60 protein-coding genes (2 of these 60 only partly in view) are annotated in these 55,855 nt (G+C 58.3%); 18 read left to right on the plus strand and 42 right to left on the minus strand.

Going from position 1 to position 55,855, the window contains the following annotated elements; all coding sequences use genetic code 11:
• From BS627_RS03315 to BS627_RS03375, 13 genes are all read right to left on the minus strand, one after another.
• Positions 1-574: the 5' portion of a phosphotransferase gene (locus BS627_RS03315; RefSeq protein ID WP_077981871.1), read on the minus strand. 212 nt of this gene lie to the left of the window's left edge; 574 of the gene's 786 nt are visible here — the first part of the coding sequence; its start codon is at positions 572-574; its stop codon lies beyond the left edge, outside the window.
• A gap of 9 nt (positions 575-583) precedes the next feature.
• Complete coding sequence (locus BS627_RS03320; RefSeq protein WP_077981872.1) at positions 584-1,999, minus strand: aspartate ammonia-lyase; 1,416 nt, start codon at positions 1,997-1,999, stop codon at positions 584-586.
• Positions 2,000-2,007: 8 nt separating this feature from the next.
• Positions 2,008-2,886: a 4-hydroxy-tetrahydrodipicolinate synthase gene (gene dapA, locus BS627_RS03325; RefSeq protein ID WP_077981873.1), complete on the minus strand. Its 879-nt coding sequence runs from the start codon at positions 2,884-2,886 to the stop codon at positions 2,008-2,010.
• Positions 2,887-2,929: 43 nt separating this feature from the next.
• Entirely contained in the window at positions 2,930-4,351 is a 1,422-nt protein-coding gene (locus BS627_RS03330) for an aldehyde dehydrogenase family protein (protein ID WP_077981874.1), read from the minus strand.
• On the minus strand, positions 4,348-5,409 hold the full coding sequence (locus BS627_RS03335; protein ID WP_077981875.1) for a homoserine dehydrogenase: 1,062 nt from the start codon (positions 5,407-5,409) through the stop codon (positions 4,348-4,350). Before BS627_RS03335 ends, BS627_RS03330 begins: the two co-directional genes overlap by 4 nt.
• Positions 5,410-5,594: 185 nt before the next feature.
• On the minus strand, positions 5,595-6,506 hold the full coding sequence (locus BS627_RS03340) for an ArgP/LysG family DNA-binding transcriptional regulator (RefSeq protein WP_077981876.1): 912 nt from the start codon (positions 6,504-6,506) through the stop codon (positions 5,595-5,597).
• Between the two features lie 109 nt (positions 6,507-6,615).
• Positions 6,616-6,936, minus strand: a complete 321-nt coding sequence (locus tag BS627_RS03345; protein ID WP_077981877.1) for a DMT family transporter — start codon at positions 6,934-6,936, stop codon at positions 6,616-6,618.
• A gap of 89 nt (positions 6,937-7,025) precedes the next feature.
• Positions 7,026-8,237, minus strand: coding sequence for a trans-sulfuration enzyme family protein (locus BS627_RS03350; RefSeq protein WP_077981878.1), 1,212 nt, complete (start codon positions 8,235-8,237; stop codon positions 7,026-7,028).
• Between the two features lie 38 nt (positions 8,238-8,275).
• Complete coding sequence (locus BS627_RS03355) at positions 8,276-8,965, minus strand: ABC transporter permease (protein WP_077981879.1); 690 nt, start codon at positions 8,963-8,965, stop codon at positions 8,276-8,278.
• 10 nt (positions 8,966-8,975) lie between these two features.
• Positions 8,976-9,698, minus strand: coding sequence for an ABC transporter permease (locus BS627_RS03360; RefSeq protein ID WP_077981880.1), 723 nt, complete (start codon positions 9,696-9,698; stop codon positions 8,976-8,978).
• A 67-nt stretch (positions 9,699-9,765) separates the two neighbouring features.
• A complete protein-coding gene (locus BS627_RS03365) occupies positions 9,766-10,527 on the minus strand; it encodes a transporter substrate-binding domain-containing protein (RefSeq protein ID WP_077981881.1) in 762 nt (253 codons plus the stop codon).
• A gap of 37 nt (positions 10,528-10,564) precedes the next feature.
• Positions 10,565-11,347 carry an ABC transporter ATP-binding protein gene (locus tag BS627_RS03370; RefSeq protein ID WP_066868702.1) on the minus strand — a complete coding sequence of 261 codons (783 nt, stop codon included), beginning with the start codon at positions 11,345-11,347 and terminating at the stop codon, positions 10,565-10,567.
• Positions 11,348-11,532: 185 nt separating this feature from the next.
• Positions 11,533-12,219 carry a B3/B4 domain-containing protein gene (locus BS627_RS03375; protein ID WP_077981882.1) on the minus strand — a complete coding sequence of 229 codons (687 nt, stop codon included), beginning with the start codon at positions 12,217-12,219 and terminating at the stop codon, positions 11,533-11,535.
• A gap of 43 nt (positions 12,220-12,262) precedes the next feature.
• Between BS627_RS03375 and BS627_RS03380 the strand changes: the two genes are divergently transcribed.
• A complete protein-coding gene (locus tag BS627_RS03380; protein ID WP_077981883.1) occupies positions 12,263-12,886 on the plus strand; it encodes a helix-turn-helix domain-containing protein in 624 nt (207 codons plus the stop codon).
• Here the strand turns inward: BS627_RS03380 and BS627_RS25050 are convergent.
• Positions 12,827-12,970: a hypothetical protein gene (locus BS627_RS25050; RefSeq protein ID WP_420836192.1), complete on the minus strand. Its 144-nt coding sequence runs from the start codon at positions 12,968-12,970 to the stop codon at positions 12,827-12,829. The genes BS627_RS03380 and BS627_RS25050 overlap by 60 nt on opposite strands.
• Here BS627_RS25050 and BS627_RS03385 point away from each other — a divergent pair.
• Positions 12,908-14,110, plus strand: a complete 1,203-nt coding sequence (locus BS627_RS03385; RefSeq protein ID WP_077981884.1) for an aminotransferase class I/II-fold pyridoxal phosphate-dependent enzyme — start codon at positions 12,908-12,910, stop codon at positions 14,108-14,110. The two genes, BS627_RS25050 and BS627_RS03385, sit on opposite strands and share 63 nt — an antisense overlap.
• A 71-nt stretch (positions 14,111-14,181) precedes the next feature.
• Here the strand turns inward: BS627_RS03385 and BS627_RS03390 are convergent, their stop codons facing one another.
• Positions 14,182-15,579 (minus strand): sigma-54 interaction domain-containing protein, encoded by a 1,398-nt coding sequence (locus tag BS627_RS03390; protein WP_245306971.1) that lies wholly within the window; start codon positions 15,577-15,579, stop codon positions 14,182-14,184.
• A gap of 216 nt (positions 15,580-15,795) precedes the next feature.
• Between BS627_RS03390 and BS627_RS03395 the strand changes: the two genes are divergently transcribed.
• From BS627_RS03395 to acs, 3 genes are all read left to right on the plus strand, one after another.
• On the plus strand, positions 15,796-16,623 hold the full coding sequence (locus BS627_RS03395) for an alpha/beta fold hydrolase (RefSeq protein ID WP_077981994.1): 828 nt from the start codon (positions 15,796-15,798) through the stop codon (positions 16,621-16,623).
• Positions 16,624-16,637: 14 nt separating this feature from the next.
• On the plus strand, positions 16,638-18,260 hold the full coding sequence (locus BS627_RS03400) for an MFS transporter (protein ID WP_077981886.1): 1,623 nt from the start codon (positions 16,638-16,640) through the stop codon (positions 18,258-18,260).
• Between the two features lie 343 nt (positions 18,261-18,603).
• Positions 18,604-20,559 (plus strand): acetate--CoA ligase, encoded by a 1,956-nt coding sequence (gene acs, locus BS627_RS03405; RefSeq protein WP_077981887.1) that lies wholly within the window; start codon positions 18,604-18,606, stop codon positions 20,557-20,559.
• 234 nt (positions 20,560-20,793) lie between these two features.
• On the opposite strand, the gene BS627_RS03410 is transcribed toward acs, so the two are convergent.
• Both BS627_RS03410 and BS627_RS24790 read right to left on the minus strand, forming a co-directional pair.
• Positions 20,794-22,608: a methyl-accepting chemotaxis protein gene (locus BS627_RS03410; protein WP_077981995.1), complete on the minus strand. Its 1,815-nt coding sequence runs from the start codon at positions 22,606-22,608 to the stop codon at positions 20,794-20,796.
• A gap of 660 nt (positions 22,609-23,268) precedes the next feature.
• Complete coding sequence (locus BS627_RS24790; protein WP_245306974.1) at positions 23,269-23,538, minus strand: hypothetical protein; 270 nt, start codon at positions 23,536-23,538, stop codon at positions 23,269-23,271.
• A gap of 381 nt (positions 23,539-23,919) precedes the next feature.
• Here BS627_RS24790 and BS627_RS25055 point away from each other — a divergent pair, with 381 nt between their 5' ends.
• The 4 genes from BS627_RS25055 (at position 23,920) to BS627_RS03430 (ending at position 26,584) form a co-directional block, all read left to right on the plus strand.
• Positions 23,920-24,249, plus strand: coding sequence for a helix-turn-helix domain-containing protein (locus BS627_RS25055; RefSeq protein ID WP_420836193.1), 330 nt, complete (start codon positions 23,920-23,922; stop codon positions 24,247-24,249).
• Positions 24,250-24,353: 104 nt separating this feature from the next.
• On the plus strand, positions 24,354-25,106 hold the full coding sequence (locus BS627_RS03420; RefSeq protein WP_077981889.1) for a LuxR family transcriptional regulator: 753 nt from the start codon (positions 24,354-24,356) through the stop codon (positions 25,104-25,106).
• A gap of 63 nt (positions 25,107-25,169) precedes the next feature.
• Positions 25,170-25,835, plus strand: coding sequence for an acyl-homoserine-lactone synthase (locus tag BS627_RS03425; RefSeq protein WP_077981996.1), 666 nt, complete (start codon positions 25,170-25,172; stop codon positions 25,833-25,835).
• A gap of 140 nt (positions 25,836-25,975) precedes the next feature.
• Positions 25,976-26,584, plus strand: coding sequence for an HAD hydrolase-like protein (locus tag BS627_RS03430; RefSeq protein WP_077981890.1), 609 nt, complete (start codon positions 25,976-25,978; stop codon positions 26,582-26,584).
• 19 nt (positions 26,585-26,603) lie between these two features.
• Here the strand turns inward: BS627_RS03430 and BS627_RS03435 are convergent, their stop codons facing one another.
• The 5 genes from BS627_RS03435 to BS627_RS03455 all read right to left on the minus strand — a co-directional run bounded on the left by BS627_RS03435 (position 26,604) and on the right by BS627_RS03455 (position 30,557).
• Positions 26,604-28,628, minus strand: coding sequence for a relaxase/mobilization nuclease domain-containing protein (locus BS627_RS03435; RefSeq protein ID WP_077981891.1), 2,025 nt, complete (start codon positions 28,626-28,628; stop codon positions 26,604-26,606).
• The gene (locus BS627_RS03440; protein ID WP_077981892.1) at positions 28,594-28,986 is read right to left on the minus strand and encodes a hypothetical protein; all 393 of its coding nucleotides are present in this window, start codon (positions 28,984-28,986) and stop codon (positions 28,594-28,596) included. The genes BS627_RS03435 and BS627_RS03440 overlap by 35 nt, the downstream gene beginning before the upstream one ends.
• Positions 28,987-28,990: 4 nt before the next feature.
• Positions 28,991-29,299, minus strand: coding sequence for a hypothetical protein (locus tag BS627_RS03445; protein WP_245306976.1), 309 nt, complete (start codon positions 29,297-29,299; stop codon positions 28,991-28,993).
• 101 nt (positions 29,300-29,400) lie between these two features.
• Positions 29,401-30,150, minus strand: a complete 750-nt coding sequence (locus BS627_RS03450; protein ID WP_077981894.1) for a ParA family protein — start codon at positions 30,148-30,150, stop codon at positions 29,401-29,403.
• An 8-nt stretch (positions 30,151-30,158) separates the two neighbouring features.
• Entirely contained in the window at positions 30,159-30,557 is a 399-nt protein-coding gene (locus BS627_RS03455) for a hypothetical protein (protein ID WP_077981895.1), read from the minus strand.
• A 112-nt stretch (positions 30,558-30,669) separates the two neighbouring features.
• Between BS627_RS03455 and BS627_RS03460 the strand changes: the two genes are divergently transcribed.
• From BS627_RS03460 to BS627_RS03485, 6 genes are all read left to right on the plus strand, one after another.
• Complete coding sequence (locus BS627_RS03460; RefSeq protein WP_245306977.1) at positions 30,670-31,365, plus strand: thermonuclease family protein; 696 nt, start codon at positions 30,670-30,672, stop codon at positions 31,363-31,365.
• An 11-nt stretch (positions 31,366-31,376) separates the two neighbouring features.
• Positions 31,377-32,006, plus strand: coding sequence for a thermonuclease family protein (locus BS627_RS03465; RefSeq protein ID WP_077981998.1), 630 nt, complete (start codon positions 31,377-31,379; stop codon positions 32,004-32,006).
• Positions 32,003-32,626, plus strand: a complete 624-nt coding sequence (locus BS627_RS03470) for a thermonuclease family protein (protein WP_077981896.1) — start codon at positions 32,003-32,005, stop codon at positions 32,624-32,626. The genes BS627_RS03465 and BS627_RS03470 overlap by 4 nt, the downstream gene beginning before the upstream one ends.
• On the plus strand, positions 32,627-32,938 hold the full coding sequence (locus BS627_RS03475; RefSeq protein WP_077981897.1) for a hypothetical protein: 312 nt from the start codon (positions 32,627-32,629) through the stop codon (positions 32,936-32,938).
• A 2-nt stretch (positions 32,939-32,940) separates the two neighbouring features.
• Positions 32,941-33,318, plus strand: a complete 378-nt coding sequence (locus tag BS627_RS03480) for a hypothetical protein (protein ID WP_089153209.1) — start codon at positions 32,941-32,943, stop codon at positions 33,316-33,318.
• A 182-nt stretch (positions 33,319-33,500) separates the two neighbouring features.
• Positions 33,501-33,884, plus strand: coding sequence for a hypothetical protein (locus tag BS627_RS03485; protein WP_420836191.1), 384 nt, complete (start codon positions 33,501-33,503; stop codon positions 33,882-33,884).
• Positions 33,885-33,914: 30 nt separating this feature from the next.
• Here BS627_RS03485 and BS627_RS03490 read toward each other — a convergent pair whose 3' ends face one another.
• Positions 33,915-34,256, minus strand: coding sequence for a helix-turn-helix domain-containing protein (locus BS627_RS03490; RefSeq protein WP_077981898.1), 342 nt, complete (start codon positions 34,254-34,256; stop codon positions 33,915-33,917).
• A gap of 327 nt (positions 34,257-34,583) precedes the next feature.
• On the opposite strand from BS627_RS03490, the gene BS627_RS03495 reads away from it, so the two are divergent.
• Together BS627_RS03495 and BS627_RS03500 are read left to right on the plus strand one after the other, a co-directional pair.
• Positions 34,584-34,877, plus strand: a complete 294-nt coding sequence (locus BS627_RS03495; RefSeq protein WP_077981899.1) for a hypothetical protein — start codon at positions 34,584-34,586, stop codon at positions 34,875-34,877.
• A 9-nt stretch (positions 34,878-34,886) separates the two neighbouring features.
• Positions 34,887-36,233 carry a hypothetical protein gene (locus tag BS627_RS03500; RefSeq protein ID WP_077981900.1) on the plus strand — a complete coding sequence of 449 codons (1,347 nt, stop codon included), beginning with the start codon at positions 34,887-34,889 and terminating at the stop codon, positions 36,231-36,233.
• A 73-nt stretch (positions 36,234-36,306) separates the two neighbouring features.
• On the opposite strand, the gene BS627_RS03505 is transcribed toward BS627_RS03500, so the two are convergent.
• The 19 genes from BS627_RS03505 to BS627_RS03595 form a co-directional block, all read right to left on the minus strand.
• Complete coding sequence (locus BS627_RS03505; protein ID WP_077981901.1) at positions 36,307-36,633, minus strand: hypothetical protein; 327 nt, start codon at positions 36,631-36,633, stop codon at positions 36,307-36,309.
• Between the two features lie 95 nt (positions 36,634-36,728).
• Positions 36,729-39,530: a type IV secretory system conjugative DNA transfer family protein gene (locus tag BS627_RS03510; RefSeq protein WP_077981902.1), complete on the minus strand. Its 2,802-nt coding sequence runs from the start codon at positions 39,528-39,530 to the stop codon at positions 36,729-36,731.
• Entirely contained in the window at positions 39,499-40,548 is a 1,050-nt protein-coding gene (gene virB11, locus BS627_RS03515) for a P-type DNA transfer ATPase VirB11 (protein WP_077981903.1), read from the minus strand. Before virB11 ends, BS627_RS03510 begins: the two co-directional genes overlap by 32 nt.
• Complete coding sequence (virB10, locus tag BS627_RS03520) at positions 40,545-41,882, minus strand: type IV secretion system protein VirB10 (protein WP_077981904.1); 1,338 nt, start codon at positions 41,880-41,882, stop codon at positions 40,545-40,547. Before virB10 ends, virB11 begins: the two co-directional genes overlap by 4 nt.
• 9 nt (positions 41,883-41,891) lie before the next feature.
• Positions 41,892-42,701: a TrbG/VirB9 family P-type conjugative transfer protein gene (locus BS627_RS03525; protein WP_245306979.1), complete on the minus strand. Its 810-nt coding sequence runs from the start codon at positions 42,699-42,701 to the stop codon at positions 41,892-41,894.
• A gap of 20 nt (positions 42,702-42,721) precedes the next feature.
• Positions 42,722-43,456, minus strand: coding sequence for a VirB8 family type IV secretion system protein (locus BS627_RS03530; protein ID WP_077981906.1), 735 nt, complete (start codon positions 43,454-43,456; stop codon positions 42,722-42,724).
• A 56-nt stretch (positions 43,457-43,512) separates the two neighbouring features.
• A complete protein-coding gene (locus BS627_RS03535; protein WP_077981907.1) occupies positions 43,513-44,586 on the minus strand; it encodes a TrbL/VirB6 family protein in 1,074 nt (357 codons plus the stop codon).
• On the minus strand, positions 44,562-44,804 hold the full coding sequence (locus BS627_RS03540) for a hypothetical protein (protein WP_077981908.1): 243 nt from the start codon (positions 44,802-44,804) through the stop codon (positions 44,562-44,564). The genes BS627_RS03535 and BS627_RS03540 overlap by 25 nt, the downstream gene beginning before the upstream one ends.
• On the minus strand, positions 44,801-45,592 hold the full coding sequence (locus tag BS627_RS03545; RefSeq protein ID WP_077981909.1) for a conjugal transfer protein: 792 nt from the start codon (positions 45,590-45,592) through the stop codon (positions 44,801-44,803). The genes BS627_RS03540 and BS627_RS03545 overlap by 4 nt, the downstream gene beginning before the upstream one ends.
• A gap of 20 nt (positions 45,593-45,612) precedes the next feature.
• Positions 45,613-46,785, minus strand: a complete 1,173-nt coding sequence (locus BS627_RS03550) for a lytic transglycosylase domain-containing protein (protein ID WP_077981910.1) — start codon at positions 46,783-46,785, stop codon at positions 45,613-45,615.
• A complete protein-coding gene (locus BS627_RS03555) occupies positions 46,763-49,282 on the minus strand; it encodes a VirB4 family type IV secretion/conjugal transfer ATPase (RefSeq protein WP_077981911.1) in 2,520 nt (839 codons plus the stop codon). Before BS627_RS03555 ends, BS627_RS03550 begins: the two co-directional genes overlap by 23 nt.
• Before the next feature lie 3 nt (positions 49,283-49,285).
• The gene (locus BS627_RS03560) at positions 49,286-49,612 is read right to left on the minus strand and encodes a VirB3 family type IV secretion system protein (RefSeq protein ID WP_077981912.1); all 327 of its coding nucleotides are present in this window, start codon (positions 49,610-49,612) and stop codon (positions 49,286-49,288) included.
• Between the two features lie 3 nt (positions 49,613-49,615).
• Positions 49,616-49,987: a TrbC/VirB2 family protein gene (locus BS627_RS03565; RefSeq protein WP_077981913.1), complete on the minus strand. Its 372-nt coding sequence runs from the start codon at positions 49,985-49,987 to the stop codon at positions 49,616-49,618.
• A complete protein-coding gene (locus BS627_RS03570; protein ID WP_077981914.1) occupies positions 49,984-51,099 on the minus strand; it encodes a lytic transglycosylase domain-containing protein in 1,116 nt (371 codons plus the stop codon). The genes BS627_RS03565 and BS627_RS03570 overlap by 4 nt, the downstream gene beginning before the upstream one ends.
• A 136-nt stretch (positions 51,100-51,235) precedes the next feature.
• Positions 51,236-51,691, minus strand: a complete 456-nt coding sequence (locus tag BS627_RS24335; RefSeq protein WP_131829399.1) for a hypothetical protein — start codon at positions 51,689-51,691, stop codon at positions 51,236-51,238.
• An 11-nt stretch (positions 51,692-51,702) separates the two neighbouring features.
• On the minus strand, positions 51,703-52,437 hold the full coding sequence (locus BS627_RS03580; protein WP_245306981.1) for a hypothetical protein: 735 nt from the start codon (positions 52,435-52,437) through the stop codon (positions 51,703-51,705).
• A gap of 187 nt (positions 52,438-52,624) precedes the next feature.
• Positions 52,625-53,266 (minus strand): hypothetical protein, encoded by a 642-nt coding sequence (locus BS627_RS03585; RefSeq protein ID WP_245306982.1) that lies wholly within the window; start codon positions 53,264-53,266, stop codon positions 52,625-52,627.
• Positions 53,263-53,601 carry a hypothetical protein gene (locus BS627_RS03590; protein WP_245306984.1) on the minus strand — a complete coding sequence of 113 codons (339 nt, stop codon included), beginning with the start codon at positions 53,599-53,601 and terminating at the stop codon, positions 53,263-53,265. The genes BS627_RS03585 and BS627_RS03590 overlap by 4 nt, the downstream gene beginning before the upstream one ends.
• Before the next feature lie 1,256 nt (positions 53,602-54,857).
• On the minus strand, positions 54,858-55,343 hold the full coding sequence (locus tag BS627_RS03595; protein ID WP_077981918.1) for a hypothetical protein: 486 nt from the start codon (positions 55,341-55,343) through the stop codon (positions 54,858-54,860).
• 316 nt (positions 55,344-55,659) lie between these two features.
• Between BS627_RS03595 and BS627_RS03600 the strand changes: the two genes are divergently transcribed.
• A protein-coding gene (locus BS627_RS03600; protein ID WP_077981919.1) for an IS110 family RNA-guided transposase crosses the window boundary here: on the plus strand, positions 55,660-55,855 show its 5' end (the start). The gene runs 842 nt beyond the window's last position; the window shows 196 of its 1,038 coding nt (coding positions 1-196); the start codon lies at positions 55,660-55,662; its stop codon lies off the right edge, out of view.

Raw genomic sequence — 55,855 nt, forward strand, 5'->3', positions numbered from 1 at the left:
GCACGCCTGTCCAGTCAACGAGAACGTCGGCGATCTCAGCGATAAGGGCGTCATCATGGCGAAGCCTGAAGTTGATGACGCCGCTGACTTCATCGCCAAGAAAAAAGACATTCGCGAAGACCAATGCACCATGTACGGGTCCCGATGGTAAGTCAGGCTGGCGGGTGAGCCCACCCTGCAAGCTCATGTGTATCTGGCCCATAATGCGGCCCACACTCCCACATTTGGCTGACGAAGGGTCACTTGTCGATGACCCGGACACGAAGCTTACGATGGCTACAAGCCGACCCGCAGCCTGAAACGTGGCATTGCCGGCGACAGTGCGCCTGGGCTCTGGGCAGGGAATGCCCGCCCCGTGCAGCGTTTCCATCGTCTTGAAAGCGCGTTCGAGATCAAGCGGCTCAGCCCCGCTTTCAAACAGGGTCACGATGAACTCACCTTCGGCAGACCGGAACAGATAGGTCGTTTCGCGATCGCCATCGGCGATGCCGATCACGGAGGACAAACCAGTCAAGCCGTAAGCTTCCACGATCGTGTTTCGATCTTCGTCAGACAGTTCGGTAAATACCGCCATGGCTTCCCCTCAAGCGGACGTGCGCTGCGGGACGTTCGCAAACACCGCGTAGTCGCTGAAGATTTCCTCGATCTGCCGTTTGGTCAGGCATCCGTCGTCCTCGACGATGGAGCGCAGACTTTTCTTTTCAGATAGTGCTCTCTTCGACAGCAAAGCCGCCTTGGAGTAGCCAATCAGCTTTGCTAGCGGGGTGGCCAGAACGAGAGACTGGTCCAACAACGCCCTGCAACGATCCTTATCGACCTCGATCCCCGCCACACACCGGTTGGCGAAGATTTCCATCCCTCTGGTCAGCATGCGTATTGACAGCAGGATGTTCAGGACAATGACCGGCTCCATCGCATTGAGTTGCAGTTGTCCGGCGCTTGCAGCAAGTGTCACCGTCAGATCATTGCCGATCACCTGAAATCCGATCTGATTCATCATTTCCGGGATGACCGGATTGACCTTGCCGGGCATGATCGAGGAGCCAGCCTGCATCGCCGGCAGCCGAATCTCACCCAGTCCCCCGATCGGGCCACTGCTCAAGAGCCGCAGATCGTTGCAGATCTTCGTCATCTTGACGGCAATCCGTTTGAGAATGCCTGAGAAGGCGACAAACCCGCCTGTATCCGACGTCGCTTCCACCAGGTTACGAGCTGTCATGAGCGGCAGACCGGAAATCTCGGAGAGCTTCCTGCACGCAAGGCTCGGAAAGGCCGGCGGCACATTGATCGAAGTCCCGATTGCAGAACCGCCGAGATTGACCTCCTGAAGAATTTTCTTGGCAGACTGCACCTGGATGATGTCCTCGTCGATCAGCTCCGCAAAGGCTTCGAACTCCTGGCCGACAGTCATGGGTACGGCGTCCTGGAGCTGAGTGCGTCCAACCTTTATGACATCCGCGAATTCAGCACCTTTCCGACGGAACGTGTCCCGAAGATTGACCTGCGCGGCGATGAGCGCCTCGCAGGTGCGCAACAGGGTCAACCGGATCGCTGTCGGGTAGACATCGTTAGTCGACTGCGAGAGGTTGACGTCGTCGTTCGGGTGAAGCGTGGAATAGTCTCCGACGCTGGCGCCCAGCTTGAGAAGAGCAAGATTGGCCACAACCTCGTTGACGTTCATGTTGGTCGAGGTGCCCGCTCCGCCCTGCATCATGTCCACTGGAAAATTGTCATCAATCGCTCTTAGTTCGATGAGATCGTCGCACGCCTCTGCGATCGCAAGAGCTTTTTCAGAAGACAGCAGTCCAAGTTCCATATTGGTCAGAGCCGCAGCCTGCTTCACCATCGCCATCGACTGGATGAGCTCGGGAAAGTCTCTCAGGCGGAAGCCTGTGACGTGGAAATTCTCCTCCGCGCGCTGAGTATGCACGCCAAACAGCTTACCCGTGGGAATGGAGAGAGGCCCGATGAGGTCAGTTTCTATTCGATCGATCTTCATTGGTGACCTCAACTCAAAATGCCAGCGTGGAGCATCGCCCGGTCGATCTGTTCGCGAACCGAGCTGCTTACGGGAACAAGAGGCAATCGCAGGTCCCCACGGATGCGTCCGAGCCGCTCCAGGGCATATTTTGGTCCAGCGGGGTTTGTTTCCAGGAAGAGCGCCCGGTGCAATGGCATCAGACGATCCTGGATCGCCAAAGCCGAGGCGAAGTCGCCTCCAAGGCAGGCGCGCTGGAATTCAGCGCACAGGCGCGGTGCAATGTTGGCGGTCACAGAAATGCACCCGTGGCCGCCATGGGCCATGTAGCCGAGGGCCGTGCCGTCTTCCCCGGTCAGCAGGTTGAAGTCCTTGCCGCAGGCCATGCGCTCCAGTGAAGGTCGCAGGAGATTGCCGGTGGCGTCTTTGACGCCGCTGACATTGTTGCAGTCGCTAAAAATGCGCGCCAGCGTCTCGACCTGAATGTCGATCACACTGCGACCCGGAATGTTGTAGACAATGATCGGGATCTCGGCCTCGGCATCTATGGCTTTGAAATGCTGATAGATGCCCTCCTGCGTCGGCTTGTTATAATAGGGTGAGACGACCAGCAATCCATCGGCGCCGGCTTCCTGTGCATGGCGGACGAAGTCGATTGCCTCCGCCGTGCTGTTTGAGCCTGCCCCTGCAATGACCGGGATGCGGCCGTCGACCGTTTTGACCGTAATCTCGACAACTTGTTTGTGCTCGGCGTGCGTGAGTGTCGGACTTTCGCCTGTCGTTCCACATGGGACCAGTCCGGATGATCCCTCCTCGATCTGCCAGTCGATAAGGGCGCGCAGTGCGCCTTCATCGACACGCCCATCAGCAAAGGGTGTAACAAGTGCGGTGATTGAACCTTTGAACAAAATGGTACTCCTGATGTTGCTGATGGGCTTGTTGGCTGGTGATCTATTGCCGTTTGAGCCTGTTGATGCAGACGACCTTTGGTTGGGTCATGTCTTCAAAAGCAAAGCGCACCCCTTCGCGGCCCATGCTGCCATACTTGAAGCCGCCGAACGGCATAGCGTCGAACCGGTAGTCGGAAGAGTCGTTGATCATGATCCCTCCGGCATCAATCCCGCTGGCCGCCTCGAGGGCTCCCTCGAGGTCATTAGTGAATATACCGGCGTGCAGACTGTAGTCTGGCGCGTTCGCAAGGCGGATGGCATCGCAGAGCGCATCGAAGGGTTCGAGGATTACGATCGGGGCGAACACCTCTTCGCTCCATAGGTCGCAACCAAAGGGAACATTTTCCAAGACCGTCGGTGGGTAAAGGTTGCCCGCCGGGCTGTGGCCGCAAAGGAGGTCGGCGCCAGAATCAATGGCGCGGTCGACCATCGCCGCTGCGCGTTGAACGGCACGTTCCGAAATCATCGGGCCGACATCAGTGTCAGGCTCAAGTGGGTTTCCGGTCTTGAGCATTTTTGTGGCTGCAACGAACTCCGACTTGAACCGCTCATAAATGGAGCGCTGGATCAGGATCCTCTGGGTGCCAATGCAGTTCTGACCGGCCGCCCAATAGGCTCCAGACACGCAGCCGTCGACTGCAGCGACAAAATTGCAGTCTTCCATGACGATGACTGGTGCATTGCCTCCCAGATCCATCGCCAGCTTCTTGATGCCTGCAGCCTTGGCGATTGCCTCCCCCGTGGCAAACCCGCCCGTGAACGAAATCATTCGCACGTCTCTTGCCACGACGAGTGCCTTGCCAAGATCCGCGCCACCGATGACAACCGTAACAATCTCTTCCGGAAGGCCGCTTTGCACCAGAACGTCGACCAGTTTGAGCGCCGACAGGGGAGCAAGCTCAGACGGCTTGAGGAGCACGGCGTTTCCACCGGCAATCGCCGGGCCAAGTTTATGGGCGACCAGGTTCAGCGGATCATTATAAGGGGTGATTGCCGTAATGATCCCGAGCGGCTCTCGCGTGTACCAGCCCTGCCGGGCTTCGGACCCAGCATAGGACTCGAACGGAATGACTTCGCCGGCATTGCGTTTGGCCTCATCGGCCGAGAGTTTTAGCGTGTTGACGCATCGGGTCGCCTCTTTGCGGGCTTGCGTTATCGTTTTGCCGGCCTCGTTGACGATCAGAAGCGCGAATTCTTCATGCGCCGCCTCAATGCAGGCGGCTGCCCTTTCGAGGATTGCAGCTCGCTTGTGGCGCGGCAGAGCTTTGGCGGCCTGCGCTCCGCGGTGCGCGCGATCAATAAGGCTGCTCACGCAAGAAGCATCGCTGCTTGGAACGGTTCCGACGACCGATCCGTTGAAAGGGTTGCGCACGACGATCTCGTCGGTAGAAAAGGGTGCGTTCAGGACGAGGCCGTGCATCATGCGGCCTCCTTTGCAATGGCGGAGGTTCTTTGGGTGTGAATTGCCACGATGTCGGACAGAAGAGCATAGGCCGTCTCAATTCGCCCCGCACCTGGTCCGGTAACCGTCACAGAACCGAGCAGCTTCGTGTTGAACGAAACTGCATTGGTTGGACCGTTGACGGCGGCGAGAGGATGCTCCAACGGCAGTTGCTTCGGCATGACGCTTCCGACGACGCGGCCGTCTTCCCCCCGGGAGGCGGACCCAATGAGTTTCCAGCGGCTGTTGGTCTTGGCTGCATCCCTGATGTCAGAAGGCGAAAGCTGTGAAATACCTTTGCAGGAGACATCATCCGGCTTGAGCTGCGCACCAAGCAACTCGTTGGCAAGGATGACGACCTTGAGGCGGACGTCGAAGCCTTCCACATCCGCCGTGGGATCGGCTTCCGCGTAGCCGAGCTCCTGTGCTTGCCTGACGGCGGTATCGAAATCCAGGCCACTTTCCATCCGTCCCAGAACGAAGTTGGAAGTGCCGTTCAGGATCCCCTCGAAGCCAACGACTTCAGCACCTGCAAGCGTCTTCTCGGCCATCCGGATCACCGGCGTTCCGCTCATCACGGAACCCTCGTACTCAAATCGGACGCCATTTGCCTCAGCGAGGGCCTTCAGCTCCGACGCGGCAAGTGCCACCGGACCCTTGTTCGTTGTGACCACATGCTTGCCGCTTGCAAGCGCCCAATGGCAATGGGAGACTGCAGGCTCGCCGTCCGTCGGGTTGGTGAAGGTTGCCTCTACGACAATATCTGCCGGCGCAGTCCTGATGACTGTTTCGTTGTCCGCTTCCGCACTGCCGCCTGAGAGTTGACCAAACCCACCCTTGGTAAACTTGGCTTCAGTCAGCGTCTTCGCGTCGAGCCCGTTTGGCGAGATCACGGAGCCCAGATAAAGATCGCTCACAGCGACAATGTTGAGACGGAACCCGAGCTCCCGCTCCCATACCGAGTTCCTTGTCGCGATAAGCTCGGCCAAAGCGCGGTTTACGCCGCCAAAGCCGATGAGAGCAATGTTGTAGACGGTCATGACAATCCTCCAATGACGTTCTCTGCTCGCTGAGAATGAGAGGCAGATCGCTCAGTGGGAACGGTGCAAATCGGCCAAAGGAGGAGGCATTTCGCCCAAAATGCCTCCGTCACGATTCTTGCGCTCATTGCTCCTCTTGTGAGCAATCCGTGGAGCCAATGGAGGACTTGCAAAAACACTGACATTTACGAGATTCCGTCCAGTTTGAGGCTTTGCTGCGCAAGGCGCACGATCGACGCGGTCAACCCCTCCAGTTGGTGGACTGCCACGCGATGAACCTGCCATTGCACCGGCAAGTCGAAGCCTGTTCCTTTAGTTAATTCTGTCAGTGTGCCGGACCTGAGGTGGGCCGCAGCAAGGTGAAGCGGGACGATGCCCCATCCCAGTCCGGCGAGGACCGCATCGAAGATGCTTGCGCGCGAGGGCAGGCGATGCACGGGGAACTCGACGTCGTCGCCGAGCGCAACTTTGACCCATCGTTTCGGAAAGGTGTCCGCCAGCCCCAGGGCTAGTCCAGGCGCTTTGGCCATCGCCTCGGGGATTGCCCCTTGCGGAAAATGGCGCCTGCTATAGTCCGGTGTTGCCACGGCTACGAGGCGTAGGCTGCCCAACCAACTATTGTCGTGACCCTCAAGCCGTTCGTCGCCCAGGGTGACCGCAGCGACAACCTCGCAGGCTCGCAGCCTGTCTAGCGTCGGAATGGTCTCATCCAGAACCAGATCGAAGAGGAACGGTGCGGATCGTACGAAGTCTGAGACGGCATCCAGGATCCAGCTCCCGAGCCACTCCGGATTGGCGGCAATCCTGATGGTCATGCGTTCAGGTAAAAAGCCAGGACCGATGAGACCGGGCATACTGGTGGCCAATTGACGCTCGAGCAGTTCGACGCGCTCAAAATGGCGCAGGAGCCGAGCCCCCGCCGTGGTGGCGGAACACGGGCTTCCTCTGACGATCAACGCGACGCCGAGACGTTGCTCCAACTGCTTGACCCGCTGCGACACCGCTGATTGTGTAACCTTCAGTTCGCGCGCAGCTCTGTCAAAGCTGCCTAATCTGATGACAGAAACGACGGCCTTGACTGCCTGATAATCTATCATGGCTCGAGTCCAGTCTGCATTTGACGGTTGGCGAAGTTTGTTCTTGTCTGGGCTTGGCGCGCAAAATCGCCGACACCGGAGCGCGCGATCGACCGTCGCAAACGTTCTTTCATCCGGCGCTCGACAGCTTCATCATCAGGAGACCGGAGAGTATCATGGCACCGGCTAGAATGCGCATTGGGGCAGCTGGCTCGTTCAAGACCAGGACGCCAAGCAGGAACGACCCGACGGCTCCAATGCCAGTCCAGACTGTGTAGGCCGTGCCAAGCGGAAGAACCCGCATCGAGAATGACAGCAGCACCCCGCTAGCAATCATTGCGGCGACCGTGATTGCCGACGGAACGAGCAATGTGAAGCCTTCGGACTTTTTCATATAGAAGGCCCAGACCACTTCGAGCAGCCCGGCGATGAGCAGAATAATCCAATGCATGGTATGTTTTCCTTGAGAACGTCGCTGACATAGCGGGAAGATCCCGACGAGAGGGCTTCCCGCTTCACCTGGCGTCGGAACTCGCGTCTTCAGGACCGATCGAAAGTCTCGTCGAGAGCGTTTTTGATATCGGCGATGAGGTCTTGCGGATCCTCCAGGCCGATGGAAAGACGCAGATGTCCATATTTCTGGAAATTCAGCGGATAGCGTTCGGCGCCTCCGCGGCCGCTCCCCCCGACGTGCACGATCAGGGTTTCGTCGTGGCCGAGCGAGACCGCTGAGGTGATCACCTTTAGATTGGAAACGAAACGGTTCTGGGCGTCCGGGTCCCCCTCGACCGCGAAGGCCATTACGCCGCCATAACCCTTGCCTGCAAATTGAGCCTTTGCGAGTTGGTGCTGGTCGTGGCTTTCGAGCCCGGGATAGGTGACGTAGGCAACCCGCTCGTCCCGTGCAAGGTTATCCGCAACGACCTGTGCGGTCGCGAACTGCTGCTTGAGGCGCAATGGAAGCGTGACTGAGCCCCGGGTGATCAGCCAGGCATTGAAGGGGGAGATCGTTCCGCCGAGATCGACAAGGGCGTCCGCCTTGACGTGATGGATGAGCTCCTTGGAACCCACCACCACACCGCCCATCGCATCACCATGTCCATTGATGTACTTGGTCAGTGAGTGGATGACGAGATCAGCGCCGAGCGCCAGCGGCCGGAAAAAGGGGGGAGGCGTAAAGGTGGAGTCGACCGATAGAAGCGCGCCAGCCTGTCTGGCTATCGAGACCAGTGTCGCGACATCGGCAACCTTTGTGGTCGGATTGGCGATCGTTTCCGTATGGATCAGCTTCGTGTTAGGCCGGACGGCGGCTCTGACTGCTTCCATGTCGCCCATATCGACGAAGGTTGCCTCAATCTTGTAGCGCTGAGGCAAGAGCTCGGCGAAGAGCCGCCAGACGGCTTCATACGTGACATCGCCGACGATCACATGATCGCCGCTTTTCAGGAAGGTGAAGAACACGGCGTGGAGGGCAGCGACACCGGTTGCGAAGACGGCTGCGTCCTCTCCACCTTCCATGGCCGCCAGCTTGCGCTGCAGGCAGATCTGGTTATGACCGGAATTGCGTGTATAGGAAGGCGCCTCCGTGTCCGACCAGTCCATGGTCGAGGGGTCGTAGGGCAGAAGATAGGAATTGGCCATGACGATCGGTGTGCGGATCGCGCCGGAGGTCTTGTCGATCTCGTTGCCGCCATGCACCGAAAGCGTGTTGAAGGAGAGCGTTGAAAGCTCGTGTTTGTCTGGTCTGGACATGTCGTGGGCCTCTGGTTGTTCTGGGTTTGAGGGCCGCGCTAGCGGCGCGTCGGCACAGCGTTTTCGAGCTTCTGGAAGGCCTGGGTGATGAGAAAGGTCAGACCGACATAGAAGAGGGTGACGAGGAGCAACGGTTCATAGACGAGCAGCGTGTCCTGGCGGATCTTGTAGGCGGCGCCATAGAGGTCCATGACCGTCACAGAAAACACGATCGGGGTGGCCTTGAGCTGAAGGACCACTTCTCCGGCGAAGGTGGGCAAGCCGATGCGGATTGCACGGGGAAGCCAGATCCGGCGCAGGATCATGGCAGGCGACATGCCTACGGCGCGAGCAGCCTCCAATTCACCCTTTGGAACCGCCAACATGGCGCCTCTGAGGATTTCACCTTGATAGGCTGCAAAATTCAGCGTCAGCGCAAGGGCGGCGAAGAACAGGCCTTCTCGCAATATCGGCCAAAGGAAACTTGTCCTTAGTCCCGGTACGTAAGGCAGATACGTGCCCAGGCCGTAGTAAATGAGCCAGAGCTGAATCAGAAGCGGTGTGCCGCGGAAGAACGTGCAGTACCCCTTCGCAAGCCAGCGTGCGACGGGGTTCTTGCCCACTTGGGCGATCGCAAGGAAGATCGCCAGACCAAAGCCGCAGGTCACCGAGATCGCGAGCAGCAGACAGGTGAGGAAAGCACCCTGCAGGATGAGATCGCTGTAGGGGAAAATCCAGCTGAAATCCATGTCTGGCTCCCTACACGACCGGTCTTTGTCCGCGACGGAAGTAGGCTTCCAGCGCAGCGAAGAGCATGTTCGAGACTATGGTGATTGCGAGGTAGAGCACCGCAGCAGCCAGAAAGAACACCATGTATTCCTTCGTGTTGCTTGCTGCGACGCGCGCGGCAAGCGCCAGTTCCTGGTAGCCGACGACGGCGATCAATGCGCTGTCCTTGATGACCGACATCCATAGATTGGCAAAGCCCGGCAGCGCGTTCGGGATGAGGCCTGGCAAAACGATCCTGCGGAAGCGCAACGCCGGACGCATTCCGAAAGCCTTGGCCGCTTCCACTTGCCCGACAGGGATTGCAAGAATTGCACCGCGCAACACCTCGGTCATGTAGGCGCCCTGCACAAAGCCAAGGACCGCAACAGCCGCGACAAGACCGTTGATTTCGATAGGTCCCAGTCCCGCCCAGGCGAGGATACGGTTCAGGCCGTCAGTTCCAGCGTAATAGAGGGCGACGATCAGTATCAGCTCGGGTACGGCACGAATGATCGTGGTGTAGGAATTTAGCAGGAATTGGAGCGGCCGAAACCCACTCAGTTTTCCGAGCGCGCCGGACAGTCCGATTAGCATTCCGACCAGATATGCTCCGGCCGAGATCAGGACAGTGGCCAGGGCGCCCGAAAGGAGCACGCCTCCCCAGCCGGGAGGAGCGATGGACAGAAGATCCAGCGCTGAATGTGAGGGGTTCATGGGAAGCCTTCCAGTCAGGACAGGGGATCGCCACACAGCTGTGCGGCGATCCGCAACCGCCTTGGTCTCAATAGGGGTCGTAGTCGAAGTACTTCTTGCTGAATTCGGCATACTTGCCGCTGGCCCTGACGGCATTGATAGCGGCGTTCAGCTTTTCGCGCAGCGCGTCGTCGCCCTTGCGCACACCACCGCCGACACCCGCTCCGAGGATGGCATCATCCGGCTCGACATTGCCCTTATATTCGCAGCACTCTTCTCCGAGGTCTGTTTTCAGGAATTCCTTGAGCGGGCCGGTGTCGGCAAAGACGTAGTCGATGCGTCCGGAGGCAAGGTCCTGGAAGGACTCATCGACCGTCGCATAGCTCTTCTCGCTCGCGACGTCGGCAAAGTGTTTCTTGAAATAGGCGGATTGGGTGGTCGAGACGGCAATGCCCACCGTCTTGTCCTTGAGCTCCTTGGCCGCAACCCCCATGGCGCCGTCCTTCGGGCCGATCATCCCCGCCAGCGCTGAATAGTACTTGTCGGTGAAGTCGATCCGCTTCTTGCGCTCGTCGGTGATCGACATGGAGGACCAGATCACGTCGATCTTCTTGCTTTCCAGCGCCGGAATGAGGCCATCCCAGGCAACGTCGACGATCGCGCATTTTTCCTTCAGCTCCTCACAGACGGCGTCCATCAGGTCGATCTCCCAGCCGATCGCCTTGCCGGACGCGTCCTTGGTCGTGTAAGGCGGATAGGCCTCGTTGACGATGCCAAAGCGGATGTCGGCGTGCGCATTTGCCGCCATCATGATCATGCCGATGGCCAGAGCTTTTCCCAGATGCTTCATTTGCATTCCCCTTTTTGCTGTTGAAAAGATTGATTGGTCAGTGCGAACCGGCTGCAACGAATTCTTTGCAGCGAGCGCTCGTGGGCGCGCCGAAGACCTGTGCGGGGGAACCTTCCTCCTCAACCTGGCCTTGGTGCAGAAACATGACGCGTGTCGAGACATCCCGAGCGAACTTCATCTCGTGGGTAACCATGATCATGGTGCGGCCCTCCTCGGCGAGGCCGCGGATGACCTTCAGCACCTCCCCGACAAGCTCGGGATCAAGAGCCGATGTCGGCTCATCAAACAGCATGACGGCGGGATCAACGCAGAGTGCACGAGCGATGGACGCGCGTTGCTGTTGTCCGCCTGACAGGAAGGCCGGGTAGGCGTCCTTTTTGTCGTAAAGACCGACCTTGGCCAGCAGTGCTTCGGCCTTCTCGATGGCTACGACCCGCTCGACCCCGAGCACATGTACTGGCGCTTCGATGACGTTCTCAAGGATGGTCATGTGCTGCCAAAGGTTGAAACTCTGGAAGACCATGCCCAGGCCGGTTCTCAGCCTTTCGATCTGGCGCCAGTTCGCGGGTTGCGATTTTCCGCCGCGCCCGCTTCGGAACGCGACTTCTTCGCCATTGATGCGAAAGGAACCACAATCCGGAATCTCAAGGAAGTTGATGCAGCGCAGGAAGGTGCTCTTGCCCGAACCTGACGATCCAATAATCGAGACGACATCGCCCTTCTCGGCCGACAGGGAAATGCCCTTCAGGACCTTGTGGGCTCCGTAGCTCTTGTGAACATCACTCACGACCAGAGCGGGCGCATGTTTCTCAGTGCGCATGGTTCCTCCTTTTCGATACGGTGAACACCCGCTCCTCCGGGCAAAGCTTCGCCTCCGCCGCGTCGCCGCGACGAAAAATTGTCCGATCTGTCAGCGAATGTCGCCACTTGTTAGCTGGCGCTTGCCCACAGTCTGGGGTAAGCAGTCAATATACTGACTTTCGTCACTTGCTCTGCGGGCGCTACCTACGCCGCCAGAAGGTTTTGCCTATATACTTCGCATCCCGGCGCCAGTTGCCGAAGACCAGTCACCAGCATGTTGGCCGCCTCCTCAAGCGCCTCCTCTGGCATCGTTTCGAGGCTCTCCAGGATGAACCACATCCGACCACCGATGGAATCCAGCCGCGTGCGCGTTCCCTGCCGCCAATTCCACCGGCGGCATGTCACGCCGATATCGTCGCGCCAGATCACCTCACCAACGGACGGATGTTCGATGATCGCCTCGCCATTCGCGACCGTGTCGAAGGCTTCCGTGCCGTCGGCAATCGACAGCCGCGGCTTGCCGACATAGGCATCAAAATTCTCGCCGCCGACGGGTACGGCAAAACGCAGGCTGACGGCATTATAGAGGTCGACCAGCGGATTAATGGAGGGTAGGCGGCCGTCCTTTTCAACCCGCTTCTTCAGTGCCTGTGCAGAGCATGGCGTCCGGTTGGGCTTCGCCCCGAAGCGGCTATAGACGTCTGCCCAACTGGCAAGATGCGCTTCGCCCCATTGTGGTCCACCGGCGCGGACGAAGTCACAGGCTTCCCCGAGCACGTCGCGCGCCATTGGTCCGCGGGTTGGATCGCCGGCATCAACCAAGATGCTGATCGCACGGAAATCCGGCGCTATTTCTGCGACAGACCTGTCGATGAGCGGAAAATCTAACATGCCCTCTAGCTCCCATTGACCAATTTAGTGTATAATATCGACCATGGAAAAGAAAGTCAATATATCGACCGACACGGTCGCCGATGTCGAGCGCGTCAGCGCAACCGTCTCCCAGAATCTGAAAACCTTCAGGCGCCAGAGCGGCCTGACGCTGGACGAACTGTCCCGGAAGTCCGGCGTGAGCAAGGGCATGCTTGTCGAGATCGAGAAGGGAACAGCCAATCCGAGCATCGCCACGCTGTGCCGGGCCGCCACCGCCTTGGGCGTGTCGGTTGCGGATTTCGTCGGGGTAGCGTCGAGTGTTCCTGTTCGCATAGTCCCAGCACAGGACGCATCGACCCTGTGGCACGGTCCGAAGGGCGGAAGCGCAACACTTCTCGTTGGAACCAACGGGCCGGACGAGATCGAGCTGTGGCGCTGGACGCTTTTCCCGGGCGAGATATTTGAATCTCCCGGCCATTCGCCCGGCACACTCGAGCTCATTAACGTCGAAACGGGTGAGCTCACCCTGAAGTTTGCAGACAGCGAGCACTTGGTTCACGCGGGTTCATCCGTTCTGGCACGAACCGAAGACAAGCACGCCTACATGAATTGTGGAAACGATGAACTACGGTTCGTAATGGCTGTGGCGGAACTGCAGCGACCTCGGGTGAGGACGGGTCTTTAGCGATCGACGATCGGGGCGCAGATGAGCAGCAAGATAACGAGAAACCAGCCAGTTTCGGGCAAGGCCTCGCCTGACGTCAATGATCTCGGCTTTTCGACCCGCTCCATACATGAGCCGTTCCCGTCTACTGCGATTGCGTCCCTTCGCAGTGGACCATCGGCTTCTGTCTGCGGTCGGACCACACTTGTCCATCCATCCGGTGCGGACAAAGACCGTTCGGCAACATGGCTGCTCGAGCACAAGCTTGCCCGTCTTGAAGGAGCGGAGGCCGGTCTTGTCCTCTCCTCAGGTCTGGTTGCCTTTCGCACGCTTGCCCGGTCATTTCTTGCTGCCGGAGACGAGATAATTGTTCACAGGCCGGTCTGCACCGACACAGCGTACCTAATGCTGGAGATTGTTTCGGCGGTCGGCGCAAAGCTGGTCGCGGTGGATCTTTCAGAGCCGAGCGCGATCGGCCGTTCGATAACCGAGCGGACAAGATTAGTGTATTTCGATACGCCCACCAATCCACTGAACAGCGTTCTGGATGTCTCGGCCATTTCTGAACACGCTCACGCGTTCGGCCTCAAGGTGGCAGTTGATAGCACATTTGCAACGCCGGCCCTCCAAAGGCCGCTTGAACATGGGGCGGACATCGTGCTGCACTCGCTGTCGAAATACATGAACGGGCACGGTGATACGGTCGGCGGCGCATTACTTGGGACGGCGGCGGATATTCGAAAATTGCGCCATGAAAGCCTGCGCGAGCGCCATGACACCACCATCTCGCCGCAAGCTGCGTTCCTGATCCTGCGCGGGCTCAGTACTCTGGCGCTCAGAATGTATCAGCATTGCAACACCGCGCACGTCCTTGCTCTGACACTGGAGGCCCATCCCTCGGTTGCCTGGGTGAGATATCCTTTCCTCACGTCACATCCCGATCATGAAATTGCACGCCGTCAGATGTCGGGCGGCTCGGGGATGCTTGCCTTTGGGCTTGAGGCGGGGCCGGAGGGCGCCACGGCAATGATCAAGAGACTGAGCCTGATCAGGTCAGGCGGAGATTTAGCGGAGGTCGGTAGCTTCATCTGCGGTTCAGCTCGGCTCACCAATGCCCGTCATCTGTCTCTTTCCGGCAGCCAATTCTGCGTCAACCTTGGCGAGGACGTCATACGATGCTCGGTTGGCCTCGAGGACGCCGAGGATCTCGTTGAAGATCTTCTGACCGCGCTCGAATTTGCATAGCCTGATTCCGACCAACCGGACCTCAGGCGCTAGATCGCATTCGGCGACTTAAACCTTGCGCGACTGAAGGGCTACTTGCTAGGCGGGCTTTGCTCTTTCAACAGTCGATAGAGTTGCGCGCGGCTGATGCCGAGCACTTCGGCTGCGCGTTGCTTGTTGCCTCCGGTCTGCAGGAGGGCGGCGCGAAGGGCTGCATGGGCTTCGGATTTCATGCGGCTCTTCAAGTCGCTCTTCGCGTCCACAGAGGGAGACCGATGGCGATAATCGAGCGATGCAGTGGATATATGCCCCGTCACGATCATGCGCGTGAGGGCATTCTCCAATTCCCGGACGTTACCCGGCCACGTATGAGCGACAAGCCGATCATGATCCTCAGCTGTCAATACTGGCGCAGGTACGGAGAGCCGGGTGGCGATGCGTGCAAGGAGGTGTTCGGCAAGATGAGCCAGATCGCCCCTTTCTCTCAGGGCCGGAACCTCGATCGGCAGAACGTTCAGCCGGTGATATAGGTCCTCGCGAAAACGCCCCGTCTGCACCAGTTCGACGAGTGGCTTGTTGGTAGCGCAGATGATGCGAAGATCGATGCCGACCGGGTTGGTGCCGCCGACGCGGACGATCTCCCCGGTCTGGAGCACGCGCAGAAGACTGCCCTGCAAGGCAAGCGGCATGTCGCCAATCTCGTCAAGGAAGAGCACGCCGCCTGCCGCCAGTTCGAACTTGCCGGGTTTACCTTGGCTGCGTGCGCCTGTGAAAGCCCCGCCCTCATAGCCGAAGAGCTCTGCTTCGATAAGTTCGCTGGGAATGGATGCGCAGTTGACCCATACGAATGGTCCGGTAGAGCGGACCGACAAGGAATAGATTGCCTGAGCGGCCAATTCCTTGCCGGTGCCTGTCTCACCGCAGATGAGGACAGGCAGATCATAGGCGGCCGCCTGTTTAAGCGCGTCGCGATGCGCTTCCATCAACGGACAAGTCCCGATGACATTGTCGAAACCGAACTTGGCCTGCCAGGCCCTGGGCTTCGAAGGGATGGCGAGTTCCGCTTTTGAAATCCGGCCGTAGGTCTTTTTCAGCGCATCGTAGTCCGAGAACAGCGCCAGACCCACGGCACCGATGATCCGTCCATCCTTGCGCACAGGGACCTGTTTCGTCACCAGCTTGTGGCCCCGCACTTCGAGCGGATAACCAATATGAGTGCCAATACCCCGCGCGACGAAATGAAGTTTGGTTTGCGGCCCCACCACATCGGTGATGTGCCGTCCGAGAAATTCCTCGGCCGTACCGCCAAGGAGGCGGCAATAGGGGTCGTTAATCAGGACGATCGTTCCTTCCGTGTCGACGGCGACGAGGCAATCGGAAACGTGATCTAGGACCAGCCGGAGAAAGCCGGCTTCCTCGGAAGAACCTGCAAGCCATTCGGGAAGGGTCATATCAAGCTGCCTTACTGTTGGTGTTGTATCGCCAAACATATGCTATCGGTTTTTGTCTCATTTGCGAGAATTTTTGTAACGCAGTCGAGACAAGGGGGCTAAGTGCGCCGCCGGCAAGACAGTCGAACGAACCGCCCTCAGTTTCAAATAATCGTTTGTCTTGAGAGTGTTAGATTGCGTTACATTGGCATGCATGGAACTGGCCCATGGCTTGCGATGCTCCCAGGCGTAAAAACCGAAAGGGGAGCAGATACCATGCATACAGAAACAATGGAGATAGGCGACACGATCGTCCGGGTGTCGGGCGCGGGCCAACCGCTCGTCTTCGTGCACGGATTTACGACGACCGCCGAGTTCTGGCGCGAGCAGGTCGAGGCCTTCTCATCCCGCTACAAAGTCATCCGTATCAACCTGCCGGGGCACGGCGTGTCGCCAAGGCCTGCCGTTCGCAGCTATACCATCGACGCATTCGCAAACGACGTGCTCGAAGTCTTCCGTAAGCTCGACATCCGTCAGGCCTTCCTTGTCGGCCTCTCAATGGGTGGAACCATCGCACAAAGCTTTACGCTGGCGCATCCGGAGCGCGTACAGGCGTTGGTGCTCGTTGGAGCGACGCCGCATGGACTCGGAGAGGACGTCAATGTCGATAACGTTCTGAAGGCAATCGACGGCCTCGGCGTCGTCCAGGCCAGCCAAAACGTCATCGATCGGTCATTCGGCAGCGCGGCCAGTCAGGAACTCCTGAACTTTGCCAGGCAGGAGGTCGCACAGACCCCAGATTTCGTTGCGCGCGAAGCGATCGCCTCGCTGAATGCATCCGACAGTCGTTCGCGTCTTGGTGACATCAAAGTCCCGACCCTGGTGGTCGTCGGAAACGAGGATATCATCACGCCGCCGGCAGAGTCGGTGATCCTGGCTGAGGGCATACCGGACAGCAAACTGGAGGTGGTCGAGAATGCAGGGCACTTCCCGATGCTGGAGCAACCTCACAAGTTCAATGAAATGCTGGCAGCATTTCTACGGGCCTGTGAAGATCCGGTTTCTCAGGCGAGCGGCCAAGGCCTCTCGCAACATGCAATCTAGGGGAGGGGCTCGCAATGTCTGTTCATGAAATTTCGTCTGGAAACGTTGCACGGGCCGATGGCCTCGACCGCAATACAAAACGCACGGTCTTCGCTGCAGCACTCGGAACCGTTTTCGAGTGGTATGACTTCTTCATTTATGGGTCACTCGCCGCATTCTTCAGTACGCTGTTCTTCCCCAAGGGCAACGAGACCGCAGCACTTCTTGCGGCACTTGCGACCTTTGGCGCCGGCTTTGTCCTTCGGCCGTTTGGTGCCGTCGTCTTTGGGCGCCTCGGTGACCTCGTCGGCCGAAAGAAGACCTTTCTCGTCACCATGCTTGTCATGGGCCTTGCAACGGCAGCCATTGGCCTCTTGCCGACCTACGAATCGATAGGCTGGGCTGCCCCTGCATTGCTGGTGGCTTTGCGTCTTCTCCAGGGATTGGCTGTGGGGGGCGAGTTCGGCGGTGCCGTTACCTATGTTGCCGAGCACGCCGATCACAATCATCGTGGTTTAACGACCAGCTGGATCCAGATCACGGCGACACTTGGCCTCTTCCTGTCGTTGCTCGTGATTGTGCTGTGCCGAAGCTCGATGTCGCCGGAGGCCTTTGCAAGCTGGGGCTGGCGCTTGCCCTTCGTCGGCTCGATCGTGCTTCTGGTTCTTTCGCTCTACATCCGACTGAAGCTGCATGAGTCGCCTGTGTTCCAGGAGATGAAGGCACAGGGTAAGGGCTCGAAGAATCCGATCGCCGAGACCCTCGGTGATAGCCGGAATCTTCGGCTGATTATGATCGCGATCTTTGGTGTCGTCGCAGGTCAGGCCGTGATCTGGTACACGGGCCATTTCTACAGCCTCTACTTCATGACGACGACGCTGAAGATGACGCATGATCAGGCCAACTTCTACCTCCTGATCGCGCTGACGCTCGGCACGCCCTTTTTCCTGTTCTTCGGCTGGCTTTCCGATCGGATTGGACGCAAATGGATTGTCGTGACAGGTTGCGCACTGTCGGCGTTCCTGATCATGCCACTCTTCCAGGCGCTGGGGACCTACGGCAACCCCACCCTTGCCGAGTTCCGCGCGAAGACGTCGGTCACGCTCGCTGGAAACGACTGCGACCACGACCAATCCTTCGTTGGGCAATTGTTCAGCCCCCAGGCGACGACCGATTGCCAGAAGGCGAAGGCGCTTCTCACGGCCCGGGCGGTTCCCTACACGGTCAAGACCGACGCGGAACCCCTGCAGGTTCAAGTAAACGGCGGCGAGGCGATGCCATATAACGAAGCTGAACTGCTCGCGGCTTTGACTGCAACTGGCTTGCCTGATCCGAAAGCACCCGTTCAACCGAACGGACCCGCAGTGATCGGCATCCTGTTCTGCCTCGTGTTCCTGGCAACGATGGTGTACGGCCCTCTCGGAGCGCTTCTTGTCGAGCTCTTCCCTGTCCGTATCCGCTACAGTGGTGTTTCCGTTGCCTTACAGCTCGGGAACGGGTGGATCGGGGGATTTGCTCCATTTGTCGCGACGGCGGTGGTGATCGCCACAGGCAACATCTTCGGCGGGCTTTGGTATACCGTCGCGTTTGCCGGACTGACGGCCGTGATCGGTGCGCTTCTCCTGCCTGAAACGCGGGGCCGCGATCTGAACAGCTGACGCGGCGAAGTGGTTCACTCAGCAGTCGACTGCCAAGTCTCCTGGTTTCCTGAGTCACCAACAGATCGACTTAGACGAAGTCCGGGCAACTCGCCCGGACTTCTCTTAGGGGCTCGCGGAACGCCCCGTCAAAAGAGTTTCATCAACTCACGAACAAGGCGGACCACGAGTTGAGCTCTGGCCGGTGCAACCGCGGGCCCTCGAATGCTTGAATTTCTGCGAGGACATCCTGCAGCGGTCTCATGCAGCGACCACAAAGCAAGCTGCAGGGGGCTCCTGAGAATCATCCTCCGATGAAGTGCCTGATGCTTCAGTAACATTGCCAATTTATGAGGAGGAATTCATGTCAGCCAAAACCTATCCGGTGCTCAAATCGGCAAAAGTTCGTGCCCTGATCGATGATGAGAAGTACCAGAAGTGGTATCAGGAGAGCGTCGAGGATCCCGAGAAGTTCTGGGACAAGCACGGCCGGCGGATCGACTGGTTCAAGCCCTATACCAAGGTCAAGAACACGTCCTTCAGGGGTAGGGTGCCGATCAAGTGGTTTGAGGATGGCCTGACCAACGTCTCCTACAACTGTATCGATCGCCATCTGAAGACCCACGGCGAGCGCACGGCGATTATCTGGGAAGGTGATAACCCCTATATCGACAAGAAGATCACCTACAACCAGCTTTATGAGTATGTCTGCCGTCTCGCGAACGTCCTGAAAAAGCATGGCGTCAAGAAGGGTGATCGCGTCACCATCTACATGCCGATGATCCCTGAAGCGGCTTACGCGATGCTGGCCTGTGCCCGCATCGGTGCCATCCATTCCGTCGTGTTCGGCGGTTTCTCGCCCGAAGCGCTGGCGGGGCGCATCGTCGATTGCCAGTCGACCTTCGTCATCACCTGCGATGAGGGTGTACGCGGCGGAAAACCGATCCCGCTGAAGGAAAATACCGACAAGGCAATCGACATCGCGGCGAAGCAGTATGTCATCGTCAACAAGGTGCTGGTCGTGCGCCGTACCGGCGGCAAGACTGGCTGGGCGCCTGGCCGCGATCTCTGGTATCATCAGGAAATCGCCACGGTGAAGCCGGATTGCCCGCCGGTGAAAATGAAGGCGGAAGACCCGCTGTTCATTCTTTATACGTCCGGCTCCACGGGCAAACCGAAGGGCGTGCTGCACACGACAGGCGGCTATCTGGTCTACACGTCGATGACGCACGAATATGTCTTCGACTACAAGGATGGTGAAGTTTACTGGTGTACGGCCGACGTCGGCTGGGTCACGGGCCATTCCTATATCGTCTACGGACCACTGGCGAACTGCGCGACCACTTTGATGTTCGAAGGCGTGCCCAATTTCCCGGATCAGGGCCGATTCTGGGAGGTCATCGACAAGCACAAGGTCAACATCTTCTACACCGCGCCGACGGCGCTCAGATCGCTGATGGGGGCGGGCGACCAGTTCGTGAAGCGCTCGTCGCGCTCCAGCATCCGTCTTCTTGGCACCGTGGGCGAGCCGATCAACCCGGAAGCATGGGAGTGGTATTACCATGTGGTCGGTGAGGACAAGAGCCCGATCGTCGACACATGGTGGCAGACGGAAACCGGCGGCATTCTCATCTCGCCGCTGCCGGGTGCGACCGATCTGAAACCCGGCTCGGCGACAAGGCCGTTCTTCGGTGTGCAGCCGCAGCTTGTCGATGCCGAAGGCAATGTGCTGGAGGGGCCGGCGGACGGTAATCTCTGCATCATCGACAGCTGGCCGGGCCAGTCGCGCTCCGTCTATGGCGATCATCAGCGCTTCATCGACACCTACTTCTCCACCTACAAGGGCAAGTACTTCACCGGCGATGGCTGCCGTCGTGATGAGGACGGTTATTACTGGATCACCGGCCGCGTCGATGACGTGCTGAACGTTTCCGGTCATCGACTCGGCACGGCCGAGGTGGAATCGGCGCTGGTGTCGCATCATCAGGTTTCGGAAGCGGCTGTGGTCGGTTATCCGCATCCGATCAAGGGGCAAGGCATTTACTGTTATGTCACCCTGATGGCGGGGCAGAACGGCGACTATGCGTTGCGCGAAGAGCTCGTGAAACACGTGCGCAACGAGATCGGGCCGGTTGCGACACCCGATAAGATCCAGTTTGCGCCCGGCCTGCCGAAGACCCGTTCCGGCAAGATCATGCGACGCATCCTGCGCAAGATCGCCGAGGATGATTTCGGTGCCCTGGGAGATACCTCGACGCTCGCCGATCCGGCTGTCGTAGACGACCTGATCGCCAACCGGCCGAACAAGACGCCGCAGTAAGCTTAACTTCACTGGTACCTATAGGGAGAGGGCCGGTCACCGTTGGCTCCTTCCATCCGACAAATGCCACGACGCAATTGCACCGCCCGTCGTTTCGCAGCCTCGCAGTTTGAGCACTGTTTTGCTCCGTTGGTGGTTGGAGTGGTCCAGCGCCCTCCGGCGGCACGAAGCCGCCGGAGGCAGTAAAGTCTCACTTACGGTAAAAGCAGTTCATTCAACGAACGGGCTAGCGCCTTACGCAGCCTCATAAAGAAGAGTGTCACGATTGCTGGATTCGGATTTGAAGTTGGCAATCAAACTGAGCAGGCCTTCGGTATCAGTTGCCAAAGCCGCCGCAATTTCAGTCGATGCCTGCGCCATGGCAGCATTTTTCTGGGTTGCCACGTCAAGTTCATTGATCGAACTCGCCACGCTGGAGAGTGTCGTGTCCTGTTCTTTGGCGCTACGGGCAATACTTGCTACGAATTCATCGGCTTCTTCTATCTGTCTCGATATTCGCTGGAGCGCCTGACCGGCATTGCCGACAAGGCTCACACCTTCGGTGACCTGAAGCGTCGACTTGGAGATCTGATCCTTGATCTCCTTCGCGGCAGAGGCTGAACGCTGTGCCAGCTCGCGCACTTCCTGGGCAACAACTGCGAAGCCCTTACCGCTTTCCCCTGCTCGAGCGGCTTCGACGCCGGCGTTCAGTGCAAGCAGATTGGTCTGGAAAGCGATCTCATCAATGACACTGATGATATTGGAGATCTCTCTCGCTGAATGTTCGATTCCGGCCATCGCGCTGATTGCTTTCACGACAATTGCTTCGCTCTGGGTAGCTTCCTGGCTGATGGCGCTTACCTTGGCTGCTGCGCTATGCGCTCCCTGCGCTGTTTCCCGGACGGTAACCGCCAGTTCATCAATAGCAGCTGAAGCCTCTTCAAGGTTTGCTGCTTGAAGTTCGCTGCGGCGCGCAAGATCGGCTGACGCGCGATAAATTTCATCCTTACTCACCGAAATGACCTGGCCTTTTTGATTAACGACAGCCAAGGCCAGTTCGAGTTTCTCCATCGCAGTATTGAAGTTCAAGCGCAGGGCAGCATACTTCTCACCTAAATCACCGCACCTTACAGTAAGATCGCCGCGGGATAATGCTTCTAGGGCCCCACTGATTGTGGAAACGACATGCGATTGGACCGATCGTTCTGCCTCTTCGAGCTGCAATCGCTGCTCTCGTTCGGCTTCTAGGGCGAGTTTGTTCTCGGCATCGCGACGCTCCAATTCCAGCCGCCTTCTCACTCTGTCTTGAAGGGTCTTGATCGAAGTGGCCATCATGCCGATTTCACTTGGCTGATCAGTGTAGGGAATTTGATAGGAGATGTCCTGTGCGGCTATTGCACCGAGCGCCTTACGAATCTCCGAAAATGGCACCGTGATGCTTCTCAGCAAAGCGACCGCAATAGCCACGCTGACAGCAAGCACTGAAAGGCCGATAATCGCAGCGTTCTTGTATATCTGGTAGTTCTTGCCGTCGATATCGTCCATGTAGGTACCTGTCCCCAGTACGATCTGCCATGGCGCAAAATCCCGCGCATAAGCCGTTTTCACGACTTGTTCCTCGGCAGGAAGTCCCGGCTTTGGCCAGTAATACTGCAATGATCCGCCCCCATTGCGAGCAAGCTCTATCAATGTTTTGACGACGAGGACCCCGTTTTTGTCCGTGGTGCCAATAAAGTTCGTCCCGACGTCCTTCTTGTCCGGCATCAATACGCGCACGCCATTGTAGTCGTACCCGAATATGTAGCCGGTTGGTTCAAAGCGGATTGCTTCAATTGCGTCGACAGCAGAGGACAGGGCAGCTTCATGACTTAGCATCCCCGATTTCTCGGATTCATAGAAGTGATTCATGATAGAGTAGGCGATATCCACCTGGCTCTTCAACGCCTCGATCCGCTCAACAGAAACACTTTCCATTGCATTTTTGACTAGAACCGCAGCAGTAATAGACAGCGCACATGTGAGACCACATATGAAGAGGACCAATTTGCTACGCATTGAAATATTTCCCATGCTTCCCTCCGGATAATCAAATTTTTTCAAGGCCCCAAATGCGCCCATCGGAGTTCATCCACGCGTTTGCATTAAGATTACAGTGCAGCAGACCATGCTTCGCTGAGGAGATTTGTGTCCGCAAGTATTAATAGTTTCATAGAGACGTGGCCAACTGAGTTCTTTTCGACGTTAATCGGACAATGGTCGCAAAAAGGATAGGAAGCCGGTAATCCGCAGCTATTGATGATGGTCGAACCGGTAGTCTCTAAGTGCGAAATCGCGCTTAGCCGGGTTAACTCTCTATCGAGTTTACCTCACAGAACTTGAGCACTCGCATCTGCGTAATATCCGAAAGAGCTTTAACTGCCCCTGCTTCCAAATTGCTCCATTCGACTTGGGTGCGAGTTTATTCTTGCGCGAGCCCTTGACACAATGTCTCTTGCTTGTGTCGATGCTGAGACTGAGCGTCACATAACTGCGAAAATTGACTGACAATCAATAATGTGCCGAGAAAGCGCTTTTAGATTTTGTGCTTTTAATTCGGGGATTTAAAGTTCAGATCATTAATCTGGCCCACTGTTTGCTACTGATCCTTTACCAACATTTGTGGCTGGGTGACTGACGGATACATCCACTTTAGTGCTGGTGATGGCTTGGTGCGAGGTAACCATGTTAGATCTATCCGAGATTGCCTTTGGACATTGGCGGTTCAATCTGGACCAATTGTCGGGCCTCGATCAAGGTCCCGCCGAACTGCCAGGTCTTGAGCATGACCGAATTGCCGGACATAAGTTTCTCATTGGCCGCACCGGGCGGGCTGGCGGTGATTTCCTTCTGGAAGCAATCAGCGCTCTCTGCACTGCGTCGGATGTTTGTTTCATCTGCCTGCCTGTTGCTGATGCGCTTGAAGTAAGCACCAGGGCGCGACCGCTTGAGATTCAAACTCAAGTTTTTTTATCAGTTAGCGCTAGCGTCACTAAGGAGCGCCTGCGAATAGCTGGCACCAACCATTTGGTGCTCGCGTTCAAGGCCGCCGCACTGGAGCAAGCCTGGAGAGGTCTCGGCAAGTCTGCAACTGGCAACTCCAGATTCAAAGGCACGGTCGACCTCCCTTTACAGAGTGGATCGCAATTCACGGTAATCGCTCGTCTGATATGGAACTCTCTCTATGGTCCGGAAAAACACCAGCTCGGCAGTGAGGCCGTAGACTGTCTTTTTCAAAGCCTCCTCTTTGCAATCTCCCGTGCAACCGCTGTTTATTTGCAATCACGGGATTCTAGGCTTGTCTCACCAGCGATGCCGTTGCACGTGAAGCGGGCTATAGCGTACATGAGGCTCAATTTTGAAAATGCGATATCCATAACGGCCATTGCGAGCGCGGCCGGAACCAGCGTACGCGCCTTACAGATCGCCTTCAAAAGGTTTAAGGGCACGTCACCGGTCAGGTTCTTACTAATGATCCGACTTGAGGTCGCACGCACCGAACTTCTGTGCAGCACTTCATCCTCATCAGTTGCCGTCGCGGCGCGAAAAGCAGGGTTTAGTCACATGGGCCGGTTTGCTGCGGCGTACAGAAATGCGTACGGAGAATCACCATCTCAAACAAGTGCGCGAGCGGTTGCATCATCAGTCGGACCTCACAAAAGTTCCATAAGATAGATTATGCGATATGTTATATCATTACGATTTAATATCCTGCATCGAGACCTACGCTCTGCCGCTCTGTCCTAGCTGTCGAAGCGAATATTTTGTCGGGGTTTCGGATGGAAAGATTTCGGGTAGAAGATGAAGGCTTTCAAGTTGTCGCTCTGGAAATACAGGATGCGCCGAGTGTAGATCATGCACTTCGCATTTTTGAAGCGGCGTATGGCATAGACTTTTCCACCTACCACCTGGCTCTGACCGTAGCTGACGTCGTCGACACTCCCTATGTCCGCACGACCTATCGCGATGCCTGGGTTGCTCGCTACCTGCTAAGGGGATACGTGAAAGTCGATCCGATCGTGCGCGAAGGGCTCGAGCGGCAATTGCCGTTTGAATGGCGCGAGGTCGAGGTCTCACAGGCGGCGCATGCATTCCTGCTCGATGCCCAAGAGCATGGTGTCGGAGCTAACGGATACTCCATTCCCATTGTCGACAAGAAGCGCCGCGCCCTCTTCTCGTTGAACTCCAGGAAGCCTGACAGCGAGTGGAGCAAACAAGTGGAAATGTGTCGGCTGGAGTGGCTTGATCTTGCATTTCTAATTCACAGGAAAGCCGTGTTCGAGCTTCACGGCGAGCATGATCCAATCCCGCAGCTCGCTCCACGCGAGAAAGAGTGCCTTCATTGGTCCGCTCTGGGAAAAACCAACGACGAGATCGCCGAGATCCTCGGCCTCTCAATGCATACCACCAATCGATATCTGATGTCAGCGCGCCACAAGCTCGGGGCCGCATCGACGACATCGGCAACTGCTCTCGCAATTCAGCTTCGCCTAATAAATCCATATGGCAATACGCAGGATTTTGGGAGCTAATCCCTGAATATTTCTCACACGCATGATGTGTTGCACGGTGCCTTCATCAATATGGAGGCACGCATGTATCTTCTTGTCCAGGCGCACGAATATCACAAATATGTCGAATTGCTCGATCAATCGTTCCGGCTAAGGAAAAGGGTGTTCGCGGACCGACTCGGCTGGGACGTCTCGGTCTCAGGCCATACCGAGCGAGATCACTACGACGAACTTCAACCTGCTTATTTGCTGTGGTGCGATGAGGATCGTCAGCAGCTTTACGGCTCAGTTCGGCTCATGCCGACCACTGGCCCCACCTTACTCTATGACGTGTTCCGCGCAACGTTTCCTGATGCGTGTGACCTGATCGCGCCTGGCATCTGGGAAGGTACACGGATGTGCATCGACGAAGATGCCATCGATCGTGACATGCCAGAAATGCGCCTGGATAGAGCCTTTTGCCTGCTACTTCTCGCTTTGTGCGAAACAGCGCTTGCCCATGGCATCCACACGATGATCTCCAATTATGAGCCGCACATGCGCCGGGTTTATCAAAAAGCCGGCGCCGAACTCGATGAACTCGGGCGTTCAGACGGATATGGTCGTTTCCCGGTCTGCTGCGGCGCGTTCGAAGTTTCTCACCGCGTCTTAATCGCAATGCGCAGCAAGCTTCAGGTGAACGAGTCGCTTTATCGCCGACCTGCATTTCCTCACCGCCTTACTGCTTCTCCGACATTGCTGTTCGCCTGACTTTTTCGGCGATAGTTTCTCTTGGGCAGACCCTTTCCACCCTGCTCGCATCGCCCGCATAACACACTCTCTCAGCCGCACCGGTCCTCACATCTCTTTTTGCAGAGGCAAAGCTTACTCCGGGCTTTGGTCGTCAGCGCATGAAAATTGATCCTTACGACGTTCACTGCATTTTCCGGGGCATCGGATCCACCGGTCTGGTGATTTTCGAGAGAGACGACATCCTCCTGAGACGGAAGACGCCTTCAAGAGATCTCACGCTGGGCGACGTCAACGAGGATTTCGTCAAGGCGCTAAAGCAACTAAGAGAGATAAACCTTCGGTTTGGGTTTCTGTCCGACCAACGTGGAATGGACGCCGGATCTCATGGTATTTCCGAACTCGTTGCCTTGACCAGGGCGCTCGATGACTTGTTGAGAATTCATGGGGCCATGCCCGATTTTTGGGTCGGATGGGCTTCGCCGGAGAGCAAAATTAAGCTCCACCATCGAGACTTTATGACACCGAAGCCGGAGGTAGCAGCAATCTCGCGGGCGATGCAATGGTACGGCATCGACAAAACGGAGGCCGTCTTCGTTGGGAACTCGTCGGCAGGTCTTGAGGCCGCAAACCGAAGCAATATCTATAGAATCCGGTATTCAGGGTTGCTCCACGGGAAAGCCCCTTCCACCGCGATGGCGGAAGCTCACCGACTTTCCAATGTTATCGGACGAATCCTCGGCCTGGAACAACGCCGGACGAACTACTAACCGTATGTGTAACACAACATTATCGACCGCGATCCCGATCCTTGTCTAGGGGCGGGCGGAGTTTGATCGACTTTGGGATTTCCCGGCCGCGTTGTTGAGGTTTCTGGCGATCTCGGTTCGAACCATTATCTTCCGGTCGGTTCTGCTCCGCGTTGGACCGGCCAATGCGCAGGGCGTCAAGGGAGCGATTGTTCGAACTCTTGTTGATCACCCCCTGCTCCGCCACGTGGTCGCGACCGGCAGCCGACTTCGTTTCCAAGCTGTCAGAAGAGCGCTTGCCGTTGCTAACGTGCGCGTGGTCCCGGTTCTTGCTCACGCGCGAGTCCAACTGCAGCCCGACCACCTTGCTGATGACACCGGTCGCTTGCTCGAAGAGCAGCCGATCGCTTGGATTGAGAATCTTCGCGGCGACGCTGACTGCGGTGGTTGCGAGCGTCTCCTTTGCAGCTTTTGCCTGCGCAGCGCTAATCGGTGTTGATCGTAGCATGTGTTCCTCTCCTATCACTCTTTTGGGATCCTGTCCTTCGCGCACGGCCGTTTCCAACCGGCGGTACTCACGCTGCAGCGCGATCGAGAGATCGTAACTCAATTCGCGGGCCGTGCTGGGGGCACTGCGGTCTTTGGCAACGCCTTCCAACATCTTGATGACGCGCCCAATTGACTGCTGGGTCTGATCGAATCGCTTCCTCGCCTCTTCCAGCTTCGGCGCCGTGGGCGTATCACGAAGCTTGGAGATTACCTTTTCAACGACATCAGTCGGTGCGGTCGCACCCATGCGGTGAAACATCTCCCACTCCCACCGCTTCACCGGCGGCGGACCGGCACGTTCGACACGCTTTTGACGATCGATAGCTATGCCGCGTTCCCGCGCCTTTTCGGCAAACCGAGTGCGCCACTCCGTGAAGTCCCGGATATTGGGATTGAGCATCTTGCCGCTGGTGTTGCGCAGCCCTACGATCACATGCAGGTGCGGATGCTTATCAAGATCATTTCGATTGTGGACGGCATAAGCGTAGCGGTGACCGAAAAATTGCTCCCTCAGGAAGTCTCGGCCGGCGAGGGCGAACTGAGCCCGGTCGACATTGGCCGGCCCCGACAGCAAAAGATGCATGAAGTCCCGAGGCTGGCGCGTCTGCATGAGCGCCGCGACGATCTTACCTTCTGCCGTGATCTGCTTGTGATCGCTTGTCGTGATCTCGCGCCGAGCGGCGCCTTGAAGATAGCGGCCGCTTCTTCCCGGACGCTCCTCAATGTGCGTCTTTGTAGAAAGCGTTACTTTCGCGCCTCCTCGCTGCATCGCATGCAGGGCCGCCGTGAACCCCTTCGGACCACTTGAAAACTCTGCCGGATAACGTGAGACGGACGTGATCCCCTCCATCCGCAATGCCTTGTCCACACGCGCATCGATTGCGTGGACGTCATCGATATCAGCGGCAATGCGGTTCAGGCTGCTGCGGTCGGATCGGTCCCTCTTTTCATGCGCAATGACCAGCGCGAGGTCCAAACGGGAATGGCCCTTCACACCTTCGCTTACACTGAACGCGTAGGTTCGATCGGTATCGCCAATATCGCGAAATCCCTCGGACGCAAGCGAGCTCACCGCACGGGCAACCTGCTCCCGGCCGGTAGGCTCGAGCTCATAGCTCAGTCGCAGAACGTCCTTGCTTCCTTGCCGACTTCCGAACTCGCGCTCCCATGAACGAACCGCTGCGCTGAGATCGGTGACTTCTCGGCCATCCTGGTCGTGCGCCTTTTCTTCCTTGCTTTGATAGGCAAGCACGTTACGTGCGGAGGTAGCTCCTGCTCCATAGGACAGCACCTTTACGACCACCGCGTTGTTGCCACTCGCTCGGCTGAATGCTGTCCCCGCACCAGCGTTACGCGCTCCTGAGAGTATGCCAACTTTGGTACTCGGCGCCGGCTTTTTCGCTCCGCCGCCCCCGCCGCCGCGACGCCGAAGTTCGTCCTCTATGAGCTCAAAATAGCTCGGCAGCCTGCGGCCTTCGGGCCTAGACCTTGAGCGACTTCTGCTGAGGTCGTTCATCGTATCTCCTGATCAGGTCGGCGATAAAGGTTGACGGTCTGACGAAAGCTGCATCCCTGATTGAATCCATGGCTCCCATGACCTCATCCAGCTTTGCCATGATGGCCGTCCCCAGTATGGCTTGCTCGTCCTTTTGAGAGAGAAACTCTTCGTTGCGAAAGGCGAGCTCGCGGAGGAACTGGTGCATGTTTCCCAACTGCCGGTCATGCTCTTCTAGCATCGCCGGTATATGCATGATCTCCCTGGTAACGATCAGTTTCGCGACGAGGTTGGCGGAGGTATCGAGACGGCTTGCAAGTTGTTCCACGTTGCTGAGGACATGGGCGGGCAGACGGAACATGATGGCGGCTTCACGCATCTGCCTACAGACCCCTCGCCTTCAAGGCTTCGAGGATCAGTCTGTGGGTCGCCGATGAAAGTTGCTCGTGCCGTTCAAGCGATACACGGAAAATCTTCGTCAGCACGTCGTCGTCGAGATAAAGAGAAATGCGCTTCCGCTTGACTGATCCTGCGCTACCCCCGGTTTCACTCTTGATTGCCTGTTCTTGCCGGGTTTTGCTTTTGACCGGAGGGCGCCGGGGCTCCGGCGCCATTTCCTTCTCGACGCTCGGCAATTGCGCCTGGGAAGGATCCTCCGGCATAAGCTTGTCGAGGTCGAGGCTGGTCGGCATGTAGGAGGTCGCATCCTCCTCTACATCCTTCGCCTGATCTTCCCTCGATCGGGCTAGAGCGAGAATGTTGCCAGCTGGCGTTCTTTCCCTCGACATCGCGCTCAGGCGGCCTCGGCCTGCAGGAGGCCAATAAATTCGTTGTTGATCTTTTTGACCAGGTCGATGGCGTCAAGCACACTTTCTGAGGCACGCCGCTTAGCGGAGGGGGTCAGCGCCGGATTGTTCTCGATGCTGGCAAGCTTGGAGTAAAGCGACCCGAAGCCCGCGCCGACGTCGCTGAAGTGATTGCTCTTCCGGATGACTGTGTCAACCATCGGAATTCGGCCACTCGTCAGGATAGCATGAACCTCCGGAAGAGAGCGATTATGCTTGAGCGCGATCATGTCCACATAGTTCCAGATCGCCGCGTACGGGATCGGACCTTGCGACCGCTTTCTGGAAATTTCCTTCAGGATCGTTGCCACCTTGATGGCGGAGGTCGCGGCCGTCGGTTCGGGTATGACGGGTATCAGGACCGCATCGCACTCGTAATAGACCTCAATGGCGCGTTGGTGAACGTATCCGCCGACGTCGTAGATCCGGATATCGGCCGCCGGCGCCTGCGCGAGACGATCGGCAAACCGGTCGTCTGGAGCGACCCGCAGATGCAGCAGCGTGCCATCGCTCGGGAGCAGTCCCCGTTTCATGGAAACATTGTACCAGCGCGTCGACGATTCCTGCTCGTCACAATCGATGAGCAGTGTTCTGTGCCCTTGCTGGGCGAACTCAGCTGCGAGATTGACGTTCAAGGTCGATTTCCCGGCGCCGCCCTTGAAGGTCGATATCGCGAGCGAAAGTGGTTTGCCTGTCATTGAATCCCTCAGCCTCGAAGTTTTGCTTGGGCTTGCGTGCGCTGGCGAGCCGCGATCAGATCGTCGTTGATCCTCGTTGCTTCGCGCTCTCGGGCTGTATCTGCCTTGAGATCCCTCCCTGGCCAGAGCTTCAAGACCGGCAGAAGAAGGAGCACGAAGAAGGTGATCGTCGCGCCTTTGAACCAAGCTGACTGCGCATACAGACTGGCCGCCCACTCCCATAGTGCCCGCGTCCATTCCTCGGGGAACAAGAGATACGAAATCGTCAGCGCAAGGGCGTAAGCAACAAAGGCTGCGATCAATACGCAGGCGGCCGAGACGACCAAAAAGTTGGCGCTCAAGATTAGGAACCAAAGGGCCTTGAACGGGAAGATCACGATCCTGATGGCCGTACGCTGTACCGACATCTACCTTTCTCCATGTCCCGATTTCGCGTTTGAACAGACATATCGCAATCGCGTCGACTTTTCCAGACTTGCACTGCAGTATAATTTTGTGCATCATCCCCAGAGCCAATTGATGACGGACGCAAGCATGAATCCTGGCGCACGACGGCTCACTCAAATCCTCTTCTGCACAATTGCATGCGCGACAAATAGAGTGGCGCTTGCGGGCGAAGAGGATGCCGTCTCAAGATTTGTCGGGCATTATCAGGAGGCTTATGCGGAAGGGCGTGACCTGATCCCTGCCCCCCACAAGCCCCTGGATACTGCGTCGATCGGCGGGCGGCTCGACCTGCACGCCATCGCACCTGAGGCCGCACTGAGCGGAAGCGCGTTTCTTGCGTCGGACGGAACCATCGTCAAATTGGCCGGCGTCCAAGGTTGCCTGTCGACTGAGCAGATGGAATTCGCCGGCCTGCAGACCACATGCACGATGGTGTCGCTCGCGGGCCTAACCGCTTTGCTCGGGGAGGCTGAGGCCGCCGCCGGCAACGCTTTCCCGTGCCATTTCCTCGGGCAGAATAACGGCTCGCCAACCGTACGTTTTGCCGAATGCTTCTTCATGAAAAACGGTGAAACACAATCGCTTTCTGAAGTGCTCATCAGCAAAGGTGTAGCTTTCGCGGCTCGCGATCGCACCAGCCGGGCAGTGTTTCCGGAATATGCGCAGGCAGAAGAACGCGCACAGAAAGCCAGAGCCGGAATCTGGGCTAGCGCCCACTTCACGCATCCCTACGGTGAGCGCTATCGCGCAAATCCCTCCACGAACTGATGAGGTTCCTGATGTTGATGTCCATTCTAGCAGCTTCCGGCTTCTACGCAGGCATCAGCATCATGCCGATGCTGGCCGGCCAAAGTCGTCCTGATGCCACGCGTCACCCGCCGGTAATCATCCCTGTTCAGGCCATCGAGAGCCAACTCGCCGGCGGCAGCGGGGAGAGCGATGGAACCGCATTCGTCCCGTTTCCAGAACAGGCGCAATTCGAAACCGGCGATACGTGGATTTCCGGTGGACGGCGATATCGTCTCTATGGCCTGCAAGCATGTTTGCGCGGAACCGCCGTCACAATTTCTCCCGGTGTTGTGAGGGATTGCGGTGAGCTCAACCTGATCATGGTCCAGGCGTTGATTAGAGATATGAAGCCAGTCTGCACGACCATCAAGGATATCGATCAGAACAATGCCGTGGTCGGCTGCCAGACGACAACAGGCAAACGGCGCTATGATCTTGCAACGTACATGATCGCGGAGGGGTGGGGATTCGCCGCCGTCGACACCTTCGGCCATCTGGTCGTTCCCGGCTACAGGGTAGCAGAAGAAAGCGCACGATCGGCTCGCACCGGCCTTTGGGCCTACGCGGACATGCCTCACCCCGTCGCAATCCTTGCGGGCCAAGGGAGCGCACAACGATGAAACTTGTTTCGCTCTCGATCATATTTTTGACGATGACAGTGGCGGCACCGAAGGCACAAGTCCGGCCAGTTGACATCCCGCGTCAGATTTATGGAAAGGTCCAGGTCGTCGATGCGACGACCCTTGAGTTCAGGAAAGGCGCACAGACAGTGCGGCTTGCCGGATATGAAGCCCCTCGCCTCGAGCAAACGGCAACGAGCGATGGCGTCGACTGGCCGGTGGGCCAGGTCTCGCGGGCCTGGATGATCCTGCGAACACTCGGGCAGGACGTCAACTGCGCACCAATTGCTCGCGACGCCAACGGTGTGATCCTCGCACACTGCTTCGTCGGGGAGACAAACCTCGCCGCCACGGCGATCGCAGAAGGGATCGGCTATGCGTTCAATTACCGCGGCGAACCTCAGGTTCTCGCTTATTTCGATATCGAGAGGAAGGCGCGCGGCCTCGGATACGGCGTGTGGTCATCGCCAGATCTTCTTCCTCCCTGGCTCTTCGCCGCGTCGACGGCGAATGGGGACAAGGCAAGGGATTCTTCACTGGAGCCTGGCGGCGGCTTGCCCCTGCCCTTGCCCGTTGTTCCCGCCAAATCGTCCACTCCCAACGACGTGCATGGAGGTTGAATGAGCCGCATTGTTGCAGCCGCTGTAGCTCTCATACTGATAATCGGGTCGGCCTCGACGGCAATCGCCGAGGATGGCGCGACCCAGAAGCAGATAGACCAGCGCGACCCGGACTTTTGCGGAGCCGGAGGTGCTGGCTGCGATCCTGCCGAGGTGCAACGGTGGAAAGCGGTCGGCAACAGGCTTGCCGACCTCTCGTCAGCCGATCTCAGCCAATACGCCTACGCCTGCGCCAAGCATCCAGATTGGAAACAAGACTGCGAAACGAATCCGATCGTTATCCTGAAACGACTCGGGATCGAGGGATACTGAAGATGGCGCTGAACAAGCCTCCCGGAGGCGCGGTCTTGGCGGCCGCGATGGCCTTCCTGGTCGGCGCGACTGGCGGCTATGCGATCAACGAAGTGATCAGCAGTGGCCGCCAGACTGATCTGGAACACGAGGTCGCCCGGCTGAAAAACGAAGCGTCACAAAAGGCGACAACTGAGGTCCCAAGTGACGAGGAGGCAAGCGCTGCGCTTGCGAAATCCGGACGGTCGATGCGCGTTTCGGAATGCAGACCGCGCCAGACAGTGCCGGGTGTGACTTGCTCAGGCATCATTACGACGACCGCTGGATCATTTGCCGGGACAAGCCAACCCGGCGTGCTTTCCTTTGCGAAAATCGATGGAGTCTGGCGGCAAATCCAATGATAACGTCGAAGGAGCGGACCGTGAGACAAATACTAATATTGGCTGCGATCCTCACCGGATCGGCCTTTCCGCCATCGGCGACAACCGCGAGGGCCGAGGATGCATCGTGGGGCTGCCAGGTTCTGCTGTGCGCCGCTTCACAGAACCCGTCCTGGCACGGCGTTTCCTACTGCGTTCCGCCCATGACAAAGCTCATCGCGGCGATGAAGGAGCCGGGATTTTCGTGGCCTATTTGCCATGAGGCCGAGGCCGGAAAGCCGGGGCACGAGACCTACGAAGACTGCCCGGCAGGCACCACGGTTGGCAGCAGTTCGCAGACTGGCGATGGCCGGAGCAGTGAGCCTGACCAATGCATCAGAACTGTTGATGTTTGCCGATCTCCAGGGCTGCGCGCTTCCGACGGCAATCAGAGCAATATCGTGATACGACGGAGCTTCGGCGATCGAGGCGATAGCTGCATTCAGCAGATCGCGACGCCCCGGCCGCGCCGTGCGGACCCCTATTACTTCGATATCTTGAACGAACAAGGCGTGAAGCAGAGGTTCTGGTTCAACCTGAACCATTAATCCACGTCGAACCAATGTCTCCGCAAGAACTTACGTCGGCTCGTCGGTGGTTTTCTTTTTCCTTCGACGGGCTCGCCACGCGGCGATCCGAGCAAAGTCACTGCCCGAAACTTTGAACAACTCCTCAATCGTGACATTCCACTCGCGCTGCATCTTGTCGAGGGTCGACAGCTTGACATCCCGCATGCCGCGAGTGACTTGCGACATGTACGCCTCCGACACGCCAAGTTGGTCGGCCAGATCCTTGTTCGTCAACCGCCGTTGAGCCTTCAACCGCATTAGACCGATGGCGAGCCGTTCCTGGAAGGAGAGAGATGTCAGGTCAATCACATTCGAAACTTGGTCGGCGCCATCGTCCTTCAACCGCGGCATCGAACGACACCCTCGCGCGGAGTTACCATCAACACACTCCCGAGCGACAGGGACCGATAACTACGCGCATGAGCCCGCCGACAGTCACGTGGATGTTTCAAGGTTCTACCGCTCATCCGATGCATAGGCTGTCCAGAGACCAAAAAATTTAGCGTTAACGTTCTTATCTTGTGTTCGACTTCAATACACCGCAGCGGCCAGCCTGTGCAAGTGAACCCCACGCCTCACGAAATGGACGGCTTAGTCTCCTTGTAGACCAATCTCTGATTGCTCAAACTTTAACTGCGGTTAAATTTTTGATCTGTTTCCTGTGAGAGGAGAATACCTATGAGATCCCTTGAACGGCTTGGCTATCGGATCGACCTGCATCAATTAGGAATGGCGATCCTATTTCTGGCGCTCGCATTCGTCGCCGCTCGACTGACTTTCCGAGATAGCCTGACCTTGGGCTACGCGATGGTTATCCCATGCTACATCTTCCTATCCGTCATCACTGAAGGTGCTCGGTTGAGGAGAACCAGTTTTTGGGGCATTCGCGGCTGGGCGGAAACGGCCTTCGCGCTCGCTTGCTCCGCGGGCGTTGGATATCTCGGCTTCAGCCTATGGTCGATCGGGTACTGATAGCGATCGATGCGTATCGTCGTCCGCAACAGCCCGATCCATGCCTTGATGGAACTAAGCGACAGCGAGGCTATCGCGTTGCGTGCCTGGTACGGCAACGCGGCCTCGAGCGCCGATGAGGCAATTGCGCTTTCAGTTATTCGACACGTCAAGGTGATGAATGGCTGGATCGAATGTGACTGCCTGAAGGCACAGCATCAGCCGTTGCTTGCCCCAATCCAACAGGAACGCACCTTCACGCTGCGGCGACTGACGCCGAAGGATAATACCTCGGGTCGGCATGAAGTGCGGCCGAACCACGCCCTCTCCTGTCCGTTTCACGTCGACAAAGACGCCAGCCCCGCTCTCATTGACCGCGGCTTTCATCTCCGCCCTCTGCCGAGATCCGCGCGTGCATACATTGACGCACTTCCCGCCATTCCCGACCGCCTGGCCGATGTCTCAGGTCATGAACCCTCCAGATCGAGCGAACGAAATGACCGGCCCTCCAGACTGGGTGGCGTGCTGTGGCGGATGCTTGATAGGGCGGGTACGAACGTGATCCCGCCGCTGCAGGATGAAGTTGATTTCACGCTTGCCAATCAGTTGTCGCGGCTGCGTTCCGCCGCGCGTGAACTAAGAGTGCTCAGGACCTGGACGCTGAACGCGCTTTTATCGACTTGGGGTCCTGACTATTGGAACCCAGAGAGCCGCTGGCAGCAGCTGCTCGCGGCCTCACGCGGCGACTGGCCGGAGGGCCTTCGCCGTACCGGTTTCATGCTGTTGTTTTCAACCAGCGTTTCCACGCAAGCCATCATGCCGGCATCCACCTCGCGGACAATCGATATCCTCTCCAAGGTGCGCCAGCCGCTTCGGGGCGACCCGGCAAGCCGAGGACCGTTCCTGACGCTGCTGAACGTGGATTTTCAGGAAGACGATGAAGGACCGGTTCGGGCTGTGCAGGCCTACGCTCAACCTGTCTACAACGGCGATACTCTCTTCCCCATCGAGTCCGGATTTGAGCGTGACGTTTCCCATCTGCTGTTTTGGCTTCAGCAATCGCTCTTCTATCCCGCGCCAGAACTGCGGATCACCATTATCAAGCCCCTCTTCGCCATGGAAACGCCCATCGGCCCGTGCAGGCCTGACTTCGTCTTGGAAATTGCGAATAGAGATCAGCCACCGCGTAGACTGCTCGTCGAGGCCCTCGGGATGGAGACCGAGGAATATCGTGACGCCAAGGAAAAAACGATCCCGCGAATGAAACATCTGGGGCCGATCTTTGCTATTTTTCCGGAAGATCTTACCGAAAAGAATTCCGAACAGACCGGGCGCCGGCTGCAGGCGTGGGTCGTCGAGAAAATAAGCGATCGCTGAGGCTGTGGCGGAACAGATGAACGACGATCGGCGTAAGGAAATAAGTGCGCGGTCACGTTCTCCACGCCTTTAGCTATAGCCGTGGCGAGCCGCCATTAATCTCGGATTCGGCTGCCTCGAGCAGAGCGCTCTGAACACGAGACCCGATTTCCGGCGGGCAGTTGCCGAACATGGTGCATACAAGCTCGCACGCGAGTTCGGCGATCGTCGGCGTGAGCAGAGTTGGAACATTTGCATCGGCTCCCTGGCGTTCGAGTTCGGCTTCGATGGCGCGCTTTTCCACTGCCCGCTCCTTGACCATCAACCAGAGACCCGCGTTAGCCTTGGCTGCAGCAACAATTCGTCGGATACTCTCATCTTTCAAAAGACCCCGATTCTCGAGGTATCGGATTTCGCCCATGGTATGTTCCTCCTTCAGTCAATCCCAAATGACAAAGGTCAATGCCGCATCTCGATCGCAAACCTGTACGCTGCCCTTCGGCGCGTCCTTTCCGCTTACGAAAACCTGTCTTCGAAGTCGTCGTGTTCCTGTCCTTCTTCACTCAGCGGATCGCGAGCGCGATCGGCAAATTCGCGCAGAAATGCTTTCGAGCTATCTTCCGTCAGGCGCTCGGAGAGGGTTCCGATCAGGAGCTCGACATCCGCATTCAGCTCCATCGGGTCGAACGAGCCCACGTCCCCCTGCTCAAAAATTGCATCATTCAGGGCCTTAATGTCCGTCCCGAAGGCGCCACGAACCTCCTGCCGTCGCAGGATGCCTGAGGTGGGGGGATTTCCAGCTTCGTTCTGACTACCCGAAGGTCGTTGCACTCGACTGCCTGGTCCTCGTGGCGAGCCCGGATAGCGACTGCGATCCAACTTCGCCTGATCTATCCCAATTTCGAAGTCATCAACTTGGATGGGGGCGGACGCCCTTCCTGCCCCGCCGTCGCCTCCGTGTCCGCCCGGTGCCGCGATTTTCTTGTCCCGCACCTGGGTACGCTCGTCGTCTCGAAGTTCTTCCTCCGTCCGTCCGGCTTCGCGCGTTTCGTCGAGATCCAGACGCTGACGAAGTTCATCGAGCGAAGAAATATAGACGTGTCGGACGCCCTCCTTGACGATGAAGCGAACATTCTGTGGCTGCTGCGGTCTGTTGACGGCACCAAAGTCAACCACTCGACCCGCCGGCAATTTATCGTCGGTTGTCTGGGATAGAGCGACTTCAGGCGGCGAGGCATCGCGTTTAAAGGCTTCGGTGTCGGCGGTCGTCCATTCGACCGGCTGTATGCACGGTCTGGTCATCGGCTTGAACTTCCGCACCTTCGAAAACATCCGCTCGCCCCCGGAATCGAGTTTCATGATGCGCATGAGCGGCATGCCCGTAACCTGGAGAATCGCCTCCTCCGGCTTCATCATCATCAGCGTATTGACGGGAAGCAGGTCTACAGACACCGGCACCTTCGAGATCGATCGTTGCCTGCGACCATGGCGGTGTGAGTAAGAGGATTGCTCGACCCACTCGGTCGTCCTGCCGGCTGCGCCAGAAACGGCGGCCGCGTCCTCCTGGTTCTGGAAGTTCATGAACAACTTGATTGTCGCTGCGCCCATCAGGATCTTCTGCCCGGACCGCTGATACAGTCGTTCGAGCTGCGCGCCATCCTGCAGGATAAAGACGAAGCGAACGCCGTTCTTGCGGATCAATGGTGCAAGCGTCAGGACGGTGTCTATGCGCCCGCCATTGCCGAACTCGTCGAGCATCATCAGCACCTCGTGCTCGCCGTTGCGCAAAGGCCCCATCTGCACGAGCTTGTCGGCCATCTGCTGGATAAACATCGAAATCAGCCGCTCGTAGATCTGCATCGCATTCCAGTCGGCCTGGACGAAAATCACCACTTTCCGCTTTCTGATGGTGTCGATCGGGATCGTGGTGATGGAGGTCAGGGCTTCGACGAGGGGATTCTGCAGAAAATTGAGCTTGGCAACGATCTCCGCTGCAATCCCCTCGCCCAGCTTTTCATGTCGACCAGCGAATTTGGTCAGTTGCATGCGGGTCTGATCGGAAAGAACGGGCTCATAATTCTCCAGAAGCTGGATGATCGCCTTACGTTCATCCGACATCGAATTGAGGATGCGGTAGAGCTCGCTCAGCGACTTGCGGGTATCGGGGCATTCGAGTACGAAGCCCAGCATGGCTGTCAGCAGGATCCTGGCGCTCTCTTCCCAGAAATCCGATGAATCAGAGCGCAGACGCTCGGGCAACAGCATCTGGGTGAGCTTCTGCAGGTCGGTGATCCGCTGGTTCGGGTCGGCGCTGATGAGGTCGAGTGGGTTATAGCCGTCCGTAAATTTGGAGCCTGGCGCCAGTAGAAAAATCTCGTAGCCCTGACCCCTCAGATAACCCGAAGTCTCCTCGAATAGCTCACCGCTCATGTCGAGGACCATCTGCGATCCCTTGAAACTCATCATCGTCGGAATGACGAAGCCGCGCGACTTGCCCTGTCCCGGGGAGCCGATGACCATCACATGCTGGTCGCCGTCATTGCGCAGAAGAAGACCTTGCTTAAGGCCGAGTACAATACCGTGCTTATCACGCAACCGAAAATCAGCGGCATCTTTCAGGGTTGCCAGTCGTGCCTTTCCCATGATCATGCGCTGGCGCTTCTGGATTGCTGCCCCGATCGGAAACCCAACCGCGACTCCAGCGGCCGCCAGACCGGAGAGCGCGGCGAACACAGTCTGCCGTGGGGGCCGCTGGAACGTCCCGGCCGCGTCGGTGGCTCCAAAGGGTGCCTGATACATCGCCGCAAGGTGAGCGCCATAATAGTCCGCTACTACGGTTAAGCCACCGGCTTTACTCGCGACGAGATAAAAGGCCATGCCGTAGACAATGACAGCGGCATAGGCGGCAGCAAATATCAGTGCCGTATGCGCGACAAGGGTGAACATCGACCTGACATGCAGGAGATAGAGGATTTTGCGTGATAACGCCCTGCCCGCTTTCAGCATCCAGAGACTCAGCACGAAAAAGAGAAACGGCGAAGCGAGAACGAACGCCAGGATCGAGAGCCCGATGGTGTTCCGCGTGCGAATGATCGACCATGTGTAGGCAATGCCATCTGAAACGGGTGCCTGCCCGACATAATCGTAATAGGAGGCCGACCCGAAAGATGTGACGTAGCCCTCGTAGATCAGGGTGAAGAACATCAACCATATCGCCACGGCGCCGAGAACGGCGACTGGGAAGGTGAAGGCCGAGGCCTCCTGGAGCTTCGTCCATTTGGGGCGCTCAGCCTCTGCGTCCGTGGATACGCTTGCCATCTTCGTCCACCTCGTCGGCAAAATAGATCTCGCTGACACCGCGGCCGCCGGCAGCATCGCTCTTTTTCAATTGGACCACGATCGGGATGATCGAGCGCATGTAGCGGATGATATCGTCGCGCTCCATGCGGACATTGCTGTTCAGCACCAGCGTCGATAGCCGGTTAAAGGCGTGATGCGGCGAGTTTGCGTGAATGGTCGACATCGATCCCGGGTGCCCGGTGTTGATCGCATTCAGGAAGTCGAATGCCTCGTCGCCTCGAAGCTCACCCATGAAGATCCGGTCTGGCCTCAAACGAAGCGCGGAGGCCAGAAGGTCGGTCATCGTTACCCGCGCCTCGCCCTGGGCGCCCTTCGAGACCAGTAGCGAGACGACGTTTTCCTGGCGCGGTTCGAGCTCGGCCGTGTCCTGCATGAGGATGAAACGCTCATGGTTGGGAATGGCCGTCAGCATCGTATTGAGGAAGGTCGTCTTGCCGGTGGACGTACCGCCCGAAATCAGCATACTGCGATGGTTGATCGCAGCAAGCTCCAGAAACGCCCGTGCCTGTCCCGTCCGCAGCAGGCGCGACAGCTCAATATCGACGTCATCGATATAGTCGTCACCTGTGACCTTGGTGAAGCGGAAGGCGCCTGCTTTCTCATAGTCGTCGAGATCGAAGCGTCGGATGAATTGCTTGCGGATCGAAAATGCATGTCCGGTGGCGGAGGTCGGGTTGAGCACGAACTGGACGCGCTCGCCGTTGGTGAGTGTCGCCGACAGCAGCGGATTCTCGGCATTGATGGTCTGCTTCGTGAACGAGGCCGCGCGCGATGCCATGTGGCGGATCGCCTCCTGATCGAGGCCCTCGACCTCTCGCCTGATCATGCTGAGCCGGCCGATCCGCTCGAGCCAGATCTCATTGCTGCGCTGACAGGAAATCTCGACCACGGCGGGATCGTCGAGAAACTGCCTAATGGGGTCTAGCGCCTCGGAGAGAAAGTGCTGTTCGGCTGAGATCGATGGATGCGCGTTCATTTCCCAGCCCTCTTTCTGCGCAAACGATCGAACTCTTCGCGCACCGGGTCCGGATAGAGATCCGAGAAATCAAGGTCCCGGGTGACGAAGACGGTGATGTCGGAGCCTTGGGCGATATGGATCGTGGGCCGGATGTTGCGCGTGTCCTGGAAAGCTTCGGTTGCAAGTTGTTGAATGCCCGATGCGATCGTCTCTGCGGCGATCTCGCGCGCCCGATCCTGTGAGGTCGTTCCATTGTCCTGCGGAATGCTGGACACGGTTCCGTCTGTATTGACGATCGTGATATTTCGATCCTGTTTCTGACCAAGCTGGGCAATATATTGCGTGACCCCGCCGATCATCGTCATCAGCGCCGGCGGACCAAACCGTTCCCAATATTTCCGGTCGACGACCCCTGTCATGCCGGAGCGGCCGAGACGATCCGTGCCATAAGAGCCGAGTTGGACCGAAACGCCGTCGCCTCGGATCATCCGCGTCCAAACGATGAACAGGCGCTCCTGCCCGCGTTCGACACCGGATTTATAATCGCCGATCAGCGAGGAGCCGGCCGGGATCAGGATGCGCCGGCCGTCGAAGGAGTAGACATCCTGGCGGACAATCGCTTTCACCATGCCGGCGAGGTCGGAATTGATCGCCGTCTCCAATGTGCCGCGGATAATCGTCCCCTGTGGAATCCAGGCATCGATACGGCGGTTCTCGGCGGCAACCGACACCTGAACCCCCTGCCCTCCCATGGCCTTCAGGAAGGCGCGATCACCATCGACAGCGCCAGCTGCATCCGAGGGCGCGCCGACGGGCGTGGCCGTCGAGCCGTTCGCGCCGAACAAGCCGGCTCCAGTGGCGTCTGACGAAGCGGCTGCGGCACCGCCTCCGCGTTCCGATTGATCGAAGACGACAGCTGTTGAGCGCACACGCTCAAGCAGTTTTGCCTGCCGGGCAAGCTCGATGCATTTAGGATCGTCCGGATTCTTCCCCCTTGAGCAATCGACATCGACCGGCGGCGCGACCTGGGCTGGGGCCGGAATGACGGGTGCCGGTGGCGGGGGTGGCGGTGGGGGTGGCGCCTCCGGCACCTGCACCGTCGGCAAAGGCGGCGGCGCCGGCGGGCTGAAGCCCTCGTTTCTAGGCGCCTGGATCGGGCGGAACTCTTCATGTGGCGTATTGTCGATCGCCGGTTCCCGCTCGCCGCCGGAAAGAAGGAAATAGAGGACGACACCAACACCAGCGACCGCCGCCGCCACGGCGATCGGTCGCATCAACCCAACCCCGGAGCGCCTCACCTGACCTCCGATGGCGGTGTCATTGTCTATCGAATGATAGTTCGGATCAGACATCGTGCCTCCCTATCGTGATTTTGATGGTAAGCTTGAGCCAGCCGAGCCCAGGCGCTTCGGCGCCACGGCACCCTCGATGGGCGCCGGCACGTCGGCTGGAGCAGTCCTGAGATTAAACAGGCAGGTCTCGCTCTCGGTACCGTAACGAAGCGTCCACTGCCGCGAGACCGTGTCGATGACGATATAGTCGGCCTCACGGCGATAATTGACGAGGCTCTCGCGCCGTTTGTTATCGACAATGAAGATCGCCGGCACATCCCCGGTGAATTTCATGAAGGTCTTCAGACCGTCATCGAACACCCACAAGGGCTTGGCGGTATCGCTGCCCTTGAAGCCATAGTCGTAATTGACCTTGTCGCGGCGGATGTTCTTGATGTTGGGATTGCGTTCTGCGTCCTGCGCCTGCTTCCACAGTTCGGCCGTGCCCTTCAACCCGGCATCCTCCGGATAAATGAACCGCAGCTTGAAGGTCTGGTTCTGGATGGACCTGCTGTCATTGACCTCAAGGTCGAACGAGTAGGTTCGTTTCGTTGTCACCACCGACAGGTTTGTCGGCGCATCCTTCTCCATCGGCTTGAGGGTGAGTGAGCGCCGGTCAGCCGATGTCAGGATCTGCCAGGAAACCGTGTCACCTGCGACCACCTGTGTAACCTCCTCGTCCGCACCGAAGAGAATGGTCGTTACCATCCCGTAAGTCCCGGTGACGACGAAGACCTGTTCGGCCGAATAGGGCAAGGTCCGCACGCGCGGATCGAGCCTGCCAGGCCGGGCAATCAATTCCGCATGAACCGAAGAGGCCGTCAGCAACAGTGACAGCATTATTCCGACCCCGACCCGCCTCATGGTGTGAGCCCCGACGGCATCGTCTCCGGAACCTTGACGTACTCGGTGACGACAAAGCCGAGGGGGTTATAGAGCCGGACCCTGTTACTCGCGGGCAGATTGATCTGGCGGTAGCGGATCGTCGCCGACCAGCGATTGACGACGTCGCCGCCGCGGCGCCGTTCCCGGGTTTCGAAGCGCACCGACATCGTGGTCGCATTGAGCGGATTGACGGACAGAATTTCGGGTCGGATCTCGCCCGTTGCTCCCATGGTCTTGACCGGACCTCTCGGATTGGAAGGGTTCATCCATTCCGAATAGTCCTTGAAGGCCGGCGAATCCGGGTCCGACCAAAGGGCGATCATATCGAAGTTTTCCGAGAGATAACGAGGGTCGTAGGTCTCACGGCGAATGACGTAGTTACCGACAAAGGAGGCGCGAACGGCCTGGATTTCCGATACGTTCGACCGGTCCTTATCGAGTGTGGTCACCGTCTCCATGTAACCGCTGTTCTTGTCGACGATGAGCGGCACGACCTCGGTGCGCACCAGTGGAAAGAGCTGCGCGACGGAAAAGGACAGAACGCCGGCGACGACCCAGCCCGCAACTGCAAAGACCAACAGGATGAGGCCGATCAGCGTCCGTAGTGACCGGTTTTTCTCGCCCCAAGAGAGGTGCTGATCGTAGATCTCTTGGGGTCCCGGCGCACGATCGGCCGGCGCAGCTTTCAATTGCCTTTTGAACAATGCCAAGTTTCAAACCTCGAAGTCGCAATGAGTAAAATCGCTGATCCTTGCCGCAATCCGCGTCATTCGCTGTTGCGGCGGCGATAGGTGAGCATTCGACCCAGCGCTCCGACACCCGCGACACCGCCGCGGCCAGCAAGTGCCGCAGCCGCGACGGCACCACTGGGGCCGGCAAGTGTGCCGAGCCCAATAGCTGCGGCCTGGGCAGCACGGGAATTGCTCGAAGAGAGGCGTCTGCGCGCGGCGTCGTAGGCTGTATCCACGCCACCTCCCCCCGGGACGCCGGAGAGGGCCGCCCCGTAAGCGAAGGTGCGCGCAAAATCCGGTACCTGAAAGATGAAATAGGAGATCAGCGCGAGGTAGAGCACCATGGCGAGCACGATCGCCAGTGCGTTCTCCTTGGTGGCCATGTCACCGTTGATGGTGTCCATCATGCCGATAAGAAAACCAAAGGACAGGCCGGCCATGATATAGGTGAAGAGCAGCATGAACATGCCGTAGGCGACGCCCCTTACCCACGCGTCGAAGACGAAGCGGGTCATGCCGAAGAAATAGCAGAGGATGGCGATCGGACCGATTGCAAGCATGACGGCGGTGATCATCTTGGCGAAGAGCGTGACGCCGGTGAGGATCAGCAGCATAGGCAGGAGGCCGAAGACCAGCACGATAAAGACAACGACGGCACCCGTCACATTCGGCAGCCATCCGGATTCGTAGGAATTAAAGAGCTGCATGGCAAAGTCGTAGACCTTACGCGCCATCGAAGCGACTTGGCTGGCAATGTCCGCGCCGGCCGATTGACCACCCATCGCCGAGGATATGGCCGATCCGAGATCCTGCGGCGCCGACAGCACGAACTGTCCAATATTGTCGTAGAAGAGCGCCCAGGACATGATGAGAGTATAGGCGAGTGTGATCTTGAAGGCAGTGATCGCCATGTCCTGAAGGGAAAGGCTCGATAGCCCGAGCGCGCCCCAGAGGAAATAGAGGATCAGAAAGATCGCCAGGATGCCGGAAACGAGGTTTCTGTTCTCGGCAAACAGCCCCCAGGCCCGCTCCAGCGACGCCTCGTTGATCTTGTCGAAGTATCGAAGCGCATCGCCATAGAAGTTTATCGCGTAGCTGACGGGATCCATGTGTCATCCTGGAAATTATTGACCGATCGCATCGGGCCGCAATCGTCTTTAACGGCGCCCGCGAGCGCATTCTCAGCGGCGGTGATCTTGGGCTCGGGTACGAAGCCGAGGGCTGGCACTGGGTTTTCATCGGCCGAGCATTTCGCCAGCTGTTCGTACTTTCCGGCGCAGCCGGCGAGCAGAGCACCGGCCAGCCCCAACACAAGAAATGCCCTCACTGGTTCTGATCCTCGAAGGCTTTCAGCTGATCGCGAACGGACGTCCCCTGTGGCGCCGTTCCCCCATCACGCATGACGCTGTCCGGTAGGGGCGCGAAGGTCTTGAGGTTCTGCGACGAGGTTGCAAGGGCGGCCTTATATTGTTGGTTCAGCAACATGACCTGGCTGTTGAGCGAGCCGACAGCCTCGTTGGCTGTCTGATTACCCTGCAGCACCATTTGGGTGTTCTGCTCCAGCGCCCCTTTCAGGTCCTTCGCCGTCCCGATCTGTTGGGTGGCCTGCATGAACGAATTCTGCCGGTCCTTGGTGGCGCTGTTCATCGCGTCGGTGAGCGCGGTCAGTGTCGTCAGCGCATTGATCCCTTGGGAATAGGCTTGATTGGCGCCTGAGAGCTCACCGCCCTTGACGGTATCGACCACCATCTTCACGAGGTTGAGGCCGTTGATCAGCTTGGCCGCCGTATTCTGGAATTGACCGCCAATCCCTCCGAACACGGCTGCGTTGCTCGACAACACCGTGCTGAAATCCGGCGCCTGTCCCATGGTGAAGCCATTGCCGGTCGCGAGCTTGGCAAACTGGCTCGCATCCTGCGTTCGGTCGCCAGTGATCGCCGCCAGGGTCTTCGTGGTGTTGTCTTTGACGACTGACGTGTCCTGCTGGATCTCTGACGAAAGCCGTTTGATCTCTTCGCTGATCGAGATGTTTTCCGAGTCCTTGACGGGTACTTGTGCATAGGCCTGAGGGACGGAAACGATGGCGAGCGCCGCTGCGATCACTGCTGTCTTCATGTGTCTAACCTCTCCTGTTCTCAGTTTGACGTCGGCCTGGAATCGACGACCGTGACGAGGCCGAGCGCTGGATCCTGCAACGCCGTGAAGGTCGCGACCGCGCCATTAGCACGTGCCTCATCCTGCAGGTCGGACAGCCAGTGCTGGATCTGTTCGGTGGTGGCGTTGGACGGGACAGCGAAGCAACGCGTGCCGCCTGTATCGATGATATTGGTCGGGCACCGGATCTCAGCCATGACAAGCGAGCCGTCATGGTCTTTCGAATTTCCGCCACCAATGCCCCGCAAACCTGCCGATGACGATTGCAGGCCAGACTGAAGCCGCTGCAGGTACTGCTGGTTCGCAGCTATCGATTTCCCAAGCAGCTCGTTCCAAACCGAACCGCGTTCGATCTGCGCCTGCGTGTTTCGGTCGACCGCCTTCTTCAGCTGCTCGCCGCAGCCGTTTGGGTAGCTCGCGGCTTCTGGCTCGGCTGTACTCTCCGACGGGGTGTTATCACCGTTCTGGGCCTTGTTACGGGCATAGTAGGCGGAGACCTTTTTGACGTAGTCCTGCGTCTCGGGGATGTTGGGGATCTGACCGTTCTGCAGCGACTGCCGATACGGACCGGCATTGTAACCGGCGGCGATGAGATCATAGCGGTCTCCGAACATTCCCTGGAGCTGCTTGATGTATTTGACGCCCCCCCGAATATTGTCGCGTGTGTCATAGGGGTTGACGTCGAGCTGCGCGGCGGTCCCCGGCATCAGCTGCATGACACCGGTGGCGCCAACCGCTGACCGCGCCGACTGGCGGAAACGCGACTCCTGCTCGGCGATCGCCATCGCGAAATTCGGATCGACGCCCTGCCGGATTGCCTCCTGTTGCACCATGCTGGCGACTTCCTGCTGGCTTGGAGTGCGAGACGACGGCGCTGCCGGCGCAGTGTCTCCAGCCATGCCGTCGGCGGAGCAATCGGCCGGTGCGCCCGACCCCTGACCGGGCGCGACGCTATCGGTCGTTCCGCCCGAGGCGCCTTTGACCTTGCGCGTATCGGCCTGATAGGACTGATACCAGTTCTCAGTCGCCTGCTGGATCTTCTGGCGGGCCTGGTCGATGACCGGCACTTGCGCATGGCTTGTGCCGACTGGGAGGATGAGAACAAGAGCCAGTGCGCCGGCTGCGGCTCCCTCAAGGTGCTTTGCGTGCTTCATCGACCGTCACCCCATCCCAGTCGCAGAATTTCGAAAGCCAGTTCTTTGGATCGTCGCCGTACTCGTCGAGCAACATCTCGACCTCGCGCACCGTCTCCTCGCGGCCCGAAAGCACCTTGATGAACTCCGGCATGTGGGACATGTCGACGCGCGCGATCACGCTGCTTTTTGCCTGCTTGATCAGCATGAAACGCGAACTCGGATCGCCGTTCTTGACCCAGTCGAATTCTGCTCGCGACAGGCCGAAATGCTCCATGTAGGAGTTTTCGTCAGCCTTGGGATTGGCAAAGAAGATGTTGGTCGACGTCTGTTCAATGATCGTGCGGCTAACACTCGAACGCACAACGTCGTCGGCCGACTGCGTGCCGAAGATGACGAGACCATTTCGTTTTCGGATGGTCTTGAAATAATCTTTCATGGTGCGCTTGAACTCGTCGTCGTCGAGCAGCTTCCAGGCTTCGTCCATCAGGTTGATGATCGGCGCCTTGCCGTCGTAAATCGCGTCCAAGCGGTGGAACATGTAGAGAAGGGCTGCGGTGCGCACCGTCGGATCATCAAGGATCGACGTCATGTCGAAGCCGATCATCGGTCGCGAGATATCGAGATCGTCGGCCGCGTTGTCGAAGAGCCAGGCGTAGGGACCCTTGTCGACCCATTTGTCGAGCCGGGCGATCAGGCTGCCTTCGGTCCGCTCACTGCCGGCGAGCAGCGCCCGCAGCGACGAAAGACGACGATATGACCTGTCTTTCGTCTTGAGGACGGACTTTATTGCGTTGCGGATGATCGTCTCTTCCTGCGGGGTCAGGCTTTCGCCTTCCTTGGAGGGCTTCAGCATGAAGCTCAGAAGCCCATAGAGGAAAACGCGGTTCTCCTCGGTATCGTCGAGCAGCAGCGGATTCCATCCCGACGGCTGGCCGGGCTCGAGCGACATGTAGGTTCCGCCCGCCGCTCGCACCATAATATCGAGACCACGGTCCTTGTCGAAGACGATCGTCTTCAGCCGGGGGCTGACGCGGTAGGCCTGCAGGATCAGGAAGGCCATGATGACGGTCTTACCGGAGCCGGTCGGGCCGAAGACGGTCGTGTGCCCGACGTCGCCCTGGTGGAAGTTGAAGAAGAAGGGCGTGCCTGACGTCGTTTCGAAGATCGTGATCGCCGGCCCCCAGTGGTTGCCGTCAGGCCTGCCGTAGGGATAGGCGTGAAAGCTGCTCAAGCCGGCGCAGTTCAGCGTGGAGATTAAGGCTCGCCGGGCGATATAGGCCTGATTGCCGGGTAGCTGCGCCCAGTAGGCCGGCTCTGCATTCAGGTCCTCGCGGACATAGGAGGCGCCGAGCGCGCCAAGTTCGTTGCCAACCAGCGCCACCGCATCGTCAAGCTGGGCAGTGGTTTTGGCGACCGGCATAACGGTGAGGTGATGTTCGGTGAAGGCAACCCGCTTGCGGGCAAGTTCGTCCCGGGCGATATCGAGATTGGCCTGGACACTCGATCCGCCTTCGTCGGCTTTCGACATCTGCCGGTCCAGCCGTTCGATCCGGCTGCGCGCCGCCATGTCGTCGACAAAGGACATCGACTGTGTCAGCACCAGCTCAAATGGCAGTTTGAGGATATAGTCGAGCATGCCGGCGCCGGTCTCCGGCGGATACTCCTTCAAGGAGACCATCGCCGCATATCGGTCATCGTCCGGTATATCGCCCTGCAGGTGGATGATGCGATTGCCGATCGACGTTCGGCGCGCCGGCAGCATCTCGTCGATCGGGATGTTCCCAAGCCGGATCGGTCGGACGCGGCCGCCGTTCAGTAGTGTGTAGAAGAACTCGCATTGTTCGGAGAACCAGACTTTGCGAGCTGTCTCCTCGACGATCATGTCTTCGGAGACATCGCGGAAGACTTTTCTGTTGTCGCCGAGATCGGCCTGTACGCGTTGCACGTCGCGAAGAACCTTCGGCCCATAGACGGAAAGCGATTTCTCCAGCGCTCGCGTTGCCTCGACCAGCTTGTCGCGCATCGCGCGGAACTGTTCCTTGCGCACGGTCGTACCGCCTGCGCCCATGAGGCGGGAAAGCGCGGATCCCTTCCGGAACATGGGGCGCACGACCAGCGAGACATAAGTGTCGTTCACGAACATCTCGTTCTTTGAGATGCTCGACTGATAGACGTGATCGAGGCGCTCCATGAAGGGGTCGATGAAGGCTGACGGCAATGATGGCGCGACCTTACGTCTGACCACATGAGTATAAAGTGCGAAGCTGCCGATCGAGGAAATCGCACGGAAGGCGGCGTTGCGCTGCCGCTGCAGCATATTGATCGTTTCGATGTCGGCCGTCTCGAAGGAAAAGCCGGTGAGCTTCAGGGTCGAGACGAGGCAGTCGTTCTTCAGGCGGATCATGCCGTTTTCGATCGGGACGTAGAAAGGAACATGCGTCGCGACGTTCCGGTCCGCAAAGATCTCCCAACCCTTCGACAGACTGCCTTTCAGCGATCTCGCCATCGTGTTCATCGCTTACACCCCGTAGGTTCTGACGCCGCCACCAAGCTTCCGGCCAAGAGGGTTGACGCCACACATGCTGAGGCGCCCGACGATCTCGAAAAACCAGAGATCGAGCTTGACGGTGAGCACGTAGAGAATGCTGTGAAGGACCACAAAGGAGACCGGGAACCACAGGATGGATCCCAGGATCATGAAGACCATCAGCGAAAGAAAACATTCCGCCAGGAAGTAAGTGTACGGAATTCCCATCACCGTCGGCGGTCGTGTAAGAGCCAATATGACGGGATGAGATTCGATATATTCGTCGCCACCGTCGGCGGTATTCCCTGCTCCCGCCATGGCTTAAGACCCCCCACCAGCAAGGAAGTCGACGAGCTCGGCAGCTGCGAACATGCCGGCAAGGCTCCCTCCAACCCGCAGCAGGGCTCCCCAGGACCAGTAGCCAAAGGCTGCGGCGAGAAACATGCCGATGAAGGCGATTGCTCCGACCGAACGACCGAACGGCCCGGTGAAGAACTGCACAAGTCGGTCAGCCGCGTTTTGAAGGGCATCGAGATTCTGCGCGGCCGCTGGCTCGTACTGGCTGACGAGCAGGATCAGGCTTGTCGCAAGCACGATGGCGGCGTTCCCGACCCACCTCCTTTTGGCCAATGAGGACCAGGCTACGCTGCCATAGAGAACGGCGCTCTGGACTGCGAACGCGATGGAATTCATTCAAACACCTCTTCCTTGACAATTTTGACCGGCCCACCTGGATCATTCCGAGCCCCCTGAGCTCGGACTTCTGGTGGGGCCGAAGTCACTGCGGAGAAAACAAGCATGGGGGATTTTGCGCGGTCGGCCCGGCCGGTACGGCGGGACGCCGAGGCCGTACTTGTGGACGTGACACCTGGCGCGGCCGCCGTGCCGGTATAGTATCCAACGACACGGGTGACATAGTCCGCGGTCTCGCGGATCAGTGGCAGGGAATGGCGAAGGTCGACATTCGGCTCGCCGGCATTATAAGCGGCGGCGACCAACACAGGATTTTTGTACTTGGCGATCAAGACGCGGAGAAATCGCGTGCCGGCCTGGATGTTCTGCTCCGGATCCGATAGATCGGTCGCACCGAAGGCTTGGCCGATGCGTGGCATGACTTGCATCAAACCGATGGCGCCCGCGGAGCTAACCAGATCTGGATCGAACCCGGCATTCTCGGCCCGCATGACCGAAAGCACCCAGTTGGGATCCACCTCCTCCTTCCCGGCAACCTTCAATGCAAGTTCGGCATAGTCAGTGGGCACACCGGATAAAAGATCCGATCGGACCTGTACTGGTGGCTCGCTGACATGAGGTGTGGTTGTCGGCTCGGCAAGTTCCGGAACGGCGGTTGCATGGTCAAACGAGTATACGCTGACCAGCGAATGCACAGCGCGCTCCCGACGGTCTTTCGTGATCCCAGAGGCTGATTCTGATGATCGCCCGACGCTGTCACTAAACCCTCCGATGAACTCCGACGGACCAGTGCGGATCCGAAGCGCATCAACGACCGGGCCGCTAAATCGCGCGTTGAAGCTGGCAGGATCGATCGTTGGGATATCCCGCGTCGAAGCAGCAGCTGAGGCCTCCGGATTTGGCGGCACGGCCGCCACCTCGTCAGCCTTCGGCTCCATCAGGCTGGCGGTGTGGACGTGCGTCGACTTTGCCAAGACGATGTGGCCGCTACTGTCATCTGGGCCAGAGGCGAAACCGGTCAGCAGAAAAGCCGAGGTTCCCGCGAGCCATAGCACGCTCCGCGAGGATATCTTGTCCGGTCTGTTCACAGGCGAAAGCGGATCACTATCCATGGCTGAACCAACGAAAATTATACTGCGGTATAAGATTTTGAACCGCATTCAGCCGTGGAAATCAACCCTAAAGTTTAACTAGAGTATAATTAATAGGACGCCGCGCTACGTCGGAAGGCGGACTTCCATAAGAAAATCAGTCCCTTAGTCGTGACCATTGATCCGGGGTCCAGCGATACCGAAGCTGTTCGCGATCTCCCAAAATGAGAGCGAGACGGACGGCAGTCCCGCCCTTTACCAGGACCGTACCGGCGTCGGCGCCCGAAGCTGTGACAGAGATTCGGCACACGAAATTAGGCAACTCCTTCTGTATTCTCGTCACCTGATAGCAGGACTCGATCTGGTAGCGGCCGCCATCACGACCCATCGACAAGTGGCTGTCTTGGACAGGACCAAGCCGCTGGCGTCCGAATTCGGTGCCATACTCCAGCTGGCATTCGGCGATGTTTTCCCGATAGGCTTTGCAAGCTGCGAGGCTGAGATACGCGAACGGTACTGGCGGCTGTGGTCGGCCGCGCTCGACCTGATGACCACATCCTGCCAGCGCCAACATTGCTGCCAGAGATCCGAAGAGCTTCGCAAAAGTCCGCATGGTGCTACCTTCTAGCTTGCCTGCCGATAGCCGGCCTGTTCCAGGGCTTCGAGGAAAAGATCACGGGCGAGCGCGCAATAGGGTGACGTTGCCTGAGCCAGGTGAAGCTGGGTGAGCACCAGTCCGAGATCGGAAACGGTCGTCACGACGTCCTTCAGGTCGCTGTTGAACCCGTCCCGCAACAACTCGCCGCTCGCGTGGCCTTTGACTACGATCGCGTAGTCGTTGCGCGCGATGCTGTGCCAAAGCTCGATCGTGCCGGTTTCGCCCACCGCGCTTTCCGTGTCGCAGACGAGGAGGAGGGCGTAATCCGGATCGCGCATCGCGCTTTCCTCTATAGAGGTGTCCCCACGGAATTCCGTCAGCACCACCTCAGTGGCAAAGAGCATCAAGCGCTCGTTCACCAGGAGGCGCTTCTGGCCAAGCCGGACAAAGCCGTTCATGACAACGGAGCGGATTGCTGCGGGCGGAAGGTTTTCCGCGCAGTGTTCGCATATCGATGTCAGTTGGCTATCGAGAAAGGCAAAGGTGCTGTGGAAGCGGTTGACGATGGATCGCTCAACATGTTCTGTTTGGCCGCCCAAGGCTTCGACGAAAGCGAACGCATCAAGTGTTTTGCGAGGCTTCGCGAGTACATCGCTCTCCGATGCGGAGCCCGGGTCCCCGACCAGGCTCGAAGGGCCAACGACGATAGCGGCAGACCGCGTCTGTGCACCACAGCCCGGGCAGTCCGCTGAGAATGGCACTTTGTACCATTCCTTCGTCAGGAGGGATCGATTGTGTATCAGGGCAAACCCGCTTTCCGATTGAACGGCTTATTGCTCGACCGATCATATTGACGGACCGAGAAACTTACACTGAAGTATAATTATCAGCGGCAAATGGTTTGCTCAAGCGGGAAAAGCCGAATGCCGTTTGCGGACGCCCAGAGCACTAAATCGGCGATTCCGTGGCCGCCATCGGGAGTGGATCGACGCGCCCCCAGAAGCGCAAACCAGCTCGAAAGTATCGCTTTACATCGTCCGACCGGATACGGATTTGCTCGCTGTCCGGCGAGTGTCCAGCGTTGATGTCTACATATTCGGTTCGATCATAGGTCCAAAGCCTCGGAGCCGCAGCGCGAAGCTTTGTGCTCGCCCGACCATCGCCGTGACGCACGACGTTTGCCACCAGAAAGGCCTCGATCAAATCGGGCGCAACGTCATCTGAACTACCATCAACACCCGCCTCCTGGAGGCATTCCATGAGCAATGCCTCGAAACCCTGAGTGCGGACATCGGGGAGCCGCGCGTGGCCAAAAAGGTGACGCGCCCAGTGACGCAGTTGGCGTTCGAACAGACCTGCGGTCGTCAAGACGAAGGCTTTGGCGGCCTCGTTGCGCGTGTGAGCATCGACTTGCGCAGCGGTCCTGTCGAGATAGACATCTATTGTATCGACATCACCGAATTCTAGCGGCGGCGGTTCAAGAAGATTGTCAAAAGCCGGCGCCACAACGCGCTCATAAAAGCGGAAGAGATTTGCCTGGAAGATCCGCGGCAGTTCGTCTTTGGGATGGATCATGGCTTGGTCGATCAAGGACGCCGAGGCTGCTTTCTTCCCTGTCTCTCCTTGATCTGACGTATCTCGGCGAGCTGGCCCTTGAGGACGTCAAGCGCGTCGGTCTCGTCCTTCGACAGATTCTCTAAAGGAACGTGGCGCAGTAGCACCTCCAGCGCATCACCAAGTCGTCCGATTTGCCGGCCATAGCTGCCGACCTCGTCCAAAATAGTCTGCTCCGTCTGAGGCGCGGGTGTCGATCCCAAATCGATGTTGATGAACCCGAACTGCGCCCCCTGCTGGTAGAACGTCCACGGATTGATGGCTTGCCAAAGCTTCTCTGGCGCTACAGCAAAGCTGAAGGATTTCATCATGAGGACCTCGTTGTTAGCGGCTGCAGTCTAAGTGAAGAGAGAATGTTTGACGATTGCGTGCTGATCGATTTCCAGCAAGTCAATGAGCTGACCCGGCCGTCCGACTTGATGAACACCGGCAACCATCGCATCTACAGATGCAGTTGTATATTGCGAAGCAGACGGCACCACTCGCAGCTTAATCGACGGAAGGCGCGGCGATCACCGATCTGCCGATCCGCCGTTTCACTCGTTGGTCTCCGCGCTCATTCTCTCGTTTGGGCATTCCCCGATTGAGCGTTATCGCGTTTGAGCTCATCACGGAGGAGCTCGTTTGCGCATTCGCACATATCAGTAGTCGCACAATGACCGGTCCGCCCATTCACCTATTCGCCGACGCGCGGATTTGCCGTATCGCGAGGTCACCGATCCACTCGTCTGCGCGTCGGTTTATTCGCTCATTGCGCGCGGCGCGCACTCGCAGATCCACTCATTCACCTGTTCGCGCATTCGCCGATGCGCGTAGTGAGCGAACTGCCTATTCGCGTGATCGCGAAAGCCCCCAGACGCATATTCGCTGATCAGCGCCCTTCCGACGGGACGGCCCGCCCTCCGCTCCGCCTCCCCTTTCCGGCTCCATGAGCTTTCTCGCCGCACATCGTTCTCGGCCGGGCACCCGACCGAACGCGGCCGCGTTTGGGCTCACTCAGACAATCGCCCCTCGGGCGAAACGGCTATTGGTATACCAATAGCCTATCCTGCCATCTCTCTCACCGAACCCATCTGGCCGCCGTGCCCGAGGCGCCCATGCTGTTGCGAGTCGTCAGACAAAGCAACAGCGGTCACAGGCTGATTGTCTGTGACCCGCGCCGGAGGGACAGCACGGTGGGCGGATGGGTTCGGTGAGAGATGCTGAAGCGAGCCGTCGTCGTGAGCTGCCGGGTGGTCGTGACCGTAGGGAACGGGCATCGATGGCCGGCGAACGATGCGACGGAGCGCGCACCGCAGGAGAGGAGGACCACCTGCAGCGGATGCCTAAAGCATGATGGCGCAGCGCAAGGTGATCCTCCTCTCCGTATTGTTTGGGGAAGTCGCGGCAGCGTCCGCCTACCGGCCCGAAAGGCCGTGCGGGTCTTTACCCGCACCACAGGGAGAGGGGTGGTTGAGGGGAGAGGCGGCAAGTCTCTCCCCTCAAGACCGCGCGCAGGCTCCACGACTGCAAGGGGACAAGCCTGCGGAAAAGACGAGAGACGGCAAGAGCCGCCTCCCGTCCCGCATCAATCGGAGACGACGTGTGCGATGCTGATCGCGATGTCCGCCTCATTGCGGATCGCACCGACGATCGGGGCGAGCGTGCCCAAGTCATCATCGGTGAGTGCGACGAGTGTCGGATAGGCGACCTCTATGCCGTCGCAATCGGCCAAGAGCGTATTATGCCATTCGCCGCCGTTTACCCGGTACTCGTGAGTGTCGAAGTCGATTTCGAGATCATCGAGCAGTGTGATCCGGAAACGGGCAAAGCATTCCTCTTCGCCACGAAGCTGGAAGGCGACAAGACCTTCCTCGTCCGGCTCGCTGGCGAGCTGGCGCTCCAGCGCCGTTATGGATTGTACCCGCGCAATTGCCGCTTCCAGGCCGTCAACGAGCCCGTCATGCAGTTTGAGCAAGATTTCATCCTCGCAACCTATTCGATTTGCGAGCACGATGAGCCTGAAGCCCGCAAGCACTGCGAGCTGATGGACGTAGTACCAGGTATCGGACATATCAGTGTCTCCTTTCCGTCTCTGACGAAAGGAGGCCGCACCGTAGCCGCGAGGGGTCAGGGATCGCGGAACGCGACCGCCAGCGGCGGCAAGCGGAGGAGCCGATTTTCTGGCGATGGCCCGAAGGGGCGGCGGCGGAAAATTGAAGGGGCCGCGCCGTCCTTGACGCCGGAGTGGCGGGTGCACAATGGGACGTCAGAGATGGGGTAATCGGCTTAGAACCCCAGCTTCCAGCGAAAGAAGGTGCTGCGCTTCGAGCTGATGATAAAACGTGGTCTGAACCACCAGCCACAAGCATCAGGAAAGGAAGCGCAGCATGAAATATTATGCCGGTCTCGATGTTTCCGTAAAGGAAACTTCTGTTTGTATTGTTGACGAACGAGGGACAATTATCCGGGAACGCAAGACGGTGAGCCATCCCGCCGACCTCGTGGCAATTCTGAGTGATCCGCAGTTGCTTCTTGAGCGGGTTGGTCTTGAAGCAGGGCCGCTATCTCAATGGCTGTACGAGG

Source organism: Agrobacterium salinitolerans (assembly GCF_002008225.1).
GTDB classification, from domain to species: domain Bacteria; phylum Pseudomonadota; class Alphaproteobacteria; order Rhizobiales; family Rhizobiaceae; genus Agrobacterium; species Agrobacterium salinitolerans.

Bases quoted from the DNA above. Each gene is read 5' to 3' on its own strand.
- BS627_RS03460 (WP_245306977.1), top strand. From the start codon at position 30,670: ATGACGGACGCAAGCATGAATCCTGGCGCACGACGGCTCACTCAAATC.
- BS627_RS03425 (WP_077981996.1), top strand. From the start codon at position 25,170: ATGTATCTTCTTGTCCAGGCGCACGAATATCACAAATATGTCGAATTG.
- BS627_RS24335 (WP_131829399.1), bottom strand. From the start codon at position 51,691: ATGCGGACTTTTGCGAAGCTCTTCGGATCTCTGGCAGCAATGTTGGCG.
- BS627_RS03335 (WP_077981875.1), bottom strand. From the start codon at position 5,409: ATGACCGTCTACAACATTGCTCTCATCGGCTTTGGCGGCGTAAACCGC.
- BS627_RS03510 (WP_077981902.1), bottom strand. From the start codon at position 39,530: ATGGCAAGCGTATCCACGGACGCAGAGGCTGAGCGCCCCAAATGGACG.
- BS627_RS03350 (WP_077981878.1), bottom strand. From the start codon at position 8,237: ATGTCCAGACCAGACAAACACGAGCTTTCAACGCTCTCCTTCAACACG.
- BS627_RS03545 (WP_077981909.1), bottom strand. From the start codon at position 45,592: ATGAAGACAGCAGTGATCGCAGCGGCGCTCGCCATCGTTTCCGTCCCT.
- BS627_RS03410 (WP_077981995.1), bottom strand. From the start codon at position 22,608: ATGGGAAATATTTCAATGCGTAGCAAATTGGTCCTCTTCATATGTGGT.
- BS627_RS03470 (WP_077981896.1), top strand. From the start codon at position 32,003: ATGAAACTTGTTTCGCTCTCGATCATATTTTTGACGATGACAGTGGCG.
- BS627_RS03400 (WP_077981886.1), top strand. From the start codon at position 16,638: ATGTCTGTTCATGAAATTTCGTCTGGAAACGTTGCACGGGCCGATGGC.
- BS627_RS03560 (WP_077981912.1), bottom strand. From the start codon at position 49,612: ATGGCGGGAGCAGGGAATACCGCCGACGGTGGCGACGAATATATCGAA.
- BS627_RS03495 (WP_077981899.1), top strand. From the start codon at position 34,584: ATGAGATCCCTTGAACGGCTTGGCTATCGGATCGACCTGCATCAATTA.
- BS627_RS03455 (WP_077981895.1), bottom strand. From the start codon at position 30,557: ATGTCGGTACAGCGTACGGCCATCAGGATCGTGATCTTCCCGTTCAAG.
- BS627_RS03465 (WP_077981998.1), top strand. From the start codon at position 31,377: ATGTTGATGTCCATTCTAGCAGCTTCCGGCTTCTACGCAGGCATCAGC.
- BS627_RS03340 (WP_077981876.1), bottom strand. From the start codon at position 6,506: ATGATAGATTATCAGGCAGTCAAGGCCGTCGTTTCTGTCATCAGATTA.
- BS627_RS03500 (WP_077981900.1), top strand. From the start codon at position 34,887: ATGCGTATCGTCGTCCGCAACAGCCCGATCCATGCCTTGATGGAACTA.
- BS627_RS03525 (WP_245306979.1), bottom strand. From the start codon at position 42,701: ATGCTGTCACTGTTGCTGACGGCCTCTTCGGTTCATGCGGAATTGATT.
- BS627_RS03475 (WP_077981897.1), top strand. From the start codon at position 32,627: ATGAGCCGCATTGTTGCAGCCGCTGTAGCTCTCATACTGATAATCGGG.
- BS627_RS03555 (WP_077981911.1), bottom strand. From the start codon at position 49,282: ATGAACACGATGGCGAGATCGCTGAAAGGCAGTCTGTCGAAGGGTTGG.
- BS627_RS03360 (WP_077981880.1), bottom strand. From the start codon at position 9,698: ATGAACCCCTCACATTCAGCGCTGGATCTTCTGTCCATCGCTCCTCCC.
- BS627_RS03505 (WP_077981901.1), bottom strand. From the start codon at position 36,633: ATGGGCGAAATCCGATACCTCGAGAATCGGGGTCTTTTGAAAGATGAG.
- BS627_RS03535 (WP_077981907.1), bottom strand. From the start codon at position 44,586: ATGGATCCCGTCAGCTACGCGATAAACTTCTATGGCGATGCGCTTCGA.
- BS627_RS03375 (WP_077981882.1), bottom strand. From the start codon at position 12,219: ATGTTAGATTTTCCGCTCATCGACAGGTCTGTCGCAGAAATAGCGCCG.
- virB10 (WP_077981904.1), bottom strand. From the start codon at position 41,882: ATGTCTGATCCGAACTATCATTCGATAGACAATGACACCGCCATCGGA.
- BS627_RS03420 (WP_077981889.1), top strand. From the start codon at position 24,354: ATGGAAAGATTTCGGGTAGAAGATGAAGGCTTTCAAGTTGTCGCTCTG.
- BS627_RS03445 (WP_245306976.1), bottom strand. From the start codon at position 29,299: ATGCCGACCAGCCTCGACCTCGACAAGCTTATGCCGGAGGATCCTTCC.
- BS627_RS03355 (WP_077981879.1), bottom strand. From the start codon at position 8,965: ATGGATTTCAGCTGGATTTTCCCCTACAGCGATCTCATCCTGCAGGGT.
- BS627_RS03550 (WP_077981910.1), bottom strand. From the start codon at position 46,785: ATGAAGCACGCAAAGCACCTTGAGGGAGCCGCAGCCGGCGCACTGGCT.
- BS627_RS03440 (WP_077981892.1), bottom strand. From the start codon at position 28,986: ATGCGTGAAGCCGCCATCATGTTCCGTCTGCCCGCCCATGTCCTCAGC.
- BS627_RS03430 (WP_077981890.1), top strand. From the start codon at position 25,976: ATGAAAATTGATCCTTACGACGTTCACTGCATTTTCCGGGGCATCGGA.
- virB11 (WP_077981903.1), bottom strand. From the start codon at position 40,548: ATGAACGCGCATCCATCGATCTCAGCCGAACAGCACTTTCTCTCCGAG.
- BS627_RS03385 (WP_077981884.1), top strand. From the start codon at position 12,908: ATGAGCAGCAAGATAACGAGAAACCAGCCAGTTTCGGGCAAGGCCTCG.
- BS627_RS03570 (WP_077981914.1), bottom strand. From the start codon at position 51,099: ATGGATAGTGATCCGCTTTCGCCTGTGAACAGACCGGACAAGATATCC.
- BS627_RS03435 (WP_077981891.1), bottom strand. From the start codon at position 28,628: ATGAACGACCTCAGCAGAAGTCGCTCAAGGTCTAGGCCCGAAGGCCGC.
- BS627_RS03365 (WP_077981881.1), bottom strand. From the start codon at position 10,527: ATGAAGCATCTGGGAAAAGCTCTGGCCATCGGCATGATCATGATGGCG.
- BS627_RS03485 (WP_420836191.1), top strand. From the start codon at position 33,501: ATGACAAAGCTCATCGCGGCGATGAAGGAGCCGGGATTTTCGTGGCCT.
- BS627_RS03590 (WP_245306984.1), bottom strand. From the start codon at position 53,601: ATGATGAAATCCTTCAGCTTTGCTGTAGCGCCAGAGAAGCTTTGGCAA.
- BS627_RS25055 (WP_420836193.1), top strand. From the start codon at position 23,920: ATGAGGCTCAATTTTGAAAATGCGATATCCATAACGGCCATTGCGAGC.
- BS627_RS03330 (WP_077981874.1), bottom strand. From the start codon at position 4,351: ATGATGCACGGCCTCGTCCTGAACGCACCCTTTTCTACCGACGAGATC.
- BS627_RS03565 (WP_077981913.1), bottom strand. From the start codon at position 49,987: ATGAATTCCATCGCGTTCGCAGTCCAGAGCGCCGTTCTCTATGGCAGC.
- acs (WP_077981887.1), top strand. From the start codon at position 18,604: ATGTCAGCCAAAACCTATCCGGTGCTCAAATCGGCAAAAGTTCGTGCC.
- BS627_RS03320 (WP_077981872.1), bottom strand. From the start codon at position 1,999: ATGAAGATCGATCGAATAGAAACTGACCTCATCGGGCCTCTCTCCATT.
- BS627_RS03370 (WP_066868702.1), bottom strand. From the start codon at position 11,347: ATGCGCACTGAGAAACATGCGCCCGCTCTGGTCGTGAGTGATGTTCAC.
- BS627_RS03345 (WP_077981877.1), bottom strand. From the start codon at position 6,936: ATGCATTGGATTATTCTGCTCATCGCCGGGCTGCTCGAAGTGGTCTGG.
- BS627_RS03390 (WP_245306971.1), bottom strand. From the start codon at position 15,579: ATGTTTGGCGATACAACACCAACAGTAAGGCAGCTTGATATGACCCTT.
- BS627_RS03480 (WP_089153209.1), top strand. From the start codon at position 32,941: ATGGCGCTGAACAAGCCTCCCGGAGGCGCGGTCTTGGCGGCCGCGATG.
- BS627_RS03395 (WP_077981994.1), top strand. From the start codon at position 15,796: ATGCATACAGAAACAATGGAGATAGGCGACACGATCGTCCGGGTGTCG.
- BS627_RS03595 (WP_077981918.1), bottom strand. From the start codon at position 55,343: ATGTCCGATACCTGGTACTACGTCCATCAGCTCGCAGTGCTTGCGGGC.
- BS627_RS03490 (WP_077981898.1), bottom strand. From the start codon at position 34,256: ATGCCGCGGTTGAAGGACGATGGCGCCGACCAAGTTTCGAATGTGATT.
- BS627_RS03380 (WP_077981883.1), top strand. From the start codon at position 12,263: ATGGAAAAGAAAGTCAATATATCGACCGACACGGTCGCCGATGTCGAG.
- BS627_RS03450 (WP_077981894.1), bottom strand. From the start codon at position 30,150: ATGACAGGCAAACCACTTTCGCTCGCGATATCGACCTTCAAGGGCGGC.